46 protein-coding genes and 1 pseudogene are annotated in these 51,949 nt (G+C 66.6%); 14 read left to right on the plus strand and 33 right to left on the minus strand.

Features of this window, described 5'->3' with window-relative positions; translation table 11 throughout:
* Positions 1-607: 607 nt before the first annotated feature.
* The 13 genes from recJ to LL972_RS15925 form a co-directional block, all read right to left on the minus strand.
* A complete protein-coding gene (recJ, locus tag LL972_RS15865) occupies positions 608-2,347 on the minus strand; it encodes a single-stranded-DNA-specific exonuclease RecJ (RefSeq protein ID WP_228328406.1) in 1,740 nt (579 codons plus the stop codon).
* Positions 2,344-3,264 (minus strand): phosphoglycerate mutase, encoded by a 921-nt coding sequence (locus tag LL972_RS15870; RefSeq protein ID WP_228328407.1) that lies wholly within the window; start codon positions 3,262-3,264, stop codon positions 2,344-2,346. The genes recJ and LL972_RS15870 overlap by 4 nt, the downstream gene beginning before the upstream one ends.
* A 30-nt stretch (positions 3,265-3,294) precedes the next feature.
* Positions 3,295-3,759 carry a transcription elongation factor GreA gene (gene greA / locus LL972_RS15875; RefSeq protein ID WP_016903166.1) on the minus strand — a complete coding sequence of 155 codons (465 nt, stop codon included), beginning with the start codon at positions 3,757-3,759 and terminating at the stop codon, positions 3,295-3,297.
* 8 nt (positions 3,760-3,767) lie between these two features.
* Positions 3,768-7,010: a carbamoyl-phosphate synthase large subunit gene (gene carB, locus LL972_RS15880; protein WP_228328408.1), complete on the minus strand. Its 3,243-nt coding sequence runs from the start codon at positions 7,008-7,010 to the stop codon at positions 3,768-3,770.
* 114 nt (positions 7,011-7,124) lie between these two features.
* The gene (locus tag LL972_RS15885) at positions 7,125-7,481 is read right to left on the minus strand and encodes a type II secretion system protein M (RefSeq protein WP_228328409.1); all 357 of its coding nucleotides are present in this window, start codon (positions 7,479-7,481) and stop codon (positions 7,125-7,127) included.
* Positions 7,478-8,611, minus strand: coding sequence for a glutamine-hydrolyzing carbamoyl-phosphate synthase small subunit (gene carA / locus LL972_RS15890; protein WP_228328410.1), 1,134 nt, complete (start codon positions 8,609-8,611; stop codon positions 7,478-7,480). Before carA ends, LL972_RS15885 begins: the two co-directional genes overlap by 4 nt.
* Before the next feature lie 240 nt (positions 8,612-8,851).
* Positions 8,852-9,568 carry a 4-hydroxy-tetrahydrodipicolinate reductase gene (gene dapB, locus LL972_RS15895; protein ID WP_228328411.1) on the minus strand — a complete coding sequence of 239 codons (717 nt, stop codon included), beginning with the start codon at positions 9,566-9,568 and terminating at the stop codon, positions 8,852-8,854.
* A 371-nt stretch (positions 9,569-9,939) separates the two neighbouring features.
* On the minus strand, positions 9,940-10,662 hold the full coding sequence (locus LL972_RS15900) for an MOSC domain-containing protein (RefSeq protein WP_228328412.1): 723 nt from the start codon (positions 10,660-10,662) through the stop codon (positions 9,940-9,942).
* On the minus strand, positions 10,659-11,861 hold the full coding sequence (locus LL972_RS15905; RefSeq protein WP_228328413.1) for a PLP-dependent aminotransferase family protein: 1,203 nt from the start codon (positions 11,859-11,861) through the stop codon (positions 10,659-10,661). The genes LL972_RS15900 and LL972_RS15905 overlap by 4 nt, the downstream gene beginning before the upstream one ends.
* A 409-nt stretch (positions 11,862-12,270) precedes the next feature.
* Positions 12,271-12,771 (minus strand): nuclear transport factor 2 family protein, encoded by a 501-nt coding sequence (locus LL972_RS15910; protein WP_228328414.1) that lies wholly within the window; start codon positions 12,769-12,771, stop codon positions 12,271-12,273.
* 58 nt (positions 12,772-12,829) lie between these two features.
* Positions 12,830-13,084 carry a DUF6587 family protein gene (locus LL972_RS15915; RefSeq protein WP_228328415.1) on the minus strand — a complete coding sequence of 85 codons (255 nt, stop codon included), beginning with the start codon at positions 13,082-13,084 and terminating at the stop codon, positions 12,830-12,832.
* A gap of 1 nt (position 13,085) precedes the next feature.
* On the minus strand, positions 13,086-14,945 hold the full coding sequence (feoB, locus tag LL972_RS15920) for a ferrous iron transporter B (RefSeq protein WP_228328416.1): 1,860 nt from the start codon (positions 14,943-14,945) through the stop codon (positions 13,086-13,088).
* Complete coding sequence (locus LL972_RS15925) at positions 14,942-15,190, minus strand: FeoA family protein (RefSeq protein ID WP_016904358.1); 249 nt, start codon at positions 15,188-15,190, stop codon at positions 14,942-14,944. Before LL972_RS15925 ends, feoB begins: the two co-directional genes overlap by 4 nt.
* A gap of 116 nt (positions 15,191-15,306) precedes the next feature.
* On the opposite strand from LL972_RS15925, the gene LL972_RS15930 reads away from it, so the two are divergent.
* The 5 genes from LL972_RS15930 (at position 15,307) to LL972_RS15950 (ending at position 18,982) form a co-directional block, all read left to right on the plus strand.
* Positions 15,307-16,104 (plus strand): enoyl-CoA hydratase-related protein, encoded by a 798-nt coding sequence (locus LL972_RS15930; protein ID WP_228328445.1) that lies wholly within the window; start codon positions 15,307-15,309, stop codon positions 16,102-16,104.
* The gene (locus tag LL972_RS15935) at positions 16,101-16,997 is read left to right on the plus strand and encodes a hydroxymethylglutaryl-CoA lyase (protein ID WP_228328417.1); all 897 of its coding nucleotides are present in this window, start codon (positions 16,101-16,103) and stop codon (positions 16,995-16,997) included. The genes LL972_RS15930 and LL972_RS15935 overlap by 4 nt, the downstream gene beginning before the upstream one ends.
* 147 nt (positions 16,998-17,144) lie before the next feature.
* Entirely contained in the window at positions 17,145-17,915 is a 771-nt protein-coding gene (locus LL972_RS15940; protein ID WP_228328418.1) for an SDR family oxidoreductase, read from the plus strand.
* A 108-nt stretch (positions 17,916-18,023) separates the two neighbouring features.
* Positions 18,024-18,590 (plus strand): elongation factor P-like protein YeiP, encoded by a 567-nt coding sequence (yeiP, locus tag LL972_RS15945; RefSeq protein ID WP_115676860.1) that lies wholly within the window; start codon positions 18,024-18,026, stop codon positions 18,588-18,590.
* Positions 18,590-18,982 carry a hypothetical protein gene (locus tag LL972_RS15950; protein ID WP_228328419.1) on the plus strand — a complete coding sequence of 131 codons (393 nt, stop codon included), beginning with the start codon at positions 18,590-18,592 and terminating at the stop codon, positions 18,980-18,982. Before yeiP ends, LL972_RS15950 begins: the two co-directional genes overlap by 1 nt.
* 43 nt (positions 18,983-19,025) lie before the next feature.
* Here LL972_RS15950 and LL972_RS15955 read toward each other — a convergent pair.
* From LL972_RS15955 to LL972_RS15965, 3 genes and pseudogenes are all read right to left on the minus strand, one after another.
* Positions 19,026-20,863: pseudogene (locus tag LL972_RS15955) on the minus strand (DUF4105 domain-containing protein).
* A complete protein-coding gene (locus LL972_RS15960; protein ID WP_228328420.1) occupies positions 20,860-21,159 on the minus strand; it encodes a DUF2388 domain-containing protein in 300 nt (99 codons plus the stop codon). Before LL972_RS15960 ends, LL972_RS15955 begins: the two are co-directional and overlap by 4 nt.
* 34 nt (positions 21,160-21,193) lie before the next feature.
* Positions 21,194-22,612 (minus strand): FAD-binding oxidoreductase, encoded by a 1,419-nt coding sequence (locus LL972_RS15965; protein ID WP_228328421.1) that lies wholly within the window; start codon positions 22,610-22,612, stop codon positions 21,194-21,196.
* Positions 22,613-22,820: 208 nt separating this feature from the next.
* Here LL972_RS15965 and serA point away from each other — a divergent pair, with 208 nt between their 5' ends.
* Positions 22,821-24,062 (plus strand): phosphoglycerate dehydrogenase, encoded by a 1,242-nt coding sequence (serA, locus tag LL972_RS15970; protein ID WP_228328422.1) that lies wholly within the window; start codon positions 22,821-22,823, stop codon positions 24,060-24,062.
* Positions 24,063-24,302: 240 nt separating this feature from the next.
* Here the strand turns inward: serA and LL972_RS15975 are convergent, their stop codons facing one another.
* Positions 24,303-24,890, minus strand: coding sequence for an NUDIX hydrolase (locus LL972_RS15975; RefSeq protein ID WP_228328423.1), 588 nt, complete (start codon positions 24,888-24,890; stop codon positions 24,303-24,305).
* Positions 24,891-25,032: 142 nt separating this feature from the next.
* Here LL972_RS15975 and LL972_RS15980 point away from each other — a divergent pair, with 142 nt between their 5' ends.
* The 6 genes from LL972_RS15980 to LL972_RS16005 all read left to right on the plus strand — a co-directional run bounded on the left by LL972_RS15980 (position 25,033) and on the right by LL972_RS16005 (position 32,174).
* Complete coding sequence (locus LL972_RS15980; RefSeq protein ID WP_228328424.1) at positions 25,033-26,505, plus strand: amino acid permease; 1,473 nt, start codon at positions 25,033-25,035, stop codon at positions 26,503-26,505.
* A gap of 128 nt (positions 26,506-26,633) precedes the next feature.
* Positions 26,634-28,064, plus strand: coding sequence for an amino acid permease (locus LL972_RS15985; protein ID WP_104535540.1), 1,431 nt, complete (start codon positions 26,634-26,636; stop codon positions 28,062-28,064).
* Between the two features lie 747 nt (positions 28,065-28,811).
* Positions 28,812-29,465, plus strand: a complete 654-nt coding sequence (locus LL972_RS15990) for a methylthioribulose 1-phosphate dehydratase (RefSeq protein ID WP_228328425.1) — start codon at positions 28,812-28,814, stop codon at positions 29,463-29,465.
* Between the two features lie 39 nt (positions 29,466-29,504).
* A complete protein-coding gene (locus LL972_RS15995; RefSeq protein ID WP_228328426.1) occupies positions 29,505-30,071 on the plus strand; it encodes a 1,2-dihydroxy-3-keto-5-methylthiopentene dioxygenase in 567 nt (188 codons plus the stop codon).
* Positions 30,072-30,073: 2 nt separating this feature from the next.
* Complete coding sequence (mtnC, locus tag LL972_RS16000) at positions 30,074-30,772, plus strand: acireductone synthase (protein ID WP_228328427.1); 699 nt, start codon at positions 30,074-30,076, stop codon at positions 30,770-30,772.
* 313 nt (positions 30,773-31,085) lie between these two features.
* A complete protein-coding gene (locus LL972_RS16005; RefSeq protein ID WP_228328428.1) occupies positions 31,086-32,174 on the plus strand; it encodes a C13 family peptidase in 1,089 nt (362 codons plus the stop codon).
* Between the two features lie 289 nt (positions 32,175-32,463).
* Here the strand turns inward: LL972_RS16005 and LL972_RS16010 are convergent, their stop codons facing one another.
* From LL972_RS16010 to hisS, 11 genes are all read right to left on the minus strand, one after another.
* Positions 32,464-34,050: a calcineurin-like phosphoesterase C-terminal domain-containing protein gene (locus tag LL972_RS16010; protein WP_228328429.1), complete on the minus strand. Its 1,587-nt coding sequence runs from the start codon at positions 34,048-34,050 to the stop codon at positions 32,464-32,466.
* Between the two features lie 148 nt (positions 34,051-34,198).
* Positions 34,199-34,825 (minus strand): bifunctional phosphoribosyl-AMP cyclohydrolase/phosphoribosyl-ATP diphosphatase HisIE, encoded by a 627-nt coding sequence (gene hisIE, locus LL972_RS16015; protein WP_228328430.1) that lies wholly within the window; start codon positions 34,823-34,825, stop codon positions 34,199-34,201.
* A complete protein-coding gene (gene hisF, locus LL972_RS16020; RefSeq protein WP_228328431.1) occupies positions 34,815-35,591 on the minus strand; it encodes an imidazole glycerol phosphate synthase subunit HisF in 777 nt (258 codons plus the stop codon). The genes hisIE and hisF overlap by 11 nt, the downstream gene beginning before the upstream one ends.
* Positions 35,585-36,319: a 1-(5-phosphoribosyl)-5-[(5-phosphoribosylamino)methylideneamino]imidazole-4-carboxamide isomerase gene (gene hisA, locus LL972_RS16025; protein ID WP_228328432.1), complete on the minus strand. Its 735-nt coding sequence runs from the start codon at positions 36,317-36,319 to the stop codon at positions 35,585-35,587. The genes hisF and hisA overlap by 7 nt, the downstream gene beginning before the upstream one ends.
* Complete coding sequence (gene hisH, locus LL972_RS16030) at positions 36,316-36,918, minus strand: imidazole glycerol phosphate synthase subunit HisH (RefSeq protein WP_228328433.1); 603 nt, start codon at positions 36,916-36,918, stop codon at positions 36,316-36,318. Before hisH ends, hisA begins: the two co-directional genes overlap by 4 nt.
* Positions 36,915-38,042 carry a bifunctional histidinol-phosphatase/imidazoleglycerol-phosphate dehydratase HisB gene (gene hisB, locus LL972_RS16035; protein ID WP_228328434.1) on the minus strand — a complete coding sequence of 376 codons (1,128 nt, stop codon included), beginning with the start codon at positions 38,040-38,042 and terminating at the stop codon, positions 36,915-36,917. The genes hisH and hisB overlap by 4 nt, the downstream gene beginning before the upstream one ends.
* On the minus strand, positions 38,039-39,130 hold the full coding sequence (hisC, locus tag LL972_RS16040; RefSeq protein WP_228328435.1) for a histidinol-phosphate transaminase: 1,092 nt from the start codon (positions 39,128-39,130) through the stop codon (positions 38,039-38,041). The genes hisB and hisC overlap by 4 nt, the downstream gene beginning before the upstream one ends.
* On the minus strand, positions 39,127-40,422 hold the full coding sequence (gene hisD / locus LL972_RS16045; RefSeq protein WP_228328436.1) for a histidinol dehydrogenase: 1,296 nt from the start codon (positions 40,420-40,422) through the stop codon (positions 39,127-39,129). Before hisD ends, hisC begins: the two co-directional genes overlap by 4 nt.
* Positions 40,419-41,333 (minus strand): ATP phosphoribosyltransferase, encoded by a 915-nt coding sequence (hisG, locus tag LL972_RS16050; protein ID WP_228328437.1) that lies wholly within the window; start codon positions 41,331-41,333, stop codon positions 40,419-40,421. Before hisG ends, hisD begins: the two co-directional genes overlap by 4 nt.
* A gap of 9 nt (positions 41,334-41,342) precedes the next feature.
* Positions 41,343-41,669, minus strand: a complete 327-nt coding sequence (locus tag LL972_RS16055) for a YerC/YecD family TrpR-related protein (protein ID WP_228328438.1) — start codon at positions 41,667-41,669, stop codon at positions 41,343-41,345.
* A 221-nt stretch (positions 41,670-41,890) separates the two neighbouring features.
* Complete coding sequence (gene hisS, locus LL972_RS16060) at positions 41,891-43,324, minus strand: histidine--tRNA ligase (protein WP_228328439.1); 1,434 nt, start codon at positions 43,322-43,324, stop codon at positions 41,891-41,893.
* A 245-nt stretch (positions 43,325-43,569) separates the two neighbouring features.
* Between hisS and LL972_RS16065 the strand changes: the two genes are divergently transcribed.
* Positions 43,570-44,193 carry a Crp/Fnr family transcriptional regulator gene (locus tag LL972_RS16065; protein ID WP_228328440.1) on the plus strand — a complete coding sequence of 208 codons (624 nt, stop codon included), beginning with the start codon at positions 43,570-43,572 and terminating at the stop codon, positions 44,191-44,193.
* A gap of 112 nt (positions 44,194-44,305) precedes the next feature.
* On the opposite strand, the gene LL972_RS16070 is transcribed toward LL972_RS16065, so the two are convergent.
* Positions 44,306-45,052 (minus strand): murein L,D-transpeptidase catalytic domain family protein, encoded by a 747-nt coding sequence (locus LL972_RS16070; RefSeq protein ID WP_228328441.1) that lies wholly within the window; start codon positions 45,050-45,052, stop codon positions 44,306-44,308.
* A 101-nt stretch (positions 45,053-45,153) separates the two neighbouring features.
* Entirely contained in the window at positions 45,154-46,464 is a 1,311-nt protein-coding gene (gene thrC / locus LL972_RS16075) for a threonine synthase (RefSeq protein ID WP_228328446.1), read from the minus strand.
* A gap of 143 nt (positions 46,465-46,607) precedes the next feature.
* Here thrC and LL972_RS16080 point away from each other — a divergent pair, with 143 nt between their 5' ends.
* The gene (locus LL972_RS16080; RefSeq protein WP_228328442.1) at positions 46,608-46,922 is read left to right on the plus strand and encodes an EthD family reductase; all 315 of its coding nucleotides are present in this window, start codon (positions 46,608-46,610) and stop codon (positions 46,920-46,922) included.
* A 74-nt stretch (positions 46,923-46,996) separates the two neighbouring features.
* Here LL972_RS16080 and LL972_RS16085 read toward each other — a convergent pair whose 3' ends face one another.
* From LL972_RS16085 to LL972_RS16095, 3 genes are all read right to left on the minus strand, one after another.
* The gene (locus LL972_RS16085) at positions 46,997-47,947 is read right to left on the minus strand and encodes a homoserine kinase (RefSeq protein WP_228328447.1); all 951 of its coding nucleotides are present in this window, start codon (positions 47,945-47,947) and stop codon (positions 46,997-46,999) included.
* Between the two features lie 29 nt (positions 47,948-47,976).
* Complete coding sequence (gene thrA / locus LL972_RS16090; protein WP_228328443.1) at positions 47,977-50,484, minus strand: bifunctional aspartate kinase/homoserine dehydrogenase I; 2,508 nt, start codon at positions 50,482-50,484, stop codon at positions 47,977-47,979.
* Between the two features lie 587 nt (positions 50,485-51,071).
* Positions 51,072-51,572, minus strand: coding sequence for a TspO/MBR family protein (locus LL972_RS16095; RefSeq protein WP_228328444.1), 501 nt, complete (start codon positions 51,570-51,572; stop codon positions 51,072-51,074).
* Positions 51,573-51,949: the final 377 nt, after the last annotated feature.

Below are 51,949 nucleotides of genomic sequence, written 5' to 3' on the forward strand. Positions count from 1 at the left end.
GTGGCCCACGCCGGCTCTCGACGCCCAAACTGCCAGAATCCGAACAGATAAGGCTCTAGCGCGGCATCCATGCCGCTTAAGGTCCCGCGACGGTGGGCGGGCAAGGACCTGTCCAGATGGTCGGTGTGCGTGGTTGCAAGCGAAGCATGACGCGTGTGGCTTGGATCACGGCGCGTCCGATCGGCTCCCCGGCACACGCCGAACAACACAGGACCTTCAAGAAAACACCTGCAGAGTCGTCATCGCGAATCTTGAAAACAAGGTGGTGAAGCGGCCTGCCTTGACCAGGTCGTGGAAACGACATGCCGAGGCGGCAGCGTGGCCGGGGATTGGCGGAGAGCGGCACTCAGGATGTGCCGCGGCGGCGAGTCAGACAGGATGTCTGACCGAGCCGAGGAGTCGATCCCCGGCCGCGCTGCCGCCCCCTACCGAAGCCAGCGACTGGCAGCCGCGCGCCTGAGAACCCGACGCTCAGCTCCCTCCACGGGCAGATTCACGGTGCGTCCCGCGAGCCGCGAGGACACCGCGCCTTCGACCAACGAGGCTTGGAAACATCCAAATGACGCCAGGTGCGGCAACAAAAGGTAGATAACGCTGAGCCCGCAGATCAGCCAGTGACTGTCGCCGGCTCGCAATGTTCGACGATCAACTGCACTGCGGTGCCCCCGCGATAGTCGTCGCTGACCAGGCGGTACGCCAACCGCACCATGCGTGCCGGCTCGCTACCGCGCCAGCCATTGAAGTGGATGGCGTTGAGCGGTTCGGCACGGCCGGCGCAGCGCAGGGTGAGCTTGAGATGGCGCTCCTTGAGCAGGCGCCATTGCAACACTTCGAACTGACCATCGAACAGCGGCTCGGGAAAGCCCTGCCCCCACGGCCCGGCCACGCGCAGCGCCTCGGCATGCAGGTGATCGAGTTCGTGCGCGGCCAGTTCGCCATCGCTATGCAATTCGGCATGCAGCAGCGAGGCATCCACCATCGTCTGCACCTGGCGCTGGAATGCCTGCTCGAAGGTCGCCAGTGCGGCCTGCTCCAGGCTCAATCCGGCCGCCATCGCATGCCCGCCGAACTTCTGGATCAGGCCCGGGTGGCGCGCGTCCACCGCAGCCAGCACATCGCGGATATGCAGGCCGGGAATCGAACGCGCCGAGCCACGCAGCTGGCTGCTGCCCGGCTCGGCCGGCGCCAATGCAATCACCGGGCGATGCAGCCGGTCCTTGAGCTTGGAGGCGACCAGGCCGATGACACCGGGGTGCCAGTCGGCGTCGAACAGGCACGCGGCGATCGGCAATTCGCCATCGGCATCCAGCACCACCTTGGTGACCGCCTGCTCGGCATCGTCGGTCATCAACTGCTGCACCGCGCGACGCTCGGCGTTGATCTCTTCCAAGGTGCCGGCGATCTCGCGCGCCCGGCTCCAGTCTTCGCTGAGCAGCAGTTCGATGCCCAGGGCCATGTCTTCCAGCCGGCCGGCGGCGTTGAGACGTGGCCCCAATGCAAAACCGATATCGCTGGCGCTCAGGCGCGCCACGTCGCGGCCGCTGGCCTCGATCAGGGCGCGCAAGCCGATGCACCCCTTGCCCTCGCGCAGGCGGCGCAGGCCGGCCGACACCAGCGCACGGTTGTTGGTGTCCAGTGGCACCAGATCGGCGACCGTGCCGACCGCCACCAGGTCCAGCAATACCGACAGGTCCGGCTCGGCGCGTTCGGCAAAGGCGCCGCGCGCGCGCAGCACGCCGCGCAAGGCCATCAGCACGTAGAAGATCACCCCGACCCCGGCCAGGGATTTGCTCGGTAAGCGGTCGTTGGCCAGATTCGGATCGACGATCGCATCGGCCGGCGGCAACACTTCGCCAGGCAGGTGATGGTCGGTGACCAGCACCGTCCAGCCACGCGCCTTGGCCGCGGCCACGCCGGCGTGGCAGGCGATGCCGTGATCGACGGTGACCAGCAGATCCGGCTGCAATGCAGCCAGCTCGTCCACCAGCGCAGGCGACAGACCATAGCCATGCACCATGCGATTGGGCACGGCGTGGTGGACATCCAGCGCGCCGAGCATGCGCAAGCCACGCACGCCGACCGCACAGGCGGTGGCGCCATCGCAGTCGAAATCGCCCACCACCAGGATGCGACGCTGCTGTGCGATCGCATCGGCCAGCAGCTCGGCCGCCACGTCACTGTTGTGCAGCAACTGCGGCGACAGCAACTGCCCCAGGCGCGGCTGCGCGCCCTGCGTATCGGTCACGCCGCGCGCAGCATAGATGCGGCGCAGCAGCGGCAACATGGCATCGGGCCAACTGCCGGCCTGCCCGGGTGGGCGCCGGACGATCCGCGGGGTGGAGGTCATTGCGCCAGCTGTGCCCGCGGCTTGCGCCAGAAGCGCCAGCGTTGCGCATGCGTCAGCGACACGGTGTCGCCGTCCTGGAAATCCAGCACCAGCCGATCCAGTTCGCCACGTGCCATCGCCGCCAGCAACGGCGCCACCGCATCGTCGCTGAACTGCTGCAGCGAGCGCAGGTGCCGCAGGTCCACCAACGCATCCACGCGTTGTTCGCCCTGCGCATCGGCACCGGCCGCCAGCGCCAGCGCACGCAGCAGCGATTCGCGGCTGCGCACCTGACGGTGCGACGAGCTCACTGCATGTGGCAGCACGCCGCCGCCCCAGAACCACAGCGAATTGATCGCCGGTTTGCCGCTGGCCACGCGGTCCTCGTTCCAGGGATGCTGATGCAGCAGCACCTGCGCCTCGGTCAGCAAGGCACGCCAGCGCCTGCCGATCTCGCCTGCCGGCAGATGCTCGAACAGGTCATCGCCGATCGCCAGATCCGGTGGCGCAAATTCCGGCAATTTGGCATCCGGCGACAGCCGCAGATACCAGCGCGCAGGCGTGGGCGCATCCAGCAGGAAGCCGGCATCGCCAAACATCGGCTTGAGGATGGGCAGCAACACCGCCAGGTCCTCGGCGGTGGGGCCGAGCGCCTCGCCGTAGCCCATCAAGCGCGCACCCTGCATGTCCGGCACCACGTAGGCCGGATCGGCACGCACCCAGGTCGCACCGGCCGCATCGCCGGCATCGAGCTGGCGGGTCAACGCGGCCACCGGCCACTGCGCAGGCGTCAGCGTGAAGTGGCGCTGCAGCTGCGCCACCTCGCCGGGCTCGACGCTTTGCTGGTCGGCGCGCGCCAGCGCACGCGCCACCGGCGTATCGCCCAGTTCACCGGGCAGGCGGCGTTTTTCCGGCAGCAGCAGCGTGGCGGTGGTCATCGGGCGGTGGCGTCGTTCAATCCCGCCGCGTCAGTCCAGATAGGCAACGCTGACCACTTCGTACTCGCGCTGGCCGGCCGGCGCATCGATGGTGACCGAATCGCCTTCCAGCTTGCCGATCAATGCACGTGCCAGCGGCGAGGAGATCGCGATCATGCCCAGCTTGATGTCCGCTTCCAGATCGCCAACGATCTGGTAGCGCTTCTCTTCGTCGGTCTCGGTGTCGGCCAGCGTCACCGTGGCGCCGAACACGATCTTGTTGCCGGCCGACAGCTTGGTGATGTCGATGATCTCGGCATGCGAGAGCTCGCCTTCCAGCTGCTTGATGCGGCCTTCGATGAAGCTCTGCTGCTCGCGCGCGGCGTGGTACTCGGCGTTTTCCTTCAGATCGCCGTGCGCGCGCGCTTCGGCGATCGCATTGATCACCGCCGGACGCTTGACCGACTTCAGCTGGTCCAGCTCTTCGCGCAGGCGCTGCGCGCCCTTTGCCGTCATGGGTGCTCTCATGCTTCCAGCTCCTTGTGCAGTTCCTGCAGCGACCAGACAGGGCCGGTGCCGCGGAATTCCAGCGAATGCACCAGCGCCTTGGCGCCGGCAACAGTGGTCGAATAGGTCACGCGATGCTGCAATGCTTCACGCCGGATCGAGAACGAATCGGAGATGGCGGCGCGACCTTCGGTGGTGTTGACGATATACACGATCTCGCCGTTCTTGATCGAATCGACGATATGCGGGCGCCCTTCGGCGACCTTGTTGACGATCTCGCAGTTCAGCCCGTTCTGCTGCAGCCAGGCGCCGGTGCCGCGCGTGGCGACCAGCGTATAGCCGCGCTCCACCAGGGCCTGCGCCACCGGCAACACGCGCTGCTTGTCCGGATCGCGCACCGACACGAACGCCTTGCCCACCGGCGGTGCCTTGATGCCGCCGGCCTCCTGCGCGCGCGCAAACGCGGCGCTGAAGCTGCGGCCCACACCCATCACCTCGCCGGTGGAGCGCATCTCCGGCCCGAGGATCGGGTCCACGCCCTGGAACTTGGCGAACGGGAAGATCGCCTCCTTCACCGAGTAATAGCCCGGCACGATTTCCTTGGTGGCACCCTGCTCGGCCAGCGTCTTGCCGGCCATGCAGCGCGCGGCGATCTTGGCCAGCGGCATGCCGATCGCCTTGGACACGAACGGCACGGTGCGCGAGGCACGCGGGTTCACTTCCAGCAGGAACACCACATCGTCGCCGGCCTCGTTCACCTGCACCGCGAACTGGGTGTTCATCAGGCCGACCACGTTCAGGCCTTCGGCCAGCATCACCACCTGGCGGCGCAGCTCGGCCTGGGTCTTGGGCGAGAGCGAATACGGCGGCAGCGAGCAGGACGAATCGCCCGAATGCACGCCGGCCTCTTCGATGTGTTCCATCAGCCCGCCGATCAGCACGTTGCCGTCCTTGTCGGCAATGATGTCCACGTCCACTTCCACCGCGTTGTCGAGGAAGCGGTCCAGCAGCACCGGCGAATCGTTGGAGACCTTGACCGCGTCGCGTACATAGCGCGCCAGGTCGGATTCGCCGTAGACGATTTCCATCGCGCGGCCGCCGAGCACGTAGCTCGGACGCACCACCAGCGGGTAGCCGATCTCGCGCGCCAGCACCAGGGCTTCCTCCGCATTGCGGGCAATGCGGTTTGGCGGCTGCTTCAGGCCCAGCTTGTCGACCAGTTGCTGGAAGCGCTCGCGGTCTTCGGCCAGGTCGATCGAATCGGGCGAGGTGCCGATCACCGGCACGCCGTTGGCTTCCAGCGCGCGCGCCAGCTTCAGCGGAGTCTGGCCGCCGTACTGCACGATCACGCCCTTGGGTTTTTCCAGCTCGACGATTTCCAGCACGTCTTCCAGCGTCAGCGGCTCGAAGTACAGACGGTCGGAGGTGTCGTAATCGGTGGACACGGTCTCCGGGTTGCAGTTGACCATGATGGTTTCAAAGCCGTCATCGCGCAGCGCAAGGGCTGCGTGCACGCAGCAGTAATCGAACTCGATGCCCTGGCCGATGCGGTTGGGGCCACCGCCCAGGATCATGATCTTGTCGCGGTCGGTCGGCAGCGCCTCGCACTCGTCCTCGTAGGTCGAATACAGGTACGCGGTGCTGGTGGCGAATTCGGCAGCGCAGGAATCCACGCGCTTGTAGACCGGGCGCACCTTGAGCGCGCGACGCAGCGTGCGCACCGATTCCTCGTTGGTGCCGGTCAGCTCGGCCAGGCGCGCGTCGGAGAAACCGGCGCGCTTGAGCGTGCGCAGACGCGCCGCATCCAGTGCCGGCATGCCGTCATCGGCCAGCTGCTGTTCGTGGCTGATCAGTTCTTCGATCTGATCCAGGAACCAGGGGTCGATGAACGACAGCGCGTAGACATCGGCCACGCTCATGCCGGCGCGGAACGCATCGGCGACATAGAACAGGCGCTCCGGGCCCGGCGCCTTGAGCTCGCGCTTGAGCGCGGCGATATCGTCTTCGCTGTTCAGGTCCAGGCCGGTCGGGTCCAGCCCGATCTTGCCGGTTTCCAGGCCACGCAACGCCTTCTGCAGCGATTCCTGGAAGGTGCGGCCCATCGCCATCACCTCGCCCACCGACTTCATCTGGGTGGTCAGGCGCGCATCGGCCTGCGGGAATTTCTCGAACGCAAAGCGCGGGATCTTGGTGACCACGTAGTCGATCGACGGCTCGAACGAGGCCGGGGTCAGGCCACCGGTGATCTCGTTGCGCAATTCGTCCAGTGTGTAGCCCACCGCCAGCTTGGCGGCGACCTTGGCGATCGGAAAGCCGGTGGCCTTGGACGCCAGCGCCGACGAGCGCGACACGCGCGGATTCATCTCGATCACCACCACGCGGCCGGTGGTCGGGCTGATGCCGAACTGCACGTTGGAACCGCCGGTATCCACACCGATCTTGCGCAGCACCGCGATCGAGGCATCGCGCAGGCGCTGGTATTCCTTGTCGGTGAGCGTCTGCGCCGGTGCCACGGTGATCGAGTCGCCGGTATGCACGCCCATCGGGTCGAGGTTCTCGATCGCGCAGACGATGATGCAGTTGTCCGCGGTGTCGCGGACCACTTCCATCTCGAACTCCTTCCAGCCCAGCACCGATTCTTCCACCAGCACTTCGGTGGTCGGCGACAGTTCCAGGCCACGGCCGACGATCTCGATCAGCTCTTCGCGGTTGTAGGCGATGCCGCCGCCGCTGCCGCCCAGGGTGAAGCTGGGACGGATGATGGTCGGGTAGCCGACGCGGGTCTGGATATCCAGCGCCTCTTCCAGCGTGTGCGCCACTTCGGCGCGGGGGCAATCCAGGCCGATCTCGCCCATCGCCACGCGGAACAGCTCGCGGTCTTCGGCCATGCGGATGGCTTCGCGCTTGGCGCCGATCAGTTCGACGTTGTACTTCTCCAGCACGCCGTGGTCGGCCAGGTCTAGCGCGCAGTTCAGCGCGGTCTGCCCGCCCATGGTCGGCAGCAGGGCATCAGGCTTTTCCTTGGCGATGATCTTCTCGACCGTCTGCCAGTTGATCGGCTCGATGTACACCGCATCGGCCATGTCCGGGTCGGTCATGATCGTGGCCGGATTGCTGTTGACCAGCACCACGCGATAGCCCTCGTCGCGCAGCGCCTTGCACGCCTGCGCGCCGGAGTAGTCGAACTCGCAGGCCTGGCCGATGACGATCGGGCCGGCGCCGATGATCAGGATGGTTTTTAGGTCGGTGCGCTTTGGCATTTCTTTACTCGATTAGGAACATGCGGCAAGCCGCAGGTGCGGAAGAGTGGCCGCGGCGATCGCATCGCGACGCGGCATGATGTTGCATCGACTCCACGGAGCCGAAAGCCGGGTTCATCCGGCGTATCCATAGCCCAGGGCGCGCAGGGTGTTCTGCATCCACTGATGCAGCGCGAACGCGGCGGCGAAGCTGACCAGGAGCAACAGCCAGCCGGTCCCGGAGGTCTTGCCCCACCGGCGCACCTTGTCCGGGTCGGTGTTCTGCATGCGCTGGTGAAAGGATCCGCCTCCAACCACATAGCCGACGCCGAACACGACACACATCGGCACCAGCAAGGCCAGTTTCATGCCGCCGTGCAGCGTGATCGACTCGGCTCCGGCCCGCGCCTGCTCCAGCGGCATCCAGATGCCCCAATAGGCCACGGCGGCGCCCACCAGCAGGATCAGCACACCCATCAACCGAGCGCTCATGCGCGCTTGGCATCCTTGTCCATCAACGCCACGAACCGGTCGAACAACGGCCCCACATCGCGTGGGCCCGGCGAGGCTTCCGGGTGGCCCTGGAACGAGAACGCCGGTGCGTCGGTCAGCGCGATGCCCTGGTTGGTGCCATCGAACAGCGACCGATGGGTCACCCGCACATTGGCCGGCAGCGTGCTTTCGTCGACCGCAAAGCCATGGTTCTGCGAGGTGATCATCACCCGCCCGCCATCCAGATCCTGCACCGGATGATTGGCGCCGTGATGGCCGGTGGTCATCTTGACCGTGCTGGCGCCAGCGGCCAGCGCCAGCAACTGATGGCCCAGGCAGATACCGAAGGTCGGCACCTTCTGCGCGACCAGTTCCTTGATCGCGGCGATCGCGTAATCGCAGGGCTCCGGGTCGCCCGGACCATTGGACAGGAACACGCCATCGGGCTGCATCGCCAGCACCTCGGCCACCGGCGTGCGTGCCGGCACCACGGTGACGTCGCAACCACGGTCGGCCAGCATGCGCAGGATGTTGAGCTTGACGCCGTAGTCATAGGCCACGACCTTGTGCTTCAGCTCGGCGCGCACGAAGGTGTCGGAGTTCAGATCCAGCGAGCCTTCCTGCCAGTTGTAGCTGGTCTCGGTGGAAACCACCTTGGCCAGGTCCATGCCCTTCAGGCCGGGGAAGCTGCGTGCCGCTTCCAGCGCCTTGTCGACATCGATCTCGCCGGCCATCAGTGCGCCGTTCTGGGCGCCCTTCTGCCGCAACAGGCGGGTCAGCTTGCGGGTATCGATACCGGAAATGGCCACCACACCGCGGGCCTGCAGCCATTCCGGCAGTGCAACTTCGCTGCGCCAGCTGCTGGGACGACGCGGCACATCGCGCACGATCAGGCCGGCGGCCCAGATCTTGCTGGCCTCGTCATCCTGATCGGTAAAGCCGGTGTTGCCGATATGCGGATAGGTCAGCGTGACCATCTGGCGGGCGTAGGAGGGATCGGTCAGGACTTCCTGGTAACCGGTCATGGCGGTGTTGAACACCACTTCGCCGACGGAAAGCCCGTTGGCGCCTACGGATTCGCCCTCGAACACGGTGCCGTCTTCGAGGACAAGGATTGCGGGTTGGGTCACGTGGGGGTCTCGCTCTGGCTGCCTGGGACTCCGATGCGCTTCCGGCCAAATTCCGGTTGCAGCAAAGCGCGGACGCGGTGCTGAGGACCGGTCCGACGCTGGTTCGGGCAAGCGAGAATTGTAAAGGCAAGTGCCCCGGCATGCCAGCCTGAAGAACACCCAGAGCCGCAGTGAGGTCGCAACAGCGAGGTGAATGCGCTATTACAGCGGCTCACCATTCATGCGCGGTTGCGCGCCGGGCTACAGCACCAAGTCGCGCACGCGGTAACTGCCGGCCGGCTTGCCGATCAGCCGTTTGGCTGCATGCAAGGCGCCGCGCGCGAAGATGTCGCGATTGCTGGCGCGGTGAATCAGTTCCACACGTTCGCCCAGCCCGGTGAACTGCACCGTGTGCTCGCCGACGATATCGCCGGCGCGCAGGCTGGCGAAGCGCGGCTGCGCACCGCTGCCGGTGGCCGCCTCGCCCAGCGTCAATGCGGTGCCGGATGGCGCGTCCTGCTTGTGCACGTGATGCGCCTCGACGATGTCGCAATCCCAGCCCGGCAGGCTGCCGGCGGCACGCTCCACCAGCTCGGTCAGCACCGCAACGCCCAGGCTGAAGTTGGACGCCCACACCAACGGAATCTGTTGCGCGGCCTCCAGCAACGCGGCGCGCTGCGCTTCATCCAGACCGGTGGTGCCGGACACCAGCGGTTTGCCGCGCTGCGCGCACAACGCCAGGATCGGTGCGAAGCCCTGCGGCAAGCTGAAGTCGATCGCCACATCGAAGGCCGGCGCACCGCCGAGTTCGCTGGCGGCGAAATACGGCACGCCATCCACCACGCGCTGTGAGGGCGAACGCCCCACCACCGCACCGACGACGTGCAAGCTCTCGTCTTCGGCGGCCAAGCGCAGCAATGCCTTGCCCATCCGCCCGGAGGCGCCGTGGATCAGAACTTTCACAGGAGACGGTGTCATGGCGGCAGGCCTAGCTGGGCGATGGGGTTGTACAAGATAGCTGGGAATCGGGAATGGGGATTCGGAAATTGTAAAAGCCGGGATTGGGGAGTCGGGATTGGGGATTTGTTAAAGCTGGGAATCGGGAATCGGGATTGGGGATTCGTTAGAGCGGGTGCGGGTGTGCACTGTTTTGCGTGCAGTAGCGCTTTCGCTTTGGCTTGGTGGCGTCAGCGAGATGCGCGTGGTGGTTGATTGCTGAGTTGGGGCAACACAGCTTGGCGGGCAGGTGTGGGTTGGCGCGGCGCGTGTTCGACGTTCGTGAACGCATGGCACACGCTGCAACTGGCGCGGCTGCGGCCTTTGATCGCGCGCGATGGTGTTGGCGGCTCTCAGTCGCTTGCGCCATCCAGGCGCTTGCCCCAGCTCTCTACTTCGCGGCGTTGCAGACGGCGTTCAAACAGCGCCTGCCATGACGGCACCAGCGGCAGTTGCAGCACCTCGGTGATGGCGGCGACATCGACATCGCGCGCATACAGCAGCTGTTGCAGGCGCGACAGCGTCCATTGCGGATGCGGGCGCTGCTGCAGCGTCAGCCTATCGCCTGCCGCAATGTCGCCGGGCTGCAAGACGCGGTAATACCAGCCGGTGCGGCCGGTGTCCTGCACGCGCCGCGCCAGATCGCGCACGCCGAAGCGGTCGGACAGCTTCCAGCATGGCTGACGCAGCTGCGACACTTCCACTACCGCCGTGCCCAATGCAAAGCGATCGCCCAGGCAGACGTCGGCTTCGGTGAGACCGACGCTGCTCAGGTTTTCGCCGAATGCGCCGGCAGTCTCCAGCAACGCGTGTGCACCGAGTTCGGTTCGCCATGCCGCGTAGTGATCGCGCGGGTAGTGATGGATCGCCTTATCCGGCCCGCCATGCACGCGGCGGTCGCCCTGTTCGTCGCCTTCGAGACCTTCCGGACCGACGCGCACCGCGCCGTCCACCGCACGCTTGTCGATCGCGCTGCGGCTGCCGGGGCGGGTGAAATCGCGTGCGATGCCGATCGCGATGCTGTCGATGGTGATCGCAAGCGCAGGCGCCTGCACGCCAGCGGTCTGCGCGGTCACGCGCCCTGCCCCGGCAATTCGGCCAGCGCCTCGCGTAGCACCTCGCCCAGGACCTGGATGCCGGCATCGATCCTGTCGCCGGGCACGGTGACGAACGACAGCCGCAAGGTATTGACCTGCGGCAAGGTGGCGTAGAACGGCGCACCCGGCACGAACGCCACATTGCGTGCGATCGCACGCGCCAGCAGCGCAGTGCCGTCCAGCCCGGGCGGCAGGTTCACCCACAGGAACATGCCGCCTTCGGGACGATTCCATTGCACCTGGGGCGGGAAATGCCGATCCAGTGCCTCCAGCATCAGGCTGCATTGGCGCGCATACAGCGCGCGGATCTGCGGGATATGCGTGTCCAGAAAATCGTCCTGCAGCGTCTGGTGGACCACGCGCTGGGTGAACGAGGGCGTATGCAGATCGGCCGCCTGCTTGGCCTGGATCAGCTTGCCCAACACCGCTTCCGGTGCGACCACATAGCCCAGTCGCAGCCCGGGCGCGAGCACCTTGGAGAACGAGCCCATGTAGATCACGCCCTCCGGATTGAGCGACAACAGGCTCGGCAACGGCTGGCCGCTGTAGTACAGCTCGCCGTACGGATCGTCCTCGACGATCGGCACGCCCGCCTCGGCTGCGCGTGCGATCAAGGCCTGACGCCGCGCCAATGGCAGCCGGCGTCCGGTGGGGTTCTGAAAATTCGGCAGGCAATACAGAAAACGTGCGTCGGCCAGCAACGCCGGATCCAGCGCATCCACCACCACGCCGTCGTCGTCCGAGGGCATGCCGACGAACGCCGGCTGGAACAACGAAAACGCCTGCAACGCGCCCAGATAGCTCGGCGTTTCCACCAGCACCTTGCTGCCTTCGTCGATGAACACCTTGCCGAGCAAATCCAGGCCCTGCTGCGAGCCGGTGGTGATCAACACCTGGCTGGGCCGGATGCTGGCGCCGTCGCGGCTCAGCCGTGCGGCCACCCATTCGCGCAGCGGCGCGTAGCCTTCGGTGGGGCCGTATTGCAGCGCGGCCTGCGGCGCATCGCGCAGCACCTGATCGCTGGCCGCGCGCATGCGCTCCACCGGAAAGGTGGCCGGCGACGGCAAGCCACCGGCGAAGGAAATGACCTCCGGCCGCTCGGTCACCTTGAGGATTTCGCGAATCGCCGAACTGGTCAGCGCCTGCGCACGTCGGGAGATCTGGAAGGAGGTCGTCATGGCGCAAGCATAGCGAAGGCCTGTGGCCGACGCGCTGTGCACTGCAGCGTCGAGTACGCAACTCGGCCATGCCGGTGTCGCTGCCGCACCAAGGCCGCTGCACCAAGTCTCGCCACGCGTCACGCCGCTTGCTCGCGTGGCGGTGGCGCTACCGAAATCGCCCTACGGCGATGCCGATGCGCTTGCGTCAGCGTCAGCGTCAGCGTCAGCGTCAGCCAATAGTGCCATCGGCACGCGCGTCGCATCGCATCGCATCGCATCGCGCAGGATGTCGCCTGTCCCGTCGAAGCACGCTGCGGACGCAAGTTGGCGAGGCAGCGAGCCAGAAAGGCTAGTGCAGATGACAGGCAGCGCTTCCGCGCGACGGTGGCGCCGGCCCGACGATGGGCAGCGCTGTTGCCGGCGGCGCTTACTCGTACGCCGGGCCCACCCAGGCAGTGCCCTCGCTGCGTTCGATCAAGATCTTCCAGCGCTTGCGGATCACCTTGTCGCGCGAGCGGAAGGTCATGCGCACCCCTGGCAAACCGAGCGTGGCGCGCGTCTCGACCATGGCCGAGGCCGCATCGGCAGCGATTTCGATCTTGGTGATCGAGTGCTTGTAGTCGATCAACTCTTCCGGGGAGGCCACATGGCGCATCTGACGCAGCACCTGCGCCCATTCGCCATTGGATTTGCAGTATTTCTCGCGTGTGGCGGTCTGCCGCTTCTGGTGCGAGTCCATGCGGTACAACACCACCATTTCGAACTCCGGCGCGGTCATCGCGCACAGCGCCTCGCCATCCTGGCTCAACATCGCCTTGTCGTGCGCCGCGTAGAAATCGCGCACCTGCGTTTCGTCCAACGCATTGCCGCCGTAGTTATAGATGCCCGCAACGGCAGCCAAGATTGCCAACAACACCAACAAACGCATCGCCTATCCCCTGTACCGCCGCATCCTGCAGCCGTGCAAGTGTAGAGGAGCAGCTGTGTCAGTGGCTACGCGGCGGCGTTGGCCCGCAGCTGTCGCAGCCACCGCAGGCCGCAGCGCTCTGCGCAGCCGGCGGCGCCACGCGACGCCCCAAGGCGTGCATCCACGCAGGTCGCCCCTCGCGCAGCAGACCGATTGCCAGTGTGCTGCGCAGACGCCGCAAGAGGCCGGGAAACTGCTTCTTCATCACCACCCACAGGCTCAGCAGCACTGCGCATGCGATGACCACGTATTGCAGCGTGAGCGAGAGATCCATCTCAGCCGGCTCCAAGCAGCACGGCCAGCTGATAGGTCACCAACGAGGCCAGGTAGGCCAGCGCGAACAGGTACACCGCGCTGATGGTCATCTGTTTCCACGAGTTGGTTTCGCGCTTGATCGTGGCCAGCGTGGAGATGCACATCGGTGCGTAGATGTACCAGACCAGCAGCGACAGCGCGGTGGCCAGCGACCAGCCATCGCTGATCAGCGGCGACAAGGCCTGCGCGGCGGCATCGTCGTCGGCAGCCGACAGCGCATACACGGTTGCCAGCGAGGCCACTGCCACTTCGCGCGCGGCCAGGCCCGGGATCAGGGCGATGCAGATCTGCCAGTTGAAGCCCAACGGCGCGAAGAAGATCGCCATCGCATGGCCGATGCGCCCGGCGAAGCTGTAATCGATCGCCGGCAGGGTGGCGTCGGCCGGCGCGGCCGGAAACGACAACAGGAACCACAGCAGGATGGTCAGGGCCAGAATGATGCCACCGACGCGCTTGAGGAAGATCAGCGCACGCTCCCAGAGCCCCAGCGCCAAGTCGGGCAGATGCGGTAGGCGATAGGACGGCAGCTCCAGCATCAACGGATGCTCGCTCTTGTCGCGGCGCCACTTCTTCATCGTCCACGACACCAGCAGCGCGCTGACGATGGCCGCGGCATACAGCGCGAACAGGATCAGGCCTTGCTGGTTGAAGATGCCCCACACGGTCTTCTGCGGGATGAAGGCACCGATCAGCAACGCATACACCGGCAATCGCGCCGAACACGTCATCAAGGGCGCGACCATGATGGTGGCGAGCCGGTCACGCGGGTCCTGGATGCTGCGGGTGGACATGATGCCCGGCACCGCACACGCAAAGCTCGACAGCAGCGGGATGAACGAGCGCCCGGACAAGCCGGCCGCCGACATCATGCGATCGAGCAGGAAGGCCGCGCGCGGCAGGTAGCCGGACTCCTCCAGCGCCAGGATGAAGGCGAACAGGATCAGGATCTGTGGCAGGAATTTGATCACCCCGCCCAGGCCGGTGATGATGCCGTCCTTGAGCAGGCTGTTGAGCGGGCCCTCCGGCAACGTGGTGCCCGCCCACTCGCCCAGCATCGCGGTGCCGGCATCAATCAGGTCCATCACCGGGGTGGCCCAGGCATACACCGCCTGGAAGATCAGGAACATCACCACCGCCAGCGTGACCAGGCCCCAGAGCGGGTGCAGCAGCCAGCGGTCCAGCGCATCGTCCACCCGCGAGGTCCGCGTCGGCATGGTCACTGCCGCACTCAGGATCTGTCGCACCTGCGCGTGGTAGTTGCCATCGGCCGGCGGCGTGGCGCTCGGTGCCGCCAGGCGCGCGGCCTGCGCGTCGATGCGCTCGACCAGCGCCTTGGCGCCGCCGCGGCGCACCGCCACCGTTTCCACCACCGGCACCCCGAGCGCCTGTTCCAGCGCAGGCAGGTCGATGACGATGCCGCGCCGCTGCGCGGCGTCGACCATGTTCAGGGCCACGATCATCGGCCGGCCCAGCTCGCGCAGCTCCAGCGCAAAGCGCAGATGCAGGCGCAGGTTGGTCGCATCCATCACGCAGACCAGCACGTCCGGCGCCGGTTCGCCGGGATAGAAGCCACGGCACAGGTCGCGGGTGATCGCTTCATCCAGACTGGCCGGCTGCAGGCTGTAGGCACCCGGCAGATCCAGCACCGCGAAGTCGCGCCCGGACGGCGCACGGAACTGCCCCTCCTTGCGTTCGACGGTGACGCCGGTGTAGTTGGCGACCTTCTGCCGGCTGCCGGTCAGCTGATTGAACAGCGCGGTCTTGCCGCTGTTGGGATTGCCCACCAGCGCCAGACGCATGGGGACGGTTGCGGTGCTCATGCCTGCGCTCCATCGACGCGCACCTGCACGCGTGCGGCTTCGCTGCGCCGCAGGGCAAATCGCGTGTAACCGACCTGTACCAGCAGCGGTTCGCGCCCGACCGGCCCGGTCGCCAGCACCGTGACTTCTTCGCCGGCGACAAAACCCAGTTCGCGCAGACGCCGGGCGATCGTGTCGTTGGGGAGGCGATCCTCCACGGAATCCACGATGGCGGCGCGATGCAAGGGCATGTCGGACAGCGTCACAAAGACGGCCTGATTGTTAGGAATGGTTCTCAATTCTAGCATCGACGCACCGCGTCATGGCTCAGCCGACCCGTGCCGCTATCATGGTTCGCATCCCATTCATGGACGTTGACGCAATGCAGGACACCGGCTTGATCGTGGAGGACCAGGGAGCGGTCCGCACGTTGCGACTGCACCGCCCGGCGGTGCACAACGCCTTCGATGCGAGCTTGATCAGCGCGCTCACCGACGCCTTGCAGCAGGCCGGCCAGGCAGCGCAGATCCGCGTCGTCGTGATCACCGGTGCCGGCGCTACGTTTTCTGCGGGCGCGGACCTGAACTGGATGCGCGGCATGGCCGGCGCCAGCGAGGCCGAGAACGCGGCCGATGCGCTCGCCCTGGCGCGCTTGATGCGCACGCTGGACGAGTTGCCTAAGCCGACCATCGCGCGCGTCAACGGCGCGGCGTTCGGCGGCGGCGTGGGCCTGGTGGCGTGCTGCGATATCGCCATCGGCTGCACCGAGGCACGCTTTGGGCTGACCGAGAGCAAGCTCGGCCTGCTGCCGGCGGTGATTTCGCCGTATGTGATCGCAGCGATCGGCGCGCGCCAGGCGCGGCGCTGGTTCGCCACTGCCGAAATCTTCGACGCGGCCACCGCGCAGTTGCTGGGCCTGTTGCATCAACTGGTTGCCGCCGACCAACTGGATATCGCGGTGGAGCGCCAGGTCCGCCTGTTGCTGGCGGCCGCGCCACTGGCGGCGGCCAGCGCCAAGGCGTTGGTGCGCGCGGTGCTGCCGCCGACCGACCGCGACGCCATCGACGCCGCCAACGCCGCGTGGATCGCACGCCTGCGCGTCTCGGCCGAAGGCCAGGAAGGCCTGGGTGCCTTCCTCGACAAGCGCAGCCCGGCCTGGTTGCCGGAGGGTGCGGCATGAGCGACTTCGTGCGCATTGTCGAGGTCGGCCCGCGCGATGGCCTGCAGAACGAAGCCACACCGATCGCCACCGCCGACAAGATCGCGCTGATCGACCGACTCTCCGCGACCGGGCTGCGCAGCATCGAGGCGACCAGCTTCGTCAGCCCGCGCTGGGTGCCGCAACTGGCCGACGCGGCCGAGGTGTTCGCCGGCATCACCCAGGCGCCGGGCATCGCCTATCCGGTGCTGGTGCCCAACCTGCAGGGCTATGCGCGCGCACGCGCCGCCGGTGCACGGGAAGTGGCGGTGTTCACCGCGGCGTCGGAAGCCTTCAATCGCACCAATACCAACGCCGGCATCGACGAATCGATCGAACGCTTTCGCCCGATCCTGGAACAGGCGGCCCTCGACGGCGTGCGCGTGCGCGGTTACGTCTCCACCGTGCTGGGCTGCCCGTATCAGGGCGAGGTGCCGGTGGCCGACGTGGTCGATGTCGCGCAACGGCTGTACGCGCTGGGCTGCTACGAGATTTCGCTGGGCGACACCATCGGCGTCGGCACCCCGGCCAAGGCACGCCAGATGCTGGCCGCCGTGGCGCAGGCGGTGCCGATGCCGGCATTGGCGGTGCACTTCCACGACACCTATGGCCAGGCGCTGGCCAATATCGCTGCTTGCCTGGAGCAAGGCGTGCGCGTGGTCGATGCGGCGGTGTCCGGGGCCGGCGGCTGCCCCTACGCCAAGGGCGCCAGCGGCAATGTGGCCAGCGAAGATGTGGTGTATCTGCTGCACGGGCTGGGCATGCCGACCGGCATCGACCTGCCTGCCCTCGCCCGCACCGGCCGCTGGCTGGCGCAGTTGCTCGGCCGCCAGACCGGCAGCAAGGTCGGCAAGGCCCTGGCGGCCGCCGACTGAGGCGCCAGTCCGGCATGCCTCCCGTCGCCGCGCCCGCTCCATTCCAGGATCGGTCGCACCAACGCTTCGGCTAGAATCGCCGGCTGCGTCGTCACCCGTTCGCCGGCCGGCATCCACCGGCTTCCAGGATTTCCAAGGAACCACCGCATGCAGCCTTCTTCTGTTCTTGCCATCGTCACCGGCGGCGTTTCCGGCCTGGGCCTGGCCGTGGCGCAGCGCATCGTGGCCGACGGCGGCAAGGTCGCACTGTTCGACGTCAACGCCGACAAGGCCGAGGCGGCGCTGGCGCTGCTCGGTGACGGCAACGCGCAGTATTTCGCCACCGATGTCACCGACGAGGCGCAGGTCGCCGCCAACGTGGCGCAGGCCGCGCAGGCGCTGGGCGGGCTCAACCTGGTGGTGAATTGCGCCGGCATCCTGGGCTCGGGCCGCGTGCTCGGCAAGCAAGCGCCGATGCCGCTGGCGACCTTCCGCACCACCGTGCTGGTGAACCTGGTCGGCAGCTTCAACGTGGCCAAGGCCGCGGCCGATGTGATGCAGCACAACAGCGCCGGCGATGACGGCGAGCGCGGCGTGATCATCAACACCGCCTCGGTGGCCGCCTACGAAGGCCAGATCGGCCAGGCCGCCTATGCCGCCAGCAAGGGTGGCGTGGTCGGCATGACCTTGCCGATGGCACGCGAGCTGGCCCGCTTCGGCATCCGTGTCATGACGATCGCACCGGGCGTGTTCTGGACCCCGATGGTGGACGGCATGCCCGAGGCGGTGCAGCAATCGCTGGCCGCGGCGATCCCGTTCCCCTCGCGCCTGGGCCAACCCGACGAATACGCCGACACCGTCGCCTTCATCCTGCGCAATCGCTATCTCAATGGCGAGGTGATTCGCCTGGACGGCGGCGTGCGGCTGGCACCCAAGTAGCCGGGATTGGTGAGTCGGGATTGGGGATTCGCAACGGCAACCGCCGCCTGCAACCCAGCCGCACTTGCCAATCCCAAATCCCCAATCCCCAATCTCCGACTTACATCCATGAAAGCCAACGACATCAAGAAAGGCAACGTCGTCGAATACAACGGCGGCATCTACCAGATCCGTGACATCGAGCGCAGCTCGCCGCAGGGCCGTGGCGGCAATGTGCGCTTCCGCTTCATCATGTACAGCGTGCCGGGCGGTGTGAAAACCGACGCCAGCTTCGACGCCGACGACAACCTGCCGGAAGTAGAACTGCTGCGCCGCCTGTCCACGTTCTCGTACAAGGATGGCGAGGCGTTCGTGTTCATGGACGACGAAGACTTCACGCCGTACACGCTGGATGCGGAGGTGATCGGCACAGACGCCGGCTACATCACCGACGGGCTGACCGGCATCTACGTGCAGGTGATCGACGACCAGCCGGTGGCCGTGCAACTGCCGCAGACGGTGACGCTGGAAGTGATCGAAACCCCGCCCGAACTCAAGGGCGGCACCGCCACCAAGCGGCCCAAGCCGGCCAAGCTCAACACCGGCCTGGAAATCATGGTGCCCGAGTACATCACCAACGGTGAGCGCGTGCTGGTCAACACCACCACCGGCGAATTCGCGGGCCGCGCCGACTGATGCGCACGCCGGTCGTGGTCCTTGCACTGGGGCTGCTGGCCGCCTGCACGGCGCCACCGGCCCCGGCGCCGACATCCGCAGCCACGCCCGCGCCGGTGGCCTGCACCGACGCCAAGGTGGACGAGGAGTGGCTGCAACATCCGCCCGGCCTGTGCGGCATGCCGGAGGATGTGCGCACGCTGGTGGAGGACTACGACACCTGCGAGCACTTCGCGGGCGAGGAGCCGTACGACGCCGATCGTCGCCACGAGATCGACGTGGCGATCGCGCAGTTCTGCACGCCGGCACCGGCGCGGCTTGCACAGCTGAGGCAGCAGTACCGCAACAATGGGCCGGTCAGCGCGTGGCTGCGCAAGTATTCGGTGCAAGCGGATCTGCAACCTGCTGGATGAGGTCGGCGTGGCGCATCCCTTCTCCCCTCGGATAAGGGATGCGCTATTGCACCTGCAGGGGCACGCCACTATCCATCTGCACACTGTCGGCAGTCGCATCACCGCGCGCAAGCACCCGCAGGCGCGCGCGCAGACGTTGCACATTCGCCTCGCCCTGCTCCAGAGCGATGCGGATCTCGGCCGGCAGTTGCTGACGCCCCAGCGCCTGCAGCTGTTTCCAGCCGTCGACCAGTACGCCGGTTTCCTGCGCCACGCGCGCGCTCAGGTCCTGCTGCTCGTCCGCTTGCGGCAGTCCGTAGCCGGCGCTGCCCAACAGCGTGGCCGGGTGACTGAGCTGGGCCTGCCGCGCGAACAGCGATTGCAGTTGACCCTGCACCGAGTCACGCCCGGCTGCGCCGGGTGTCAGCAGGCGCTTGAGCGCATCGCGTGCCAGCAACTCCTGGCGGCGCAACGCGGCCTGTTCCAGCAACAACGCCGCAGCCGTTTCGCGCAGACCGCCGCGCTCGAACCATTGCGCACGTGCGTCCGGCCGCGCGTCCAGCCATTGCTCCACGCTGGTCTGCGGCAGCGGCAGGCCGCGGCGGATCACCTCGAACATGGCCTGGTAATGCGCCGCCGCCGACTCGAAGTAATAGCCTTGGCGAGTCGCCTGCGCACGGTCGTCCAGCACCCGCAGGTCGGCGATGCCGGCACGGTGCAGCCGCTGGCGCACGCCGCGTGGGGTGATCGAAGACAGCCCGGCTGCGGCCAGCCGCGGCACGCCGTCGTGCAGGAGCTTGAAGGTCTCCACCGCGCAGTTGTTGCCGATGAAGTAGTAGCGCCCGTCGTAACTCCAGTGCACCTGCGCGGCGCGTGCAAGCAGCGCGGCGATCTCCCCGGGCGTCAGTGCCAGCGGCACCGACGACAGGGCACGCAGCTCCACCTTGGTGTATTCGTCGACGACCTGATTCAACGGCAATACGAACAGCCGCGAAGGATACGCGCCGGTCAGCCCGCGCCAGCTGGAAATCTGCACATCGCCGACGAAGGCGCGGAACGACAGCACGCGGTGATACTGCAGATCCAGCCGGCAATCGGGACCGGGCGTGCGGCCAGGGGCACAGATCACCAGACGCAGCATGCTGTGGCCCCAGCGGCTCATCGACTGCGCATTGCCCTCGGCCAGCAGGTAGTCCACCGCATACACACGCGCTGGATCCAGTGCCAGCAGCGACATCGCGCCGGCATCGTTGTCGGCCTGCAGGTACGGCAGCGTCGTCTCGCAACGCGCCGTGCCGCGAACTGGGCCAACCTGCTCGGCGAACCAGGCCGCCAGCGCCGGACGCCGGCAGTGGTAATCCGCATCGAGCACGTAGTGTTCGAGATTCACCGCGACAAATTCGGCCGGGCTGCGCCGCTCGTAATCGTCGGGGCTGCGATCGCTGAACCGGTTTGCGCCACGCCCGATCCGCCCAGATCGCGCAGCCGCGGGTCGCGCGACAGGCCGCCGTGCGCACCGCGGTCCAGCACATGCGCCAGTTCGTGCACCACGGCCGCCGTCACCGCGCGCGTGGCCGATGTATCGAGGTCGGTCTGTGCAGCGGTCGCCTGCCCGCTCCAGGCATCCAGCAGCGCACGATCGAGCAAAACGCGCCGGCCGATTGCGCGGCCATGCACGTGTGCGGGCAAATCCGTGCGCCACTGCAGCTGGATCGGTGCGTCGATACGCTGCATCCAGGCGAGCGGCAGACGCTGGGCCACCTGTTCCACCAACGCGTACGTGGCGTCGATCTGCGCCGCAGACAGGCCCTGCGGATCGACATCGATGCGTAATTCGGCCTGCGCCGCCGGTGCGATCGCTGCGGCCAGCCACAGCCACCCGCACCGGCGCAGAGAACTCACTGGGCCAGGATGGACTGCGCCAGTTCCAGGTCGCTGGACAGCCGCGCCGCATCGCTACGGCTGCGCAGCTGCAGCAGCGCCGCTTCCAGCCGCGCGCCACGGATCGCGCCATTGCTGGCGACGAAGCCGGCCGCATCTTCGCGTGCGTCGGCCACCACCTTGTCGTCGCCGGAACTGCTGCCGGAGGAATTGGACGAACCGGCCGACGATGCACCCGCCGATGTTCCGGCCAGGCTGGATGCGAAGGCCGCCAGCGGCAGCAGCGTCAAAGCGCAAAACACGAGGGAGCGCATCATTGGCGTATCGATTCCATGTGAAGGTGGTGAAAGACTAACCGGCACGCGTAGCGGCAGGCGCGTCGTCCATCTCGAACAGCTTGCCGGGATTCAGCAAAAGATGAGGATCGAGCACATGTTTGATCCCGCGCATCAAGGCGATTTCCTCGGCCGAGCGCGTGCTCCACAGGTAGGCCTTCTTGACCAGGCCGATGCCGTGTTCGGCAGAGATGCTGCCGCCGAAACGCTGCAAGGCCTGCGCCAGCAACTTGGTCACCTGATCGCAGGCCGCCACGAAATCGGCCTGGCTGGTGGCGTCGGGTTTGAGCACGTTGATATGCAGGTTGCCATCGCCGATATGGCCGAACCACACCACATCGAAATGCGGATATGCATCGTGCAGCAACGCCTGGGTTTCGGCCAGGAACGCCGGCATCGCCGAGATGCGCACCGACACGTCATTCTTGTACGGCGTGTAGCGCGCCAGCGCTTCGGTGATGCCTTCGCGCAGCCGCCACAGTTGCGCGGCCTGCGCATCGCTCTGGCTGATCACCCCGTCGCTGACCCAGCCCTGCTCCATGCAGGTTTCGAATGCCGCCATCGCTGCGGCTTCCTGCGCCTCGTCGCCGGCAGCGAATTCGGTGACCACGTAATAAGGATGCACCTGCGCAAACGGTGCCTGCGCGCCGTGCGCCAGCACGTGTTCGAGCGCGCGGTCGGTGAAGAATTCGAACGCCTCCAGCCGCAGCTGCGCGCGGAACGCGGCGAACACCTGCATCAGCACCTCGAACGAGGGCAGCGCCAGCAGCATCACGTTGCTGGGCGCCGGCGGGTCGGTCAGTCGCAATGTCGCTTCGACCACCACGCCGAGCGTGCCCTCGGAGCCGATCATCAGATGGCGGAAATCGTAGCCGCTGGAATTCTTCACCAGCGCGTTGTTGAGTTCGAGCAGCTCGCCGGCACCGGTGACCACCTTCAGGCCGGCCACCCAGTCGCGGGTATTGCCGTAGCGGATCACGCGGATGCCGCCGGCATTGGTGGCGATATTGCCGCCGATCGAACACGAGCCGCGCGCGGCGAAATCCACCGGATACACCAGCCCATGCTCGCGCGCGGCGTTGTGCACCGCTTCCAGCGGCATGCCGGCCTGGACGGTGAGCGTGCGATCCACCGCATTGAACTCCAGCGGCTTGTTCAGGCGCTCCAGGCTCAGCACCAGCTCGCCGTTGGCAGCCACCGCACCGCCGGAAAGACCGGTGCGCCCGCCCGAAGGCACCACCGCAACCGCGTTCGCATTGGCCCAGCGCAGCACCGCCTGCACCTCGTCCACCGAACCGGGCAAGGCGATCGCGAGCGGGTTGGGCGTCCAGCGCCGCGTCCAGTCGCGGCCGTAGTGTTCCAGGTCGGCCGGCTCGGTCTTCAAACGCAACGCGGGCACGGCCTGTTGCAACGAAAGGATGCGGGGATCGGTCATGGCACACGGCGCTGCGGCAGGAACCGCACAGCGTGCCAGTGCGCGCCAGCCCCGTCCAGTTGCACGGCCTGCGGCCGAAGCGATGTTGGATTCAGCTGAAACCGTTGCACCGCAAGGGCTTAGCCTGCGCAAACACTGCGTTGCGACCGCCCCATCGCACAGCCCATCTGGCATAGTTGCCGACCCGATTGCTGCAATGCGCTCCCCCATGTCGCCGAAGAGAACCTCGTTTCCCAAGCAGGACATCCGCGTCCTGTTGCTGGAAGGCATCAGCCAGACTGCCGTGGATGTGTTCCGCGCCGCCGGTTATTCGCAGATCGAGCTGCACGCCAAATCGTTGCCGGAAGATGAGTTGATCGCCCGCATCGCCGAGGCGCATATCGTCGGCATCCGCTCGCGCACGCAGTTGAGCGCACAGGTGCTGGCGCATGCCAAGCGGTTGATCGCGGTCGGCTGTTTCTGCATCGGCACCAATCAGGTCGATCTGGACGCGGCCGAGCTGGCCGGCATCCCGGTGTTCAACGCGCCCTACTCCAACACCCGCAGCGTGGCCGAACTGGTCATCGCCGAGGCGATCCTGCTGTTGCGCGGCATCCCGCAGAAGAATGCCGAGTGCCATCGCGGCGGGTGGTCCAAATCAGCCGCCGGCAGCCACGAAACGCGCGGCAAGGTGCTGGGCATCGTCGGTTACGGGCATATCGGCACCCAGGTCGGCGTGCTGGCCGAGTCGCTGGGCATGCAGGTGATCTTCCACGACATCGAAACCAAGCTGTCGCTGGGCAACGCGCGCGCGGCGATCGATCTGGACGACCTGCTGGCACGCTCGGATGTGGTGACCCTGCATGTGCCGGAGACGCCGTCGACCAAAGACATGATCGGCGCGGCGGAAATCGCGCGCATGAAGCACGGCGCGCACCTGATCAACGCCTCGCGTGGCACCGTGATCGACATCGACGCACTGGACGCGGCGCTGAGCTCAGGCCAGATCGGCGGCGCGGCGGTGGACGTGTTCCCGATCGAGCCCAAGGGCAATGGCGATGCGTTCGAATCAAAGTTGACCGCACACGACAACGTGATCCTGACCCCGCACGTCGGCGGCAGCACGCTGGAAGCGCAGGACAACATCGGTGTCGAAGTGGCCGCCAAGCTGGTGCGCTACAGCGACAACGGCAGCACCCTGTCGTCAGTGAACTTCCCCGAGGTCACCCTGCCCGAACATCCCGACAGCCTGCGCCTGCTGCATATCCACCGCAACGTGCCGGGCGTGCTGTCCAAGATCAACGAACTGTTCTCGCGCCACAACGTCAACATCGACGGCCAGTTCCTGCGCACCGATGCCAAGGTGGGCTACGTGGTGATCGACGTCAGCGCCAGCGAGGCGCAGGCCACCGCGCTGAAGGAAGGCCTGGCGTTGATCGAAGGCACCTTGCGGACGCGGATCTTGTATTGATCTGTTGATGCATGCGTGGCCCTCATCCGGCGCTTTGCGCCACCTTCTCCCGCAAGCGGGAGAAGCAAGTGCAGGTCACCCTTCTCCCGGGAGCTCCCTTGTCCCGCTCGCGTCCCTCGCGCGCGCTCCTCTCTTCCGCGCGCTCTTCCCCAGCGTACTTCTTTCTCCAGCGCGCTCCCTTCTCCCGCTTGCGGGAGAAGGTGCCCGAAGGCGGATGAGGGCACACGCCCTCAATACCCCTCACACGCCTCGCGCCACCCACTTCTCCGCCATGTGCCGCATCGACGGATCCAGCTGCGGATCGGCAAGCAGCTCGGCGACCGGGCGCCACGCCAGGGCCAGTGATTCCTCGCTGACCTCGAACGCCTCATCCGTTCCAGCCACCACCACATAGCGCGCGTCGTAATGCCAGTGCCCTGCCACCTCGCCGCGCGCGGGAATCCAGTGGCGGTCGAGGTCGAAAATGGCCGCGTCGGCCAGGCGCAAGCCGCTCAATCCGGATTCTTCCTGCGCCTCGCGCAAGGCCACCTGCGCCAGGTCGCGGTCGCCGTCGGCATGCCCGCCCAGCTGCAGCCAGCGTTGCAGCTTGCGGTGATGGGTCAGCAACGTGCGTGTGCCATCGGCGCTGACCACCCACGCCGAACCGGTGAAATGACCTTCGACACGCTCGCGCAGGAACGGGTTGGTGGCATCGTCCAGCAGCTGAGCGAACTGCTCGGCCAGCTCCGCTTCGTCCGGCCAACGTGCGCGGTAGTCGGCCAATCGCTGTTGCAGGGTTGCATCCACCATCTGTCGTTCCCGGTCGCCCGTTGCGGGCCAGGCGGCCATTATCGCCATTCATGCTGCGTACGTGCTTGTCGTGAGCGTGTAGCTTTGGCAAGGTAGGCCGCTTGCCTGTCCCTCCGGGATGCGGCGCACCACCTTCGCCCAGGCGCGCGCGCCTTAGCTTTGCCACTTAGGGATGTACCGAATGCTGAAGTCTCTGTTGAGGGTCAAACCGATCGAGCCCGCTGGACATGTCGACGGGGGCGAACCGGTCGAAGGCAGCCTGCAAGGCGAAGCCACCCTGCAACGTACCCTCACCGCCAAGCACCTGATCATGCTCGGCATCGGCGCGGTGATCGGCGCCGGCATCTTCGTGTTGACCGGCCAGGCCGCTGCCAACCATGCGGGTCCGGCGGTGATGCTGTCCTTCGTGTTTGCGGGCATTGCCTGTGCGTTCGCCGGCCTGTGCTACGCGGAGTTCGCGGCGATGATGCCGGTGTCCGGCAGCGCCTATTCGTATTCATACGCCACCCTCGGCGAGGGCATCGCCTGGTTCATCGGCTGGTGTCTGGTGCTGGAGTACCTGTTCGCCGGCTCAAGTGTGGCGGTCGGCTGGTCCGCCTACCTGATTAGTTTCCTGACCGGCACGCTCGGATTGCCGTTCCCGGCCGAGCTGGCCGGTGCACCACTGGCCTGGGACGGCCACAACTTTGTCAGCTCCGGCAACCTCATCAACCTGCCGGCCGTGCTGATCGTGGCTGCGGTGAGCATGCTGTGCTACGTCGGCGTCACCCAGTCGGCGTTTGCCAACGCCATCGTGGTGGCGATCAAGGTGGTGGTGATCTGCCTGTTCGTCGGTTTCGGTATCGCCTATATCGACCCGGCCAACTGGCATCCCTTCATCCCGGAAAATACCGGGCCGGGCCAGTTCGGCTGGGACGGCGTGTTCCGTGCCGCTTCCATCGTGTTCTTCTCGTATATCGGCTTCGACGCGGTCTCCACCTCCGCCGGCGAGACCAAGGATCCGCAGAAGAACATGCCGATCGGCATTCTGGTGTCGCTGGCGGTCTGCACCGTCATCTACATCATCGTTTGTGCGGTGTTGACCGGCCTGTTGCCCTACACCCAGCTCGGCACCGCCAAGCCGGTGGCCACGGCGCTGGAAGCGCACCCGCAGCTGACCTGGCTCAAGACCGCAGTGGAGATCGGCGCGATCGCCGGCCTGTCGTCGGTGGTGCTGGTGATGCTGATGGCGCAGCCGCGCATCTTCTACACCATGGCCAAGGACGGGTTGATGCCCAGACTGTTCGGCAAGGTGCACCCGAAGTTCCACACGCCCTACGTCGGGACGATCTTCGTCGGCGTGGTCGCGGCGCTGCTGGCCGGGTTGATCCCGCTCAGCGTGCTGGGCGAACTGGTGTCGATGGGCACCCTGCTCGCCTTCGCAACCGTATGCGCCGGGGTCATGGTGCTGCGTTTCACCAAGCCGGATCTGCCGCGGCCGTTCCGGGTGCCGCTGGCGATGCTGATCTGCCCGCTGGGCGCGCTGGCCTGCCTGTTCCTGTTCTTCCAGGCCTTCCAGGAACACTGGAAGGTGTTCGTGGGCTGGACCATGATCGGCCTGGTCATCTATTTCGGTTATGGCATTCACCATAGCCGACTGGCCCGCAAGGCTTGATTGCGAGTCCCTCGCAAGAACCCGCACATCCATGTGCGGGGATTTGACAACACGAGTCCCTCGCAACAGCCCGCACATCTCGCACACGCCCGCACCGCCACGTGCAGGGATTCAACAGGAACCGCTGCATGTTCAAGCAACTCTGGGCCACCAAGCACCCGCACGCCAGCCACGAGGCGGCCGACGGGCTGGGCCTGCAACGCGCACTCGGGCCGTGGGGGCTGACCGCCCTGGGCATCGGGGCGGTGATCGGCGGCGGCATCTTCGTCATCACCGGCCAGGCCGCGGCCGACCACGCCGGCCCGGCGATCATGCTGTCGTTCGTGCTGGCCGCGGTGTGCTGCGCGTTCTGCGCAATGGCCTACGCCGAGTTCGCGGCAATGGTGCCAGTGTCCGGCAGTGCCTACACCTATACCTATGCCACCTTCGGCGAACTGGCGGCCTGGTTCATCGGCTGGATGCTGGTGCTGGAATACGGCGTCTCCGCCTCGGCGGTGGCGGTCAGCTGGACCGGCTATTTCCTCAGCCTGCTGGAACATTTCGACATCCATCTGCCGGCCGCCCTGGTCAGTGCGCCGCTGGACGGCAAGCTGCAGCGCACCGGCGCGATCGCCAACCTGCCCGCCGCCGGTATCGTGCTGCTGCTGACCTGGCTGTGCTACGTGGGCATCCGCAAGTCGTCGGCGATGAACATGGCGATGGTGATCCTCAAGACCGGGCTGATCCTGCTGGTGATCGCGGTGGGCTGGAAATACGTGGATACCGCCAACTGGCACCCGTTCATCCCGGCCAACGAAGGCCCGGGCAAGTACGGCATGGAAGGCGTGCTGCGCGGCGCGGCAATGGTGTTCTTTGCCTACATCGGCTTCGAGGCGGTGTCGGTGGCGGCGCAGGAATCGCACCGCCCGCAACGCGATCTGCCGATCGGCATGATCCTGTCGCTGGTCATCTGCACCGTGCTCTACATCGCCATGGCGGCGGTGATGACCGGCCTGGTGCCCTACACCCTGCTCGGCACCGACGAACCGGTGGTGACTGCGGTGGCGGCGCATCCGCAGCTGGCCTGGCTGCGCGTGGTGGTGGAAGTGGGTGCACTGATCGGGCTGTCGTCGGTGGTGCTGGTGATGATCATCGGCCAGCCGCGCATCTTCATGATCATCGCGCGCGACGGCCTGCTGCCATCGATCTTCACCCGCATCCATCCCAAGTACCGCACCCCGCACGTCAACACCGTGATCACCGGCGTAGGCATCGCCCTGCTGGCGGCGGTGTTCCCACTGGATGTGCTGGGCGAGCTGACCTCGATGGGGACGCTGATCGCCTTCGCCGCGGTATGCGCCGGCGTGCTGATCCTGCGCCGTACCCACCCGGAACTGCCGCGCCCGTTCCGCATGCCGGTGGCCTGGCTGATCTGCAGCGCCGGCGTGTTGAGCTGCCTGGCGCTGCTGTCGGCGATGACCCTGCACAACTGGATGTTGATGGGGGTGTGGACGCTGGTCGGGCTGGTGGTCTATTTCGGCTACGGCTACCGCCACAGCCGCCTGCGCGACGGTCGCTGAGTACGCGCGCGCTAGCAGCCACTGACAAAACGACCGCCTGCCGGTGTATGGCAGAACGGGTGACAGGTCTTCGGCTGCTGGGCGGCTGATCTGTGACCTGGCTGCAGGACCCTGATCTGCTGATCTGCAACTTGGCTGCAGGGCCCTTGCCCGCCCACCGTCGCGGGACACGCCGTGAATCCGTCCATGGAGGCTCTTACGCGGCATCCATGCCGCTCAAGGTCCCGCGACGGTGGGCGGGCAAGGACCTGTCGAGATGGTCGGTGTGCATCGTTGAAAGCAGAAGACGAGGTGCGATGGTCGAGCCACTGTGTCTCGACCGGCTTCCCACCACTCTTCTCACCGCAGACCGAGCAGCAGACAAGCGTTTTGACGCGCGATCTGCAAACGTCGCGTCTGCCCACCACAAGCCGAGTGACACGCTGTTAAAAGCCGCCGGCCAACTGTCTGGTGCGGTGTCCTTGCCGGTTGCGGGACCGTGTGGCGGCATGGATGCCGCCACCGAGCCCCCAGGGACGGGTTCACGGCGTGTCCCGCAAGCGGTGAGGGCACCGCGCACTCGACCGACTAAGCGTTTCACCTGAGCCTCTGACTGCCTCCGCCAAGAGGCGGCTAACAAAACCGTTGCGTTCACCGCCTGATGCGCGCGCTTCATCTTCTGTCAGCCATTCGCGACCCAGGCGTGGCAGCAACAAACCCTGCTGCGCTGCACCTGACCGTAATCCGGCGGGGCAGTAGAATAGGTCCATGAATGCGACCACTGCCCCCCTGCCCTATAGCGCCGCGCGTCTGCACGAGCTGGCGCAACTGCTGATCGGCAACATCCGCGAGCTGGCCCAGGCCGGCTGGACGCCGGCTACCAGCAGCAACTTCTCCCATCGCCTGGACGAACAGCACGCCGCGATCACCGTGTCCGGCCGCGACAAGGGCCGCCTGGTCGAGGAAGACATCATGGTGGTGGACTTCGATGGCCTGGCCGTCGGCCGGCCGTTGCGCCCGTCCGCGGAGACACTACTGCACACCCAGCTGTATCGCCGCTTCCCGGAGATTGGCTGCGTGCTGCACACCCATTCGCCGGTGCAGACCATCGCCTCGCGGCTGTATGCCGGTGCCGGCGTGATCCGGCTGGAAGGCTATGAGCTATTGAAAGCCTTCGAAGGCAACACCACCCATGAAACGGCAGTGGACGTGCCGGTATTCGCCAATACGCAGGACATGCAGGTGCTGGCCGTGCAGGTGGAGGCCTTGCTGGACAAACAGAGTCTGTGGGGGTATCTCATCGAAGGACACGGTCTGTATGCCTGGGGCCGCAACATGGCCGAGGCACGCCGTCACCTGGAGGCCTTCGAATTCCTGCTGCATTGCGAACTCGAGCTGCTGAAGCTGCGCGGCCCGCGCTGAGTCCTCGCCACCTCCCCTTCCCTTGTGAGCCAGATCGCCATGAGCCGACTGCGTATCTTCGCCGACACCAATCCCAGCATCCCGGAATTCGACAGCCGCGACGGCGATGCCATCGCCGCCGAGCTGACCAAGATCGGCGTGACCTTCGAGCGCTGGCATGCCAGCCAGCCGGTCGAGCCCGGCGCCACGCCCGAGCAGGTCATGGAGGCTTATCGCGTCGACATCGACCGCATCAGTGCCGAGCGCGGCTTCAAGACCGTGGACGTGGTCAGCATCGCGCCGGACAACCCCAAGCGCGAGGAAATGCGCGCCAAGTTCCTCGACGAGCACTTCCACAAGGAAGACGAGGTGCGTTTCTTCGTCGCCGGCTCGGGCCTGTTCACGCTGCACGTGGACGACAAGGTCTACGAGATTGAATGCGTGAAGGATGACCTGATCGCCGTGCCCGACAGCACCCTGCACTGGTTCGACATGGGGCCGGAGCCGCACTTCGTGGCGATCCGCTTCTTCACGGAGCCCGATGGCTGGGTCGGCCACTTCACCGGCACCGAAATCGCCCAACAATTCCCCCGCTACGCCCCCGAGAAACCTCACAAGGCCAGCTGACGATGACACGACCGCAAGCGATCCTCACCGATATCGAAGGTACGACCAGCAGCATCTCGTTCGTCAAGGACGTGTTGTTTCCGTATGCGCGCCGCGCCATGCCGGCCTATGTGCGCGAGCACGGCGGCCATCCACAGGTGCGGCACTGGCTCAACCAGGTGGCCGACGAAATCGGCGAGGATGTGCCGGACGAGGTGCTGGTCAGCACCCTGCAGACCTGGATCGACGAGGATCGCAAGCACACCGCACTCAAGGCGCTGCAGGGGATGATCTGGAGCGACGGCTACAAGACCGCCGATTTCACCGCGCACATCTATGCCGATGCGGCGATCCAGCTGCAGGCCTGGAATGCGGCCGGCATTCCGCTGTACGTGTATTCGTCCGGCTCGGTGCCGGCGCAGAAGCTGTTCTTCGCGCACAGCGACGCCGGCGATCTGAGCGGCCTGATCAGCGACTGGTTCGATACCGAAGTCGGCCCCAAGCGCGAGAGCGCCAGCTACCGCCGCATCGCCGAACGCATCGGCGTGCCGCCGGGCGAGATACTGTTCCTGTCGGATGTGATCGAAGAGCTGGACGCCGCCAAGCGTGCCGGCATGCGCACCGCGCTACTGGACCGTCTGGAGGACTACCCCACCCCACGTTCGGCGGACGAGATCGGCAGCCACCAGCGCGTGGAGAGTTTTACCGAGCTGGCGCTGTAGGCGCGGTCGGCAAGCTGCTGCGCTCATCCTCAGGTGAGCGCAGTTTTTACTCGGCGTTGCATGCGCTACTGATGCATTGCGGTTCAAGCGCGCCGTCCGCACCTGCCTGACGGCAGGCTTGCGGCGCTGTTGCAGGCATGGGTCAGCCGACCTTGCCGATGCGCAGTGGCGAGACTTGGCAGGCCTGCTGCACGCAACGTGTTCTGCAAGATGTGCTTGAAGCGGATCGATGGACGTCGTGCAACGTCATGGTCTGCGTTGCGACCACTGCGCCCAGGCGCTCCACCCGTCCTCCCAGACCTCGGCGTTTGTCATGTCGCTGCATTCCCCCTTCGGACCGAACGCCCTGCTGCGGCGACTCTCCTTGCTGATCCTCATCGTGGCCTTGATGGCCGGTTGTCATCCCGATGCCGGTGCCGCACTACCCAAGCAGGCGGCGGCAGGCAAGGAGGAGGTCGATCCGGTCGACCACGCGGCGCTCGCGCAGGCGTTGAACGCGCTGCAGCCGCAGCGTCCCGGCGTGACCGATCTGTATGTGGTCGGCTTCGCCGGCGATGCCAGCGACGATGTGTTTCGCAACGAGACGCTCTACCTCAAGCAGCTGTTCGAACAGCGCTTCGATGCGCGCGGCCGCGTGGTGGCGCTGGTCAACAACCCGGACAATCTGGGCGAGCAGCCGTATGCACCGTTGGCGACCTACGACAACCTCTACGACACGCTTGCGGCGGTCGGCAAGCGCATGGATCGCAAGGAAGACGCGCTGCTGTTGTTCGTCACCACCCATGGCACCGAAGACCACACGCTGTATGTACAGGTGGACCAGAACGAAGAGGACTTCATCAGTCCGCAGGATCTGCGCCAGGCGCTGGACGATGCCGGTATCGGCAATCGCATCATCGTGCTGTCGGCGTGCTACTCGGGCGGCTTCATTCCGGCGCTGCGTTCGCCGGACACGCTGATCCTTACTGCTGCGCGTGCTGACAGGCCCTCGTTCGGCTGCGGCAACACCTCCAATGCGACCTACTTCGGCCAGGCCTGGCTGATCGATGCGATGAACCGCAGCGACGACCCGTTGGCGGCGTTCGCCATCGCCAAAACGGCGATTACTGCGCGCGAGAAACAGGACGGCGAATTGCCGTCGTTGCCGCAGCAATCGCTCGGCAGGCGCATCGCGCCGGTGCTGGCACTCTGGCGTGCAGGCCTGCATGCAGGCCCGGCGGTGGCCTATCCGTATCCGCCGCTGGATGCTGTGCCGGATGACGGGCAAGACCTCGTTCCAGAAAGCGATTCCGATACGCAGCCACTGCACAGCCCGACCAACGCCAAAGCGCCGGCCGCTCCCACCCGCCCGCGCAACCCGCTGCCCGTGCCCGTGCCGCCGACACTGACACCGACACCCTGATCACTGTCACGCGCTGAGACTAATTCTCATTTCGTCAGCGCTTGCACGGCCTCGCTACACTCGCCCGGCCAGCCAGCTCACGCCAGCCAGCATTGATCCCCGCCAGCGCGCCATCGCCTGCCAGCCCGGATCCCAAAACGCCTCCCTCGTGGAGGCGTTTGTGTTTCTGCCGTCAGGAATTCAGCGGCGCATCCACCACACCACGCAAATCCCACAACGCTGTTGTAGGAGCGCATTCATGCGCGAAGGGCCCCTACACATACACCCATCCCCCGCGCAGCCCTGCCCTTCAAGGATCGGCATGCTCCAGGCGATACACCGTGCCTGCACTGTACTGACCGGTCGGCAGCGACGCGCGCACGTGCACGGTGTGTTCGCCCACCTCCAGCGTGGTCGGCAATGCGCCACGCCACAGGTGCGTGGACGGCGTGGCCTCGGGCGAGCGGTCGTAGCCGCGCAATTGCTCGGCCGCATCGTCGCGCACGTTCTCTGCCAGCAGGCGCGGATCGGCGCGCTCCACCCGCTTCATCGGCTGCCATGCGCCATTGTCGATGCGCATCTCGACGAGGGTGTCGTCCTGGCCCATGAACACATTGGCGTAGATCCCCCAGGCCGCATACGCGCCCTGGCGCAGCACCTTGGGCGCGTGCAGCAGCAGTTGCGGGTCATCGGCCGCGCGGGCGACGTGATAGGCCAACGTGTAGTCGCCGCCGGGTGCGACCTGCAGCACCGCGTAGCCGTTCGGCGTGCCGTCGCTCATCGTCGCGTCGGGAATGCCGTCGGCATCCTTGGCACCGGACCAGAACGCACCGCAGGCCGCGCCGACGTTGTATTCGTGCAGCGGGCGGGCGCCCTGCCAACCTTCGTCGGCGCCGTGATCGACCTGTCGCTGGGTATGGCTATGCGCGCTCAGCACCAGCACATGCGGGAAATCCTTCAGCAAGGCGAACAGGCGGCGGCGATCGGCATGCCGGAAGGTCTCCTGCCCCGGCGCCGCGTCGAACAACGGAATATGCATGCCCAGCACCAGCAGCCGCTCGCGCGGCAGCTGCGCCAGATAGGCCTGCAGGAACGCGAACTGGTCCTCACGCAGGCCGCCGACATAGGCCGGTTTGCCGCCTGGCGTATAGATCACATCGTCCAGGAACACGAAGCTGGCGTTGGCCTCTTCCACCGCGTAGGTGTCCGGGCCGTAGACAGCACGCCAGCTGTCCAGCGACTGCACATCGTCGCCCGCGTCGAAGTTGAGATCGTGATTGCCCGGCACATGGAACCACGGCACGCCCAGCTGGGTGGTGACCTTGTTCAGGGCCGGGTACAGGCTCAGATCGTCGCTGACGATATCGCCCAGCGTGGTGCCCAGCCGGGCCGGGGTCTTGCCGACGATCGGCGCGACGATATCGCGCTGGTAATACCCCACGTCGGTCAGGCTGGCGGTCTGGCTGTCGGCGAACACCAGCATCTGGAACCCATCCTTGCCGGCGCTGGCGCGCGGGGTCAGCGCGAAATCCCAGTGCCGGGTGGTGCGCCCGGTGGCGGCGATGCCTGGGTACTTGCGCTTGGCCGATCCCGTGGGTGCGTAGTGCCGCCAGAAACCCGGCAGTCCGTCCGCGCTTGGCACAAAGCTGCGATCGCCCGGTTTGATCACGAACACTGTCTGCCCGTCGCGTACCGGCAGGCGGTAGCGGCCTTGTGCGTCGGTGCGCACCAGCTGCTCGCCGTTGGAGACGGTCACGTCGCCAATGCCCGGCTCATCGGCGCTGCGTCCGGCACGTCCATCGCGTTCTTCGTAGACGATGCCATCGACGATGGCGTCACGTGCGTGCGCGCTCCCCGCGAGCACACCCAAAGCCAACAGAGCGAAGCGAAGCTGCATGCGTTTTCCCGCGCAAAGACCAGCGGAAATTGTACCTGCCACGGCCAAGCGCACAGCACGCCCCCCCTCATCGTAGGAGCGCACCCGGGCGCGACGTGGCATTACCGGTAAAGCCCGTCGCGCCCGGGTGCGCTCCTACGGGGTGATGCTATTGGTGCCGCGACTCCAGCAGCGCCACCGCATCGGCCAAGCCCAGGCCGCGCGCGCGCAACAGCACGATCAGGTGGTAGAGCAGGTCGGCCGACTCGCCGAGCAACTCGGCATCGCCCTGCACCACGCCGGCCAGCGCGGTTTCCACGCCCTCCTCGCCCACCTTCTGCGCGATGCGGCGGATGCCCTGCTCGAACAGCTTGGTGGTGTAGCTGCCGTGCGGGCGCTCCTGCTCGCGCGCGGCGATCAAGGCATCCAGACTGCCGAGGAACTGGCCTGGCGCGCTCGGGAAGCAACTGGTGCGACCAAGATGGCAGGTCGGCCCATGCGGGCGCGCCTGCACCAGCAGCGTGTCGGCATCGCAATCGGTCTGGATCGACACCACGCGCAACACATTGCCCGAGCTCTCGCCCTTGGTCCACAAACGCTGCTTGCTGCGGCTGAAGAAGGTGACTTCGCCACGTTGCTGGGTGACCGCCAGCGCTTCGGCATTCATGTAGCCCAGCATCAGCACGCGCAAGTTGTCGGCGTCCTGCACGACCACCGGCAACAAGCCATCGCCCTTGCTCCAGTCCAGCGCGGCGAGCGCGTCGCCCACTGCCGTCTCGTTGTCGTTACTGCCCATCACGTACCTCGATCTGTTGCGCGCGCAGGAATTGCTTGAGTTCCGGGATCGGAATCGCGCCGCTATGAAACACGCTTGCCGCCAGTGCGCCATCGACATCGGCCTGGTCGAATACATCGGCAAAATGCTGCATCTGCCCTGCACCGCCGGAGGCGATCAACGGCACGTGGCAGAGCGCGCGTACCTGGCGCAGCTGCGCGATGTCGTAGCCACGCCGCACGCCATCGTTGTCCATGCAGTTAAGCACGATCTCGCCGGCGCCCAGACGCTGCGCTTCGGCCACCCACTCCAGCGTGCGCATCGGCAAGGCCTGGGTCTTGCTCGGATCGCCGGTGTAGCGGCGCACCCTCCACTGCCCATCGTCCTCACGAATCGAGTCGACGCCGACCACCACGCATTGCACGCCGAAGGCATCGGCCAGCTCGGAGATCAACTGCGGCCTGCCGAGCGCCGGCGAGTTGATCGAAATCTTGTCGGCACCGGCATGCAGTACCGCGCGCGCAGTTTCCACATCGCGGATGCCGCCGGCCACGCAGAACGGGATATCGATCAGCCGCGCCACCCGCTCGACCCAGGTGTAGTCGACCGAGCGCCCTTCCGGGCTGGCACCGATGTCGTAGAACACCAGCTCGTCTGCGCCCTGGTCGCGGTAGCGCAACGCCAGTTCGACGATGTCGCCCATGTCGATGTGGTCGCGGAACTTGACGCCCTTGACCACGCGTCCGTCGCGCACGTCCAGGCAGGGAATGATGCGGCGGCTCAACATGCCAGTGCCTCCTTCAGTACCAGATGCCCTTCCAGCAAGGCCTTGCCGAGCACGATGCCGGCGCAGCCTGCGGCCTTGGCGGCAACGACATCGTCCAGGTTGCGCGCGCCACCGGACACCTGCACCTGCAACTGCGGCGCCAGCGTGCGAAGGTGCGCGTACAAATCCATGTTCGGGCCGGACAGCATGCCATCGCGCGCAATGTCGGTGCACAGCAGATGTTGCAGGCCGGCCTGCGCGTAACGCACGGCCAGCTGATCCAACGTGGCCTCGGCCGCTTCGGTCCAGCCATGCACCGGCAACTGCCATACGCCGTCGGCGTCCTGGCGCGTGTCCAGCGCGATGGTCAGCCGGTCGGCACCGAATTCCTGCAGCCAGCCGATGACGGTATCAGCCTGGCGCACCGCCAACGAGCCGATCACCACGCGCGCGGCGCCGGCATCGAGGATGCGCGCCACGTCCTCGCGTGAGCGCACGCCACCGCCGGTCTGCACCTGCAAGCCGGTGGCACGGGCGATCTCGCCGAGCGTGCTCGCCAGCGTATAACCGCCGGCCTTTGCCGCATCCAGATCGACCAGATGCATCCACTGCGCGCCGGCATCGGCAAACGCCTGCGCGCGGGGCAGCACATCGTCGCCGTACTGCGTCTCGCGTGCGTAGTCGCCCTGCAGCAGGCGCACCACGCGGCCGTTGCGGATATCCAGCGCCGGGTAAACGGTGAAACTCATGGGAAGCTCATCTCAAGAAAATTGCGCAGGATGCGTGCACCGGTCTCGGCCGAACGCTCGGGGTGGAACTGCGCGCCGCAGCGCAGGCCTTGCTGCACCACCGCCGTGAACAGACCGCCGTGATCGCAGGCGGCCACGGTGTCGGCCGTCACCGGCGCGGCATAACCATGCACGAAATACGCACTGGCACGCTCCGGCAGGCCGGCCAGCAACGCAGATTCGCGCATCGGCACCAGCTGGTTCCAGCCCATATGCGGTACGCGAATGCCGAGCGCAGGCGTCATGTGCCGCACGACGCCCGGCAGCAAGCCCAGGCAATCGACATCGCCCTCTTCGGAATGCTCGAACAGCAACTGCATTCCCAGGCAGATGCCGATCAGCGGCACCTGCAGTTGTCGCAACGGTTCCACCAGGCCCTGTGCGCGCAGGCGCGACATCGCCTCGGGCGCGGCGCCGACGCCGGGCAGTATCACGCGGTCTGCTCCCTGCAAGCCTTCTGCATCGCGCACCACGCGCGCTTCCACGCCCAGCCGCTCCAATGCGTAGCGCACCGAGCCCAGGTTGGCGCCACCGGCATCGATCAACGCGAGATCGGTCATAGCGCACCCTTGGTGGTGGGCAACGCGGTGCCTTCGCGGCGGATCGCCTGACGCAGCGCACGCGCCAGGGCCTTGAAGCAGGCTTCGACCTTGTGGTGATCGTTCTCCCCGCGCACGCTCAGGTGCAGGTTCAAACCGGAGGCATCGCAGATCGAGCGGAAGAAATGCGGCACCAGCTCGGTCGGCATGTCGCCCACGCGCTCGCGCTTGAACTCGCCTTCGAACACGAAGTACGGCCGGCCACTGAAATCCAGCGCGGCACTGGCGATGGTTTCGTCCATCGGCAGCGTAAAGCCATGCTGCGCGGTGGCGCCGGCCACGCGCCACGGGCTGTCGTCGGGATCGAAGCCGTAACGGCCGATGCCGCGCTTGTCGCCCAGCGCTTCGCGCAAGGCCTGGCCCAGCGCCAGACCGGTGTCTTCGATGGTGTGGTGCTCGTCGATGTGCAGGTCGCCTTCGGCGCGGATGTCCAGCGCAAAGCCGCCGTGTTTGCCGATCTGTTCCAGCATATGGTCGAAGAACGGCAGGCCGGTGGCGGTCTTCGGCTCGGCCGCACGGTCCAGATCCAGTTCGACGCGGATTTTGGTTTCCTTGGTGTTGCGTTGAACCACCGCACGCCTTGGCGCATCGGCCAGCTCGTGTGCGATGCCGGGCCAGTCCCACTCGCCACCAAACTCGTCGGTGCGCAGCTGGAAGCCACGGATATTGAGGTTCTGCGCGAACTGGATGTCGGTGATCCGATCGCCCACCATTGCCGAGCGTGCCCAGTCGATCGTGCGGTCCTGCAGGTAAGGCACCATCAGGCCGACCCCGGGTTTGCGCGTGGGCGCGTTGTCAGCCGGCCAGCTGCAGTCGATCAACACCTCGCGGAACACGATGCCCTGGCTGGCGAAGATCTGCAGCATCAGGTTGTTCGGGCCATCGAAGGACGCCCGCGGATAGCTCTCGCTGCCCAAGCCATCCTGGTTGCTGACGATGACGAACTGATAGCCGGCGTCGCGCAGCTTGAGCATCGCCGGAATCACGTTGTCGACCAGGCGCAGTTTTTCGTAGGCGTCGATCTGGTAGTCGGCCGGCTCGGTGATCAACGTGCCGTCGCGGTCGACGAAGAGAATCGGGGTCATGCGGCGGCCTCCTGCTTGCGTTGCAGCGCGCTCAGCACGCGCGCGTTCTGTTCGGGCGTGCCCAGGGTGATGCGCAGCGCGTCGGACAGCTGCGCAACCGCGCGTTGGTCGCGCACCACCACACCAGCCTCCAGCAGCGCCTGGAATGCCGCTTCGGCATCGTCGAAGCGCACCAGCAAGAAGTTGCCCTGCGAGGGATACACCTGGCGCACGCCGGCCAGCTGCTCGAGCGCGGTGTGCACGCGTGTGCGCTCGCTGCGCACCTCGGCGATGCGCTGGCGTGTGACCTCCAGCGCCGGCGCCGACAAGGCCTGTTCGGCCATTGCCGCGCACGGCGTCGGCACCGGATACGGCGCCTGGCAGCGACGCAGCAAGGCGATCAACTCGGCGTTGGCGATCAGGCTGCCGATGCGCGCCGCTGCCAGCGCATGCGCCTTGGACAGCGTGCGCAACACCGCCAGATTGTCGTAACGCGCAAGCAGGTCCACTGCCGACGGCACGTTGGAGAATTCGCCATAGGCTTCGTCGACCACCACCAGCGCCTTGCCCTGCAGGGCCTGCACCGCGGTTTCGATGTCGTCCAGGGAAATCGCCGAGCCGGCCGGGTTGGACGGCGAACACAGGAACACCAGCTTGGCCTGCGAGCTCAGCGCTGCTTCGACGATCGCCGGGATATCCGCGTGGAAACCGTCCGGTCCATCCACCAGCGGCACTTCGACCAACGGCGCGTTCTGCAAGCGTGCGCATACCGCGTACATGCCGAACACCGGCGGCGTCACCACCACCGCATCGCGCCCGGGTGCGCACAGGCCACGCACCAGCAGGTCGATTGCCTCGTCGCTGCCGCGGCCGATCAACAGCTGCTCGGGCGTGCAGCCGTACAGCGTCGCCAGTGCGCTGCGCAAGCCCTTGGGTTGCGGATCCGGATACCGCCGCGTGCTCGCGCCCGGGTCGGCCGGATTGCCCCAGGCCGACTCGTTGGCGTTGAGCCACACATCGCCCTGCACGGCGCTGGTGCGTGCAGACGAATAGCCGGCGAACGCACGCAGGTCCTCGCGTACCAGTTCCAGAATCGATGACGTGCTCATGCTGCCACTCCCATGCGCAATGCCACTGCATTGGCGTGCGCATCCAGGCCTTCGGCGCGCGCCAGAATCAGCGCGCATGCACCGATGCCGTCGATGCCGGCCTTGCTGGCCGCCTGCACGCTGACCATGTTCTGGAAGCTGGCCACGCTTACGCCGCTGTAGGCGCGCGCCGCGCCGCTGGTCGGCAACACATGGTTGGTGCCGCTGCAGTAATCGCCCAGCGCTTCGGGCGTGTAATCGCCGAGAAACACCGAGCCGGCCGCTTCGACCTGGCCCAGCCACGCACGCGGTTCGCGCAGCGCGAGAATCAGATGCTCGGGCGCATAACGGTTGCTGATGGCAAATGCCTCGTCCAGCGTCTGCACCTTGATCAACCGCGACTGCGCCAGCGCCTGACGGGCGATATCGGCACGCGACAGCTGCGCCAACTGGGTGTCGAGTTCCACCCGCACCGCCGCGATCAGCGTCTCGCTGTCGGACAGCAGCAGCACCTGCGAATCCGGGCCGTGCTCGGCCTGCGACAGCAGATCGGCGGCAACGAAGGCCGGCTGCGCACCGGCATCGGCGATCACCAGCACTTCGGACGGACCGGCCGGCATGTCGATGGCCGCGGCGCCGGACTGCGCCACCTGCTGCTTGGCCTCGGTGACGAAGCTGTTGCCCGGGCCGAACAACTTGTCGCAACCCGGAACCGAATCGGTGCCGTACGCCATTGCCGCAATCGCCTGCGCACCGCCGAGCTTGAACACACGGCGCACGCCGGTCAGTTGCGCGGCGACCAGCACCGCCGGATCCACGCTGCCGTCCTTGCGCGGCGGCGTGCACAGCACCACCTCGCGGCAGCCGGCCAGACGCGCGGGAACCCCGAGCATCAACGCAGTCGACGGCAACGGCGCACTGCCGGCCGGCACGTACAGGCCGACCCGGCCGATCGGCCGCACGATCTTTTCGCAGACCACGCCTGGCGCGGTCTCCACTGCATAGCCTTCGCTCATGCCCGCGCGATGGAAGGTGTCGATGCGCGCCACCGCGTCCTGCATGGCCTGGCGCAGTTCCGGCGCCACGGCCGCTTCGGCGGCGGCAAATTCGGCATCGCTCACGGCGAAGCTGTCCAGCGCCACGCCATCGAAACGCGCGGTGATCTCGCGCAAGGCGGCATCGCCGCGTGCGCGCACATCGGCAATCAATGCGGCGACCGCCTCGCGCGTCTGCGTGGCCACGGTCTGCACCGGGCGGGTCAATGCCTGGGTCCGCGCAGCGGTGTCCAGCTGCGACCAATCGAGAATATTCATGCCAGTGAGCGCTCCACCGTCAACACCATCAGACCTTGCGCACCTGCGCGTTCGAGTTCTTCCAAGCGTTGCCAGGTCACCGCGCCATGGCACATGGTCTGCAGGCGCAACGCGCCGTTACCATCGTCGGGCAGCTGCACCAGCGGCTCGGCATCGGGCAGCAGGCGGCGCAGCGCATCCACGGCGTCATGCTCGGCGCGGAACATCAGCAGCTTGCTGTCACGCAATTTGAGCACGCCATCCATGCGCCGCAGCAGCATCGCCAGCAGCGCGGCGCGTGCGTCGGCCGGCTCGCGCACCGCACCGGCCAGCACCGCTTCGCTCTCCATCACCAGCTCGACCGGCTTGAGCTGGTTGGCGGCCAGGGTGGCGCCGCTGGAAACCAGATCGCAGATCAGATCGGCGGTGCCCAGGCGCGGGGCGATCTCCACCGAACCGGACAGCTCCACCACCGCCGCGTCGATGCCCTGGCGCTCCAGCCAGTCGGCCAGGATTGACGGGTAGCTGGTGGCGATCCGCTTGCCGGCCAGTTGCGCCACGCCCTGCCAGTCCCACTCTTCCGGCACCGCGAGCATCAACCGGCACTGGCCGAAACCGACCCCGCGCACCGCGTGATACGCGTCCGGCAGGCCATTGCGGCGGCGCTCGGATGCCTGCTCTTCGAGTTCGTTCTGGCCGACGATGCCCAGATCGCAGACGCCATCGGCGATCAGGCCGGGGATGTCGTCGTCGCGCACCAGCAGCAGGTCCACCGGCAGCGATTCACCGTAGCAAAACAGCTTGTCGCGGCTCTGCCGCCAGCTCAGCCCGCAAGCCGCCAGCAGGCTGCGCGCCGGTTCGGCCAAGCGGCCGCTCTTCTGGATGGCGATACGCAACCGGTCACGTGCCGGTGCTGCCGTGGAAGCACTCATCTTGTTCTCTCAGTGGGATTCGTCAGGGCGCGAGGATTGCTCGCGCAGGGCCTCGGCATAGCCGCCGGCACCATGTTCCAGGGTGCGCGCAACGCGCCCGATGGTGGTCACGCTGACCTGGGTCAGCTCGTGGATTTCGCGGTACGGCACGCCCTTGATCAGCAACGGCACCACCCGCCAGCGGTCGGACATTGCCTCCAGCTCGGCAGGCGTGCACAGGTCGCGCAGGAAAGCCTCGACCGCGCCAGGCTCCTTCAGGCACGCCAGCGCATCAGCCAGCATTTTGAGGGAAGCGGCGGCGTCGGCACTTTCGCGGGGGGCAGGTCGTTGTTTCATTGCGTTAATGTAATAGCGTGTTAGTACATTAACGCAAACACAGGCTGCGGGACAAGTCCGACGGGCGAAGCGTTCAGAGAAGTCCCGGACCGTGCGGCGGACCAGAAACGACAAACCCACCGACACCGAGGTGCCAGTGGGCCTGTGCATGCTTCGGCAGGCGTGAGCGCCGCTACCCGTCTTACCAACCTGGCGGCGCCGTCGCACTGCTTCCGAAGGCGTCAATCGCCGGTCGCGTTACCGGCCACCAGCATCGCCCTGGCCTGCTCCAGCTCCACCAGCAAGGTGCTGGCCAGCTCGTCGCGGGCCACCTCGAACTGCTGCTCGCGCACCAGGTCCTTGACCGCCACCACCCCGCGCGCCAGCTCGTCGTCGCCGGCCAGCACCACGAAGCGGATGCCTGCGCGCGCGGCGTACTGGAACTGCTTGCCGATCTTCTTCGGCTCCATCTGCACTTCGGTATTGATGCCGCCGATGCGCAGCCGGCGCGCGATATCCAGCGCGTCGTCCAGGCGTGACTCGTCCATCAGCGCCACCATCGCGTGCACGCTGCTCTCGGCGATGCCCTGGATCAGGCCAGCCTCACGCAGCTGCCAGAACAGCCGGGTCAGGCCGATCGAGATGCCCACGCCGGGCAATTTGGACTTGGTGTAGTGGCTGGCCAGGCTTTCATAGCGGCCGCCCGAGCAGATCGAGCCGATCTGCGGGTGGTCGGTCAGCGTGGTCTCGTAGACGGTGCCGGTGTAGTAGTCCAGCCCGCGCGCGATCGAGAAGTTCAGGCAGTACGCGCTCTCCGGCACGCCCAGCGCCTTGACCAGCTCGAGTACCTCGCGCAGTTCGGCGATGCCCTCGCCCAGGGTCGCGCTTGCAGCGACCGAGGCCTCCAGCGCCTGCAGCTGCGCCAGCGCATCGGCATGCCCGTTCGAGCGCACCGCCACGAAGGCCAGGATTTTGTCGACCTGCTCGGCGGCAATGCCGAAGCCTTCGCCCACCAGCGTATCGCGCACGTAGTCGGCGCCGCGCTTGTCGATCTTGTCGACCTCGCGCAACACCGCCAGTTGCAGCTCGCCCTCGGCCACGCCCAGGCGTTCGAAGAAACCGCGCAGCAGCTTGCGGTTGTTCAACTGCACCTTGAACGCGCCGATACCCAGCTCGGCGAACACCGCGTGGATCACCGCCAGCACTTCGGCGTCGTAGCGGATGCTCAACGCATCCTTGCCGATCACGTCGATGTCGCACTGGTAGAACTCGCGGAAGCGCCCGCGCTGGGCACGCTCGCCGCGATACACGCGCTGCATCTGATAGCGACGGAACGGGAAGCTCAGGTCGTGCTCGTGCTCGGCCACGTAGCGTGCCAGCGGCACGGTCAGGTCGAAGCGCAGCGCCAGCTCGGGCAAGCCACCCTCGCCGCCTTCGTCTGCCGCGGCAGCGGCATTGGCCAGCGCACCAGTGGACTGCACGAAATACACCTGGCGCTCGGTCTCGCCACCGGACTTGGTCAGCAACACATCGGACAGCTCGAATACCGGAGTTTCGACCGGAAGGAACCCGAACCGCTCGTAGTTGCGGCGGATGACGTCCAGCATGCGCTGGAACGCGATCTGCTCGCGCGGCAGCAATTCCATGATGCCGGGCGGCGTACGGGGCTTGATCACGAGCGAAACTCCTGCAGGGCAATGTGGCGAACGCGCAATTCTACCGGCTGCCGGCCGCGCTGACCGCATGGCGTATCATTCACACGCATTCCAGCAGTGCGTGACTCATGTACCGGCAGCTTCCAGACCCCAGCACGACCTGCCCGGCGCCCGGCGCGGCCGCGCGCAGCGATGCGCGCGGTTCCGACTGCGCACAGTGTGCGGTCCGCGGCCGGGCCATCTGCGCGGCGCTGTCGCCGCAGGAAATGAACGCGCTCGACCAGGCCACCAGCGCCCAGTCCTACGCGCCCGGCAGCACCCTGGTGCGCGCCGGCGACACCCGCCATCACGTCTACACGCTGACCTCCGGTGCGCTGCGCATGGTGCGCACGCTGGCCGACGGCCGCCGCCAGGTCACCGGCTTCGTGCTGCCGGGCGATTACGTGGGGCTGACCGAAACGCCGCAGCACCGCCACGATATCGAAGCCATCATCGACAGCCGGGTCTGCCGCACGCCGATGGCACAGATGCGCCAGTTGCGCGAGCGCTACCCGCAGCTGGAACGCAAGCTGCTGCAGCGCGCCAGCATGGAACTGGCCGCCGCACAGGACACCGGCCTGCTGCTGGCGCGCCTGCAACCCAGCGAACGGCTGGCGCATTTCCTGCTGCGCCTGGCGGCCCGCTCCACCCAGCCCGGCGCGACCGGCGACACCGTCGCCCTGCCGATGAGCCGCAGCGATATCGCCGACCATCTCGGGCTGACCGTGGAAACGGTGAGCCGCACCTTCACCAAGCTGCGGCAACAGCAGCTGATCGCGCTGCCGCAGCTGCATCTGGTGCAGATCCTGGATTACGCGGCGCTGCGCAGCCTGGCGGGCGATACAGCCTAGGCGTGGCCGGTGCGTGTTGCGTGCGACACGCTACTCGGAAGATCCATCATCGGTTCGATTGACGCGCGTTCTTCAGACGGCTGGCGCAGTCATGGGCTGCACGCCGGCCCGATCAGCGCCCACCCACATTGGCGCTCGCCACCGACGCACCACATCCGCCGCCCAGCAGTCGCGATTGCCGCAGCCAGGCCCGGTCCGGGTAGTATGCGAACACGAAGGCGCCTTCACGCAAGGTATCGATCAATTGCTTGGCCACCGCCGGACGCACCGCCGGGCAGCCCAGGCTGCGGCCGAGCCGGCCCTGTGTGCGGATCACCGCCTCGCTGACGTAGGGCGCACCATGGATCACGATCGCGCGGTCGCGTGCATGGTCGTTGAACCCGGGCTCCAGGCCCTTGAGCCGTAACGAATAGCCGTTGTGGCCTGTATACGACTCCTGCGCGGTGAACGCGCCCAGGCTGGACTGGAAACTACCGTCGTCGTTGGAGAACTTGGCCGCCAGGTTATTGCCGGTATTGCGCCCGTGCGCCACCCATTCCTGGAACAGCAGCCGCTGCCGCTGCAGATCGAACACCCACAGCCGGCGCTCGGTCGACGGCCGGCTGTAGTCGATGACGCTGAGCACGCGCTCGGTGCCCACCTGCTGGCGCTGCCGCGCGCATTGCAAGGCTTCGGCCGCCAGCGCCAGCACCTGGCGATCCAGCGATGGCGCCTGCCGCGCCAATGCATCGACCAGACCAATACGCGGTGCGCCCAGCGCCGGCAACGGCGAGGCAGACATGACATCGGCCGCGCTGGCCGCTCCAGCCGCTGCCCACCCGCACAACGCGGCGGCAACGGCGATCACTCGATAAGACATGCACCAACCCACATCGGACGCGGCGCCACGCTGGGGCCGCACCCGCTAGAAATAGCCCCATGGGCGGCACTTTCCAACCCCAATACCCTGAACACGTTCGGTCAGGCCGCATCCGCAAGCAGGCGCTGCCGGAACGCGGCATAGTCCGGCGCCAGCGTTTCGGCATGCGCGGGTCGCTGCAGCAGCGCGGCCAGCGCCGGCGGCACGGCCACCTCGCGCCCGATCAGGGGCTCGACCACGCCTTCGAACTTGGCCGGATGCGCGGTGGCCGCCACCGCCCAGTCGCCGGTGCCGCCTTCGGCCCCTTCCGCCCGCAGCTGCTCCAGCACATGCACGGCGGTGGCGGTATGCGGGCAATGCACTTCGCCATAGCGGGCAAAGCGCTGCTGCACGGTCTGGCGGATTGCCGCATCGTCCACCGAAAGCGCACGGAAGGCCTCGCGCAACGCGGCATCGTCGCCGTCGTAGAGCCAGCGCAGCCGTTCGAAGTTGCTCGGCGCGCCCACGTCCATCGCATTGGCCAGCGTCGCCACGCTGGGCTGCGGCGCGTAATCGTCGCCGGCAAAATAATCCGGCACTACATGATTGGCATTGGAGGCCAGCGCGATACGGCCCAGCGGCACGCCGAGCGCACGCGCCAGGATCGCCGCCAACCCGTTGCCCAGGTTGCCGGTGGGCACCACCAGGTTCAGCGCGGCACCTGTGCCGGCATGGTGCTGCAGGGCGGCATGCGCGTAATAGCTCATCTGCGGCAGCAAACGGCCCAGGCTGATGCTGTTGGCCGAACTCAGCGGTAGCTGCGCCTGCAGCGCGGCATCGTTCAAGGCCTGCTTGACCATCGCCTGGCAATCGTCGAACGTGCCGGCCACGCGCAAGGCCTGGATGTTGTCGCCGAAGCAGCCCAGCTGATGCGCCTGGCGCGGCGACACGCGGCCATCCGGATACAGCACCACCACGCGCAGGCCCGGCTGGCGATAGAAGGCCGCCGCCACCGCAGCGCCGGTGTCGCCGGAAGTGGCGACCAGGATGGTGAGCGGCCGGTCTTCGGCACGGCGCAGGCGGGTCAGGCAGGCCGCAAGAAAGCGTGCACCGAAGTCCTTGAACGCGGCGGTCGGGCCATGGAACAGCTCTAGCGCGTAATCGCCGGGCGTGCCCAGGGCCACCAGCGGCGCCGGGAAGTCGAACGCTTCGGCACAGATGGCCGGCAGCTCGGCCGCCAGCGCATCGTCGTCGAAGAACGGCTGCAGCAACGTGGCGGCGGTGTCGGCCAGCGTGGTGCCGGCCGTCAGCGTGCGTGCCGGCGGCAGGGTCTGCGGTACGTACAGGCCGCCATCAGGCGCCAGGCCGGCGGCAATCGCCTGGCTCAGGCTTGCGACGGGTGCGCCGCCACGGGTGGAAAGGAAGTTCATGATGACGACTCCAGACAAGGCGAAGACGGGACGTTGCCCGTGAATGAAAAGACCGGACACTGCGGCATGGCCGCGCTGCGCCGCAGGGGCGCCCGGCAGGAGCGGCGCGGCGCTATGCTGCGCGCACCTTCCAGTGGAGCCGGCAGATGATCAAGGTCAGCGTGATGTACCCGTACCGCGAAGGCGCCCGCTTCGACCATGCCTACTACCGCGACGCGCATATGCCGCTGGTGAGCGCGCGGATGGGCGCGGCCTGCCTGCGCTACACGGTGGACAAGGGCATCAGCGGCGGCGAGCCGGGCAGCCCCCCGGCCTACATCGGCATGTGCGACATTTTCTGCGACTCGGTGGAGGCCTTCAACGCCGGCTTCGGGCCACATGCACAGGAAATCCTGGGCGACATTCCCAACTACACCGATCTGGCGCCGGTGATGCAGATCAGCGAGGTCGTGGTCGGTTGAATGTTGCGTCGCAGGTTGCGCGGCGTGCGTGCACTGCAAGCGTGATTGGTCGAGTACCGCATGCGCGCGCCGACTCATGCGAGTAACCGCGCGGCCGGGCTGGCGATCGGGGACACCCAGTGCTGGCTATCCAGGCCAACGTCTGCGAAGGCGGCCTTCACCGATGCGGCGGCAGCGTCGGCGGCCGCGCGCGATGCGAACCAGGCGAACACACTGGGGCCGGCGCCGGAGATGCTGGCACCCAGTGCATCGTGATCCAGCGCGGCCTGCTTGGCAGCGGCGAATCCGGCGATCAACGGCGCGCGGCGCGGTTCGATCAGCACATCGCGCAGGCCCGCACGCACCAAATCGGCATCACCGGCATGGCAACCGGCCAGCACCAGGGCCAGGTTGGTACTCTGCGCGACGAACTCGCGCAGCTGATAGTCGCCGGCCAGGGCTTCGCGCGCGCGCCGCGTTTCCAGCACCGCATCCGGATGCACAAGCAGGCTATGCCACGCCGCCGGCACGTTGATCGGCACCAGACGCTCCAGCGTGCACAGCACCAGGCCGCCTAAAAACAACGGGCCAAGATTGTCGCCGTGGCGGCTGCCGCTGGCCACAGCCTCGCCATCGAGTGCGTGCTGATACAGCTGCTCGTTGCACAGCGGCACATCCAGCAACGCGTTGGCGGCAACCAACGCCGCCACGCATGACGCTGCCGAACCGCCCATCCCCGAACTCAGCGCGATGCCTTTGTCGATCTCGATCTCGAAACCGAACGGCAGCGCCAGCGCCGCGCGCAACGACATCAAGGCCGCACCCGCGGTGTTGCGCGCGGCATCCAGCGGCAAGGCCACGGTGGTGCCGCGGATGGCGGCGATGCGCACCAGCGGCGCATCGATGCGCCGCACCGTGACGGTGTCGCCGACGCCGTCGATCGGATAGCCGAGCAGATCGAATCCCACCGCCACATTCGCCACCGAGGCCGGTGCGAAGGCGCGTGCCTGGCCCAGCTCGCGCGCAGCAATCGCCACCTGTTGCATCTGCGTGGCCTGGTCTGCAACCGCCTGGTTCACAAGCGTGCCCCCTCGCCCGCCGCCACCCGCAGCAGATCGGCAAACACGCCGGCCGCGGTGACTTCCGGGCCCGCACCGGGCCCCTGCACCACCAACGGATTCTCGCAATAACGACGCGTGGTGAACTGCACCACGTTGTCGGTCAGACGCAGATTGGCGAAGGCGTGATCGGCCGGCAACTCGACCAGGCCCACGCTGGGCGCGCGATCCGGCGGCAGCTGCGCGACATAGCGCAGCACATTGCCGCGTGCACGTGCATCGGCCAGGCGCTGCGCAAACGTCGCATCCACCTCATGCAGGCGCGCCATGAAATCTCCGACGCTGGCTTGGCGCAGTGCTTCGGGCACCAGGCTTTCGACCTGCACATCCTCCAGGCTGATCTCGCGCCCGGCTTCGCGCGCCAGGATCACCAGCTTGCGCGCGACGTCCACGCCGGACAGATCGTCGCGCGGATCCGGTTCGGTATAGCCCATGCCGCGCGCCTGCGTCACCAGTTCGGCGAACGGCACGCTGCCGTCGTATTTGTTGAACAGCCAGGCAAGCGTGCCGGAGAAGATGCCCTCGATCGAGGTCACCGCATCGCCGGTATCGACCAGATCGCGCAGCGTGGTGATCACCGGCAAGCCGGCGCCCACGGTCGCTTCGTAACGAAAGCGCGCGCCGCTGGCATCGGCCGCAGCACGGATGGCCTGATACCGCTGCAACGGGCCGGAGCCGGCCTGTTTGTTCGGCGTCACCACATGGATGCCGGCAGCCAACCAGTCCGCATAGCGATCGGCCACTTCCGCGCTGCCGCTGCAATCGATGATCACCGTATGCGGCAGATGCGCGGACAACAGATGCGTGGTGAAACGCTCCAGATCGGTCGCGGTGGCTGCAGAGGCGAAAGCATCGCGCCAGTTGCCGACCAGGCCGCGCTCGTCCAGCAGCATGCGGCCACGCGAGACCACCGCGCGCAGGCGCAGATCCAGGTTGGCCTTGCCCAGCAACTGCGGCTGCGCAATGCGCAACTGATCCAGCAACGCCGCGCCCACGTTACCCGGGCCAATCACGCCCACCGAGAACGTCTGCGGCGACAGCCAGAAGCCGGCATGCGCCGCGCGCAAGGCCTTGGTCGCATGTGCCGCGTCGATGGCTATCGAGATGTTGCGCTCCGACGAACCCTGTGCGATCGCCAGGATATTGACCTGCGCACGCCCCAGCGACTCGAACAGCCGCGCCGCCACACCCGGCTGCCCGGCCATGCCATCGCCCACTGCAGCGAGCACACTGATGCCGGTGGTCAGCTGCACACGCTGCACCTGACCGACCGTGAGCTCATGCGCAAAGGCCTGCAGCAAGGCATTGCGTGCACGCTCGGATTCATGCTGCTTGACCACGCAACAGATCGAATGCTCGGAAGAACCTTGCGAGATCATCACCACCGACACCTGCGCCGTGCGCAGCGCCGCGAACACCCGCTCGGCGGTACCCGGCACGCCGATCAGGCCGGTGCCTTCCAGGTTGAGCACGGCCAGGTCGGGGCTCAGTGTCAGCCCCTTGATCGGCCCGCTCACCGCGCTGCTGGCGGTGATGCGCGTACCCGGATGTTCGGGCTGGAAGGTGTTGCGGATGATGATCGGCAAGCCGCGCTCGATCGCGGGCGACATCGTCTGCGGGTGCACCACCTTGGCGCCGAAATAGGCCAGCTCGCAGGCCTCGTCGTAGCTCAGCGTTTCCAGCTGCACCGCTTCGGGCACCACGCGCGGATCGGCCGAGAGCACGCCGTCCACGTCGGTCCAGATATGCAGCTCATCGGCATCGAACAAGGCCGCGAAGATCGCGCCGGAATAATCGCTGCCGTTGCGCCCCAACGTGGTGATGCGGTCGGCGCGGTCGCGCGCCACAAACCCGGTGACCACCACGCGCGTCTGCGGATGCGCCTGGCGCCAGGTGGCAAGGCGCTGCGCGCTGGTGTCCCAGTCCACATCGACACCAAGTTCGCCACGGTTGACCACCAGCACATCGCGCGCATCCAGCACCGCGCAATCCTCGCCAAGCGCACGGAAATGGTCGCCCAGCAACTGCGCCGAATACACCTCGCCCAGGCCTTGCACGCGGTCGAGCACCTCGCGCGGCAACTCACCGATCACCGACAGCGCGCCAAGGATTTGCGACAGATGCTCGAAGCGCTCGTCCAGCCATTCGACGGTCGGCCCGGAATGCTCGCCCAGCAGGGCCACCGCCGCACCGCGATGGCGCGCCCGCGTCTCATGCCAGCGCTCGCGCCATTCGGGGCGGTTCTGCGCGGCCAGTTCGGCCAGCGCGATCAAGGCATCGGTCACCCCCTTCATCGCCGACACCACGGTGACCTGCACCGACTCGTCGCGTGCCAGCAACAGCTGCGCCACATGCCGGTAGCGCTCGGCATCGGCCACCGACGTGCCGCCGAATTTGTGCACGACGGTGCGTGCGGAAGATGCGGCAACAGCAGCGGGTTCGAGCAAAACAACAGGCGATGACATCGACAGACCTCGTTAGGGAGGCCCCGTCCGCATCAGATGAGGGAGGAAAGCCCCCGCATCCTGATCCGGGTGCGGGGCCGTTGTTTTCGGAAGTTACGCGAAGACGACGGGCCGCACCGGGCGAATGGTGACGGTGGTAATGGTGGTGCTAATGCCGGCCACGCCCGCACCCGGCCCCAGCTGCGGCTGACAGGTAAGCGAAGCGGTGGCGAAAGCATTAGGCATGTGTGCAAAAGACATCACCGGGGCGAGGCCTGTCAAGCGCTGCGTGAATGGGCAGGCGCACGTGCTCGGCAAACAGAACAGAAAACCTTGCGGCTCAGGGATTTAAGCGACGCGCTCGCAAGCGATTGATTGCTATGGAAACTTTTGGAGCGGCCTCAGTGGGTGGCGCTGCGCAGGTTTCGAGCATGGATTGGTGCAGTCGTACGACTTGGCTAATGCGATGCGGCTGAGGGATCGCTTGTGCGCGAGTGCATCACATCGCTGCCGGTGTCACTACGCCAAGCAACAGATCACTTAGGATCAGCAGTAGATGATCGCCATCGCCGCGACGCACTGTGCAAGTCAGCGAGCGCAGCAGAAGATCAGCCAAGCACCTGAGGATTGAGTTGCCAGACCGAAAAGTTGAGCGCCGCTGCGAAGCTCACCCACGCCAGATACGGCACCAATAACCACGCCGCCAGTGGCTGCCGCTTGGCGAACACGGCGATCGTTCCGGCCAACACCAGCCACAGCGCCACGATGTCGGCAAATGCCCAAGCTCCCAACTGCCACGCAAAGAACAGCCAGCTCCACAAGCCATTGAGCATCAGCTGCAGCACGAACAGGCCCAGCGTCGGACGCGTCCCGGCCCGGCTGCCGCGCTGCCACACTAACCAGACCGACACCGCCATCATTCCGTACAACACTGTCCACACCGGTCCGAACAACCAGCCCGGCGGCGCCCACGCCGGCCGCGCAAGGTCTGCGTAGAAGCTGGCCGCCTGGATGGATGCCATCGCACCAAGCCCAGCGACCGCATAGCACAGCGCCAACCAGCCGAAGAGGCCGAACCATAGCGATTTTTTTGAACATCCTTGGGTCATGACTGCTTTGGCCTGTGATCCGTGCTCGCCAGCGTGGCAGAGCTTCTGTGCAAGCCGTGACTACGCGCATAAGCGAGTCCGCGCTCAGCTAACGCCGTACGGATTCGTGCCGTCATGTCCAATCTCCTCGGGGTAGGGAATTGGACTCCAAACCAATGCGCTACTCAAAATCGCGGGGACGTCGATGTTCGGCGAGGAGCACGTATCGCTGCAAGCGCTATGACAGATACCGTTTACACAGTTCGTTTGACAGGCCCAACGATGCGCTAAGTAAACGATGCGCTAAGTATTGGATCCTCAAGGGTAATCCCCCCACTTCTAGCGGTCGCCAGAAGTGGAGCTAAGTGGCCATCGCCAACTTCATGGCAGGCGTGATG

The organism is Xanthomonas campestris pv. asclepiadis (assembly GCF_020784175.1).
GTDB classification, from domain to species: Bacteria; Pseudomonadota; Gammaproteobacteria; order Xanthomonadales; family Xanthomonadaceae; genus Xanthomonas; species Xanthomonas campestris_D.

What these genes read in the sequence shown, in the direction of transcription:
- LL972_RS16055 (WP_228328438.1), bottom strand. Translation starts at nt 41,669, where the DNA reads ATGAAACAACGACCTGCCCCCCGCGAAAGTGCCGACGCCGCCGCTTCC.
- LL972_RS15885 (WP_228328409.1), bottom strand. Translation starts at nt 7,481, where the DNA reads ATGAGCGCTCGGTTGATGGGTGTGCTGATCCTGCTGGTGGGCGCCGCC.
- LL972_RS15980 (WP_228328424.1), top strand. Translation starts at nt 25,033, where the DNA reads ATGCTGAAGTCTCTGTTGAGGGTCAAACCGATCGAGCCCGCTGGACAT.
- LL972_RS15940 (WP_228328418.1), top strand. Translation starts at nt 17,145, where the DNA reads ATGCAGCCTTCTTCTGTTCTTGCCATCGTCACCGGCGGCGTTTCCGGC.
- LL972_RS15930 (WP_228328445.1), top strand. Translation starts at nt 15,307, where the DNA reads ATGCAGGACACCGGCTTGATCGTGGAGGACCAGGGAGCGGTCCGCACG.
- hisC (WP_228328435.1), bottom strand. Translation starts at nt 39,130, where the DNA reads ATGAGCACGTCATCGATTCTGGAACTGGTACGCGAGGACCTGCGTGCG.
- feoB (WP_228328416.1), bottom strand. Translation starts at nt 14,945, where the DNA reads ATGAGCACCGCAACCGTCCCCATGCGTCTGGCGCTGGTGGGCAATCCC.
- LL972_RS16065 (WP_228328440.1), top strand. Translation starts at nt 43,570, where the DNA reads ATGAACGCGCTCGACCAGGCCACCAGCGCCCAGTCCTACGCGCCCGGC.
- hisA (WP_228328432.1), bottom strand. Translation starts at nt 36,319, where the DNA reads ATGAGTTTCACCGTTTACCCGGCGCTGGATATCCGCAACGGCCGCGTG.
- LL972_RS15990 (WP_228328425.1), top strand. Translation starts at nt 28,812, where the DNA reads ATGAATGCGACCACTGCCCCCCTGCCCTATAGCGCCGCGCGTCTGCAC.
- hisIE (WP_228328430.1), bottom strand. Translation starts at nt 34,825, where the DNA reads ATGGGCAGTAACGACAACGAGACGGCAGTGGGCGACGCGCTCGCCGCG.
- hisH (WP_228328433.1), bottom strand. Translation starts at nt 36,918, where the DNA reads ATGACCGATCTCGCGTTGATCGATGCCGGTGGCGCCAACCTGGGCTCG.
- dapB (WP_228328411.1), bottom strand. Translation starts at nt 9,568, where the DNA reads ATGACACCGTCTCCTGTGAAAGTTCTGATCCACGGCGCCTCCGGGCGG.
- hisF (WP_228328431.1), bottom strand. Translation starts at nt 35,591, where the DNA reads ATGTTGAGCCGCCGCATCATTCCCTGCCTGGACGTGCGCGACGGACGC.
- recJ (WP_228328406.1), bottom strand. Translation starts at nt 2,347, where the DNA reads ATGACCTCCACCCCGCGGATCGTCCGGCGCCCACCCGGGCAGGCCGGC.
- LL972_RS15905 (WP_228328413.1), bottom strand. Translation starts at nt 11,861, where the DNA reads ATGACGACCTCCTTCCAGATCTCCCGACGTGCGCAGGCGCTGACCAGT.
- LL972_RS15910 (WP_228328414.1), bottom strand. Translation starts at nt 12,771, where the DNA reads ATGCGTTTGTTGGTGTTGTTGGCAATCTTGGCTGCCGTTGCGGGCATC.
- LL972_RS15915 (WP_228328415.1), bottom strand. Translation starts at nt 13,084, where the DNA reads ATGGATCTCTCGCTCACGCTGCAATACGTGGTCATCGCATGCGCAGTG.
- LL972_RS16080 (WP_228328442.1), top strand. Translation starts at nt 46,608, where the DNA reads ATGATCAAGGTCAGCGTGATGTACCCGTACCGCGAAGGCGCCCGCTTC.
- carB (WP_228328408.1), bottom strand. Translation starts at nt 7,010, where the DNA reads ATGCCAAAGCGCACCGACCTAAAAACCATCCTGATCATCGGCGCCGGC.
- yeiP (WP_115676860.1), top strand. Translation starts at nt 18,024, where the DNA reads ATGAAAGCCAACGACATCAAGAAAGGCAACGTCGTCGAATACAACGGC.
- LL972_RS15975 (WP_228328423.1), bottom strand. Translation starts at nt 24,890, where the DNA reads ATGGCCGCCTGGCCCGCAACGGGCGACCGGGAACGACAGATGGTGGAT.
- thrA (WP_228328443.1), bottom strand. Translation starts at nt 50,484, where the DNA reads ATGTCATCGCCTGTTGTTTTGCTCGAACCCGCTGCTGTTGCCGCATCT.
- LL972_RS15995 (WP_228328426.1), top strand. Translation starts at nt 29,505, where the DNA reads ATGAGCCGACTGCGTATCTTCGCCGACACCAATCCCAGCATCCCGGAA.
- LL972_RS15965 (WP_228328421.1), bottom strand. Translation starts at nt 22,612, where the DNA reads ATGACCGATCCCCGCATCCTTTCGTTGCAACAGGCCGTGCCCGCGTTG.
- mtnC (WP_228328427.1), top strand. Translation starts at nt 30,074, where the DNA reads ATGACACGACCGCAAGCGATCCTCACCGATATCGAAGGTACGACCAGC.
- LL972_RS15935 (WP_228328417.1), top strand. Translation starts at nt 16,101, where the DNA reads ATGAGCGACTTCGTGCGCATTGTCGAGGTCGGCCCGCGCGATGGCCTG.
- LL972_RS15960 (WP_228328420.1), bottom strand. Translation starts at nt 21,159, where the DNA reads ATGATGCGCTCCCTCGTGTTTTGCGCTTTGACGCTGCTGCCGCTGGCG.
- LL972_RS15950 (WP_228328419.1), top strand. Translation starts at nt 18,590, where the DNA reads ATGCGCACGCCGGTCGTGGTCCTTGCACTGGGGCTGCTGGCCGCCTGC.
- serA (WP_228328422.1), top strand. Translation starts at nt 22,821, where the DNA reads ATGTCGCCGAAGAGAACCTCGTTTCCCAAGCAGGACATCCGCGTCCTG.
- LL972_RS16085 (WP_228328447.1), bottom strand. Translation starts at nt 47,947, where the DNA reads ATGCAACAGGTGGCGATTGCTGCGCGCGAGCTGGGCCAGGCACGCGCC.
- LL972_RS16010 (WP_228328429.1), bottom strand. Translation starts at nt 34,050, where the DNA reads ATGCAGCTTCGCTTCGCTCTGTTGGCTTTGGGTGTGCTCGCGGGGAGC.
- LL972_RS16005 (WP_228328428.1), top strand. Translation starts at nt 31,086, where the DNA reads ATGTCGCTGCATTCCCCCTTCGGACCGAACGCCCTGCTGCGGCGACTC.
- hisG (WP_228328437.1), bottom strand. Translation starts at nt 41,333, where the DNA reads ATGAGTGCTTCCACGGCAGCACCGGCACGTGACCGGTTGCGTATCGCC.
- hisB (WP_228328434.1), bottom strand. Translation starts at nt 38,042, where the DNA reads ATGACCCCGATTCTCTTCGTCGACCGCGACGGCACGTTGATCACCGAG.
- LL972_RS16095 (WP_228328444.1), bottom strand. Translation starts at nt 51,572, where the DNA reads ATGACCCAAGGATGTTCAAAAAAATCGCTATGGTTCGGCCTCTTCGGC.
- LL972_RS15870 (WP_228328407.1), bottom strand. Translation starts at nt 3,264, where the DNA reads ATGACCACCGCCACGCTGCTGCTGCCGGAAAAACGCCGCCTGCCCGGT.
- greA (WP_016903166.1), bottom strand. Translation starts at nt 3,759, where the DNA reads ATGACGGCAAAGGGCGCGCAGCGCCTGCGCGAAGAGCTGGACCAGCTG.
- hisD (WP_228328436.1), bottom strand. Translation starts at nt 40,422, where the DNA reads ATGAATATTCTCGATTGGTCGCAGCTGGACACCGCTGCGCGGACCCAG.
- LL972_RS16070 (WP_228328441.1), bottom strand. Translation starts at nt 45,052, where the DNA reads ATGTCTTATCGAGTGATCGCCGTTGCCGCCGCGTTGTGCGGGTGGGCA.
- LL972_RS15985 (WP_104535540.1), top strand. Translation starts at nt 26,634, where the DNA reads ATGTTCAAGCAACTCTGGGCCACCAAGCACCCGCACGCCAGCCACGAG.